The organism is Vibrio sp. 10N.222.49.C9, from assembly GCF_041474985.1.
In the GTDB taxonomy this organism is placed as follows: domain Bacteria; phylum Pseudomonadota; class Gammaproteobacteria; order Enterobacterales; family Vibrionaceae; genus Vibrio; species Vibrio crassostreae_C.
This window is the reverse complement of the sequence record NZ_JBFRVD010000008.1, coordinates 115344-172021: the sequence shown is the minus strand read 5'-3', so window position 1 is coordinate 172021 and position 56678 is coordinate 115344. Positions and strand designations below refer to the sequence as shown.

Genomic DNA, 56678 nt, shown 5'->3' with positions numbered 1-56678 from the left:
TGAAATCGCAGAAGGTAGCATCAGTCACCTAGCGGATACGCAATCTACATTAGAAGCGATTAATCCCGACATTCCAGTGACTTACTTAGCAATCTAAGTACATCTTATTAACAAAAATTTAAATAAGCAGCCCTATTTAACAGGGCTGCTTTTTTTATGCCTGTAATTAAAGCAACAACTTGCGCAAACGTTTGCTTTTGTCATTGAAATAAGTATGATCACCCCGTTTTCAATCAATCGTTCAAAAGATCGGAAGGAATTTCTATGTTTGGTACTGCTACTCGTGAAAATGCTACTCGTGTACTTCTATTAGGTTCAGGTGAACTCGGCAAAGAAGTTGCTATCGAGTGCCAACGTTTAGGTTTGGAAGTTATTGCTTGTGACCGTTATGCAGACGCACCAGCGATGCAAGTTGCGCATCGTAGCCATGTATTAGACATGTTAGACGGCGATGCACTTCAAGCGATCATTGAACTAGAAAAGCCAGATTATGTGGTTCCTGAAATTGAAGCTATTGCCACCAGCAAGTTGGTAGAGCTAGAAGCGCAAGGCTTAAATGTCGTTCCAACTGCGAATGCGACCAAGCTAACGATGAACCGCGAAGGTATCCGTCGTCTAGCGGCAGAAGAACTAAAACTGAGCACTTCTCCTTACCGCTTCGCAGACACCTTTGAAGATTTCTCAGCCGCTGTTGAATTCGTGGGCATGCCTTGCGTTGTTAAGCCAGTAATGAGCTCTTCAGGTAAAGGCCAAAGCGTTATCAAAACAGAGGAAGACATTCAGAAGTCTTGGGACTACGCACAAGGAGGCGGTCGTACTGGCGCGGGTCGTGTAATCGTTGAAGGCTTCATCGACTTTGATTACGAAATCACGCTTCTAACCGTTCGTGCTGTCGACGGTGTTCACTTCTGTGCACCTATCGGTCACCGTCAAGAAGACGGTGATTACCGTGAATCATGGCAGCCACAGGTCATGTCTGACAACGCACTTAAAGCGGCGCAATACACGGCAGAGCAAGTGGTTAACGCATTAGGCGGTCACGGCATCTTTGGTGTTGAACTGTTCGTTAAAGGCGACCACGTGATCTTCAATGAAGTCTCCCCTCGCCCACATGATACTGGCTTGGTTACTCTGATGTCTCAAGACTCATCGGAATTTGCACTACACGTACGCGCATTTACAGGTATGCCGATCAAATCAATTACTCAGTATGGCCCTTGTGCCTCTGCCGTAATCCTTGGTCAAGGCACATCAACGAATATCCGCTTTGAAGGCCTTGCAGAAGCGCTAGACGCACCACAAACGCAAGTTCGCTTGTTTGGTAAGCCTGATATCGATGGTCGCCGTCGTTTAGGTGTGGCGCTTACTCGTCGTAACAGCACAGAAACAGCGATTGAAGATGCCATTGAGAGCGCGTCAAAAGTAAAAGTGATTTACTAACCTGCTATTCAATTCTGAACAATCACGAGTTCAAATCTGAACCATAAAAAGACGGGCTATCGAGCCCGTCTTTTTGTTGGTGTTATCTGTTCGCTTAACTAAGCAGACTGAACTTAAGCGTCTGACTCAATCAAATACACTTCTTCACAGAAGCGAGACAAGCCTTTCTTAGCAATCTTCGGATGTTCATCGTTCGCTATATCTTGATTCAACAATGTAATTTTGTATCCTGCAAACAATTGAGCAATCTCTAACTTAGGTACGCTAAACGGAGGCCCCGCCATCTCGCTTTGATCATAATCCAGAGTCACCAGAAGGATCTTACCGCCCGGTTTCAGCAGTTGTTTTAAGCGCTCTACGTACTGCACTCGCATCTCTTCAGGCAATGCGACTAAAGACGCGCGATCATAAATGGTATCGACAGGTTGGATTGGCGCTGAAAAGTAATCGCCCGTGTAGATGTTCAGTTCATCGAATTGGTAGAGCTCGTGCTGACCGCTAATTTGAGTCACAGTCGGGGTATAAAGGTGCTCTGCAAAAAATGCGCGAACCGCAATCTGGCTTAACTCGACACCTTGAACATCTTCATGCTTTGAAGCTAGCCAAATCAGATCTTCACTTTTGCCACAAAGTGGAACAAACACACTCTTCTCGTAGCTAGGCTCAGTCTTTTCCCAAAATTTAATCAGAAGTGGGTTTACATCTTCGAGGTGGAAACCAATTTGGTTGGCTGCCCATTTATTGTGCCAAAATTCAGGATTATTCATCTTTCGTTCATGTTAAACAGTCATAATGCAAGGGTACAGTATAGAGAGGTAAGAGCAACCTTAGCTTGGTTTAAAGTACTAAATTGATTTCGATAAAATCAGAAACTGGCTAAGTTCAAAGTTCTGATAATTGCGGAACTAACGGTTGGGTTATTTGGCTATATCTTCACATTTTAAAGCAATATTAAACGTTAGAATTGGTTTCTGTCTTAGCTAGCCTCATTTAATATGTAGTGAAATTAGTTAAGCTGTTTTTACTCTTGTGCGTTACTACCCCTTTTGACTACCCGTTTTTTGTAACCTTGTATTTTGGAGTTTGAATGAGTGTATTTCTCCGTACGACGGCCCTAATGCTTTTGGTATTGAGCCGAGCGCCTGCATTCGCAGCAGCACCTGTTTCAACAAGTTCAACAGATCAAACGCGCACTCCTGCGCAAAACCAAGTATCTTCAAACGTATTCCGTCATAGTTTGAGCGGCCTTTACGGCATCAAAGCCTTCGACTCACGCCCGACTCAGCCTTACACCGACTTCGATATTTTGTACAGCAAAGCGCATCAAGGCCAAGCTGAACTAGAAACTATCTGTAAAAGTACTGCCCTACTCACCAATTCTGAAGCGCTATTTGCTGGCGTTAAATCTCAAGCTCGCGCAGAAGAAAAAATCGCCCTTGAGCTTGATGGTGATGTGACAAAAATTACCGACTTAGCCCGTGCAACTATCATCGCGAACGATGTAGAGAGCTTGGTTGAAGTTTACGAAGCGCTAAGCCGTGAAGCAGACGTTGTTAAGCTGAAAAATAAGTTTAAATCGCCGGCTGACTCTGGTTACCGTGACCTTAACTTGTTGGTTCGTTTGCCTAAAACCAACATCATTGCAGAGGTTCAACTTCACTTAAAAGCGATTGCTGATGTGAAAAGTGGTCCTGAGCACGAGCTGTACGAAATTATCCAAGGTATTGAGCGTCACGCAATTGCAGAACATCGCCCAATCAACGATATCGAAGCGGCACAAATCAATAGCCTACGACGCCAATCTTTAGAGCTTTACCAACAAGCATGGCAACCGTACATTACAACGCACATTAAAGCGGCTTAATACATAGATAGGCTATTCCAATAAACATCACAAGGGCTGCACTCGCAGCCCTTTTTAGTACTTGTTGAGTAGCCTCTCCACTTCCTATCCCAAATAATCAGATCGTTTAAATTTAGATCTCAGTCTCTTTTCTCCGTCGAACATTTCTGTTTCTATAGCGAATAAGCTTCTGACAAGAAAAGGAATTACGTCAATGCAGAATAACAAATCCATGCTTTCCATCGCGCTACTTGCTGCGTTTTCTGTACACGCTAGTGCTGACGAATGCGGAAAGATCACCATTGCAGACATGAACTGGAACTCGGCGAGCCTATTGCTCATGTCGACCAATTCATTTTGAATAACGGCTACGGCTGTGAAGCGGACTTAATCCCCGGTGATAGCGTCCCTACGGGCACGTCAATGATTGAAAAAGGTCAACCTGATGTTGCGCCAGAGCTTTGGACTAATGGCATCAAAGAAGCGTTGGATAAGGGTGTTGCGGATAAGCGTCTACGTTACGCGGGCAAGTCTTTGGTCAACGGCGGTGAAGAAGGTTTCTGGGTACCAAACTACCTTGTTGAACAGTACCCAGAGCTTACAACCATTGAAGGTGTGATTAAAAACGCAAAGCTGTTTGAACACCCAGAAGATGATGAGAAGTTTGCGTTTTATAGCTGCCCTGCGGGTTGGACTTGTCAGATTACCTCCGGTCACCTGTTCGATGCGCTTAAGTTAGAAGATCACAATTTTGAAATGGTTGATCCCGGCTCAGGCGCCGCTTTATCAGGTACGATAGCGAAAGCTTACGAACGCAAAAAAGCATGGTTTGGATATTACTGGTCGCCTACGCCTGTGCTAGGTAAGTATGAAATGGTGAAGGTTGATTTCGGAAGTGGTACTGACATTGAGGAATTCCGTAACTGTACGACACAACCTGATTGTGAATCTCCTAAAGTGACCATGTATCCACCAGCACCGGTTCACACAATCACCACAGAAGCCTTTGCTAATAACGAACCTCTTGCCTACCAATACTTTGAAAAGCGTGGTTTTACCAATAAACAAATGAGTGAGTTGCTGGCCTGGATGGAAGACAACCAAGCCGACGCCGAAGAAGCCATGTATTACTTTCTAGAAAGCTCACCACAGGTATGGAAGCCTTGGGTGTCTGAAGACATCGCAAGTAAGGTTCAACAAGCCCTTTAGAGTGAAGATTCAAAGTCAGAGGCCTAGCCTCTGTTTTCGCATCTAAAGCAAGTTCTTACCGGACAGTAAATAGATGGAGTTTGAGAAAGGTTACTAAAAATTAAAGAAATGCGTTTAGCTTAAACTCTATGCAGATACAAAAAGACCACGCTAGGCGTGGTCTATTGCTTGGCTACTTCTCGATTTTAATATTTTCGACACGGGCCTTTAGTTTTTGTCCCGGTCTAAAAGTAACAACACGTCGAGCAGAAATTGGAATGTCTTCACCAGTTTTCGGGTTACGACCAGGTCGCTCGTTTTTCTCGCGAAGATCAAAATTACCAAAACCAGACAGTTTTACCTGTTCGCCATTTTCGAGCGCTTTACGAACTTCTTCGAAAAACACTTCCACCGTTTCCTTGGCATCCCGCTTGCTGTATCCGAGTGTCTCAAACAGGTTCTCAGCCAAATCGGCCTTCGTGAGTGCCATAAAACTTTCCTCAAAGCTATGTTAAACATTGCTACCATCGCCAGTAGCGCCAAAGCATTTACCCTATTCAATCAATGAGATAAGGTCATTTACAAGGAAAGTGTATGCCAAGCTTCTGATTTTCGCCAACTTTTTTATCTTAACTATTTAATTATTCTTTCAAATCAGAAAGATAACTCGCTTCAAATTTCACATATATAGCTAAAAACCATCTACTCAACAGTAACGAAATGGAGTTATATTCCATACAAACAACCATTAATAGAATTTAAAACTTTAGCGAACTAAATAATAATTTTTGAGACTTTTCTCCGATACCCAATAAAATCAGCCACTTGATTTGATATGGGACTCAACAAAGGTTACTAAATAAGCGTTATTAAATATAAGATTTGTATCATTTCAGAATTTAATTCGAATTCACTTATAAAAGCCTATGTTCTTTTGAGGTTTTCGGTTACAACTTAACAGAGGATGGCTTGACGGAATCAGAACTCGATGAGTGTATCGAAATCAGAATATAAATGATCGGTCTAGAAATAGAATATGATCTTGAGAGCCAGTTACTTGCGTGTATGGTTAGTTGATTGCTTAGTAAGTTGGTTATTTAAATAACTTCACTTCTTCGACATAGAATAAGACCTCACAAGTGCGAGGTCTTATTTGTCATTCAAAGCTGCTCATGCAATATCAGCTTTCTTCAATCATTTTTGTTCAGCAAGTGTTTGTGTCGCTTTGGTATTCGTTACATTCGCAGGTTTCACAATCAAACCAATCCCGACAAGAAACAGTATTGATGCAACAACCTGAGCCACAGACAGCACCTCATCATACATAAAGTAACCGCTAATCAATGCGAAGATAGGCACTAACAAGGTTAACGGCGCGGTCGTACTTAACGGGTATTGGATTAACAGCTTATTCCATACCCAATAACCAAATAGCGTGGTTGGGTAAGCTTGAAACAGCACCGCAATCGTCGTGTTCCAATCCCATTGTTCGATGCCCTGCCAGATTATTTGGTCACCGTGTAACATCACGGCAAATAACACTAATGGCACTGGAGCAAACAGCATCCCCCAGACATTGAACGCAAAAGCTTGAGTGGTTTTCGATGCCTTAACAATCACGCCCATCAAGGTCCAACTGCACGCCGCAATCATAATCAAGATCACGCCATTAACGGTGACATTACCCGTAGCTGCAGATACCAATACCGCCAACGCACACATAGCTAGCATCGCACCCAATAATTTACGAATAGAAGCACTCTCCTTGAACAACCACACGCCAACCGCCATGCCGATTAATACGTTGGTTGAAAGCAAGACCGATGAAAGCCCAGACGATAAACCAGCAGTGATCGACCATGAAGCCATACCCCAGATACCCACACCGAACACAAAGCCATAACTGACTAAGTAGCGCCAAGCAACAGGCGATCAGCATGTCGACCGTGGTGAGCTGCTACCAAAAACTGGAATCACAAGGCTGGATACATTCTCGACCGCAAGCGGGGTATTTTGTCTCGCCTCACAAGCCGTCTCACTCAACGCCTGAGTGGGCACAGTTTGAGAGTAAGGTATCAAGTGTTAAACAAACCTCTTCGACCCACAACTCAATCAACGGACCTTTAGGGGTTTCGAGCACCACCAATGATGAGCAGTCGATCGTTGAATTGGAACGAAGTTTTCGTCGCGCTATTAAACGGATGGGAAGTAGGCTCAACCATTACCCAGATACACAAGGTGAGCCGATTTTACGACAGGCATTATCCACTCATTTTGCCAAGCTCGATGTGCACTTTTCACCTGAAGAGATGGTGATTACGGCTGGCTGTATGTCTGCGATTAAGGCCGCACTTGAATCTTGCACTAAAGAAGGCGACACCATTGCGATTAGCTCGCCATGTTTCAACGGTATTCTGGAATTGCTCGGACAAATGTCGCGAAAAATCATCGAGATCCCGTCTCTAGATGATGGTGTCGACTTGCAACAACTGGAAGCGCATTTGAAAAATAAACAAGTCGATGCCGCGATCTTTTGTACCTCTCATATGAACCCTCAAGGGATCAACATGTCAGCCACTCAAAAGCAGAAACTGGCTGAATTAGCGAATCACTATCGAGTGCCGATCATTGAAGATGATGTGTATCTGGAACTGTCCTACTCCTCACACACGCCGCTCCCCGCGAAATACTACGACAAAGGCGGTTTTGTCTTATGGTGTGGATCAGTATCGAAAAGTTTGTCACCGAGTTACCGTTTGGGATGGTGCTTGCCGGGCAGGTTTATCAACGAATACAAGGCTCAGTTCTCAGCTGCGAGCTACGGCGTTGCCCTGCCCACTCAGCTTGCGGTTGCTGACTTTATTGGATCTGGCCAATACGCTAAGCACGTGAAGAGAAGATGCACTCAGATCTTGTCTTTGCGCCAACAATACCTAAGTTATTTGGCTCAGCACCTTCCTCAAGATGTGAAGATAAGTAATCCACAAGGTGGCATGGTGCTTTGGCTGCAAATCCCAAGCTTGAACCAGTCAGCCTTTGCTCAGGGCATTACCGAGAAGAACATTGATATTAGGCTTGGACACCTGTTCAGCACTCTCGACCTTTACAGCAATTGCTTACGCCTCAATATTGGGTATCCGTTAGAGGATGAAGCCAAGCAGCAATTGGATGCCTTAATCGAGCTTATCCATATTCACAGCTAACAGCACGTAGCACGTAGCACGTAGCACGTAGCCTTTCAAAATCCGCTTTTTTAAATGCCTTCGAATGCCGAATTCTAATAGCCTTTTGTCATAAAAAAGAAGGCTATTATTCCTATCTTAATTCGGGTAAAGCCCCAAACCGTAAGGAAACCCACTCGCCTCAAAACCCTTAAATGCTGAGTTTGCAAGCACCCACAAAATTATGCAACTTGGCTAATGACACATCACTTTTTATCGTCAATATACAGCCGTCAGCGCTGGCGTTTTCCTGTATTTGAAGAGAACTATTATGAGTGATAAAACAAAAAACAAACCACTACCTTCCTTTATCGAAGAACGCTTGAACTTCTATATTCAAGACCTGATTACCCAGAACCAAAGCCAAAAGCATTTGGTATTGGGTAAACGCCCCCAGCGCAGTGCCGTTGTGATGCAGAGCAATGATTACCTAGCGCTGTCACACAACAAACAGATCCAACAAGCCCATCAAGCGGCGATCTGTGAGCACGATGACAACGTGGTGATGTCTGCGATTTTCTTACAAGATGAGCAGTCTAAACCTGCGTTCGAAACTGAGCTTGCGAACTATGTTGGAATGGAGAGCTGTTTGCTTTCTCAATCGGGCTGGGCGGCCAATATTGGGCTATTGCAAACCATCTGCCCACCGGGCACACCTGTGTATATTGATTTCCTTGCACACATGTCGCTATGGGAAGGGATTCGGGCTGCCGGCGCAGTTGCCCATCCGTTTATGCATAACAATATGAATCACCTACGCAAACAGTTAGAGCGCCACGGCTCAGGTGTCATTGTTGTCGACTCGGTTTACAGCACAATAGGCACCATTGCCCCACTGTGCGACATCTACGAAATGGCGCAAGAGTTTGATTGTGCGGTCGTCGTTGATGAATCCCATTCACTGGGTACACATGGAGAGAATGGTGCAGGCTTAGTGCAAGCATTGGGGCTCACCAACCAAGTCGACTTCATCACCGTTAGCTTGGCAAAAACCTTTGCTTATCGCGCTGGGGCAATCCTTGGCCCTAAACAACTGTCTAAAACCTTGCCGTTTGTGGCGTACCCTGCGATTTTTAGCTCAACAGTGTTACCACAAGAAGTGGTTCGTTTAGAGAAAACGTTGGAGGTGATCAAAGGTGCGGAAGACAAACGAGAAGCCTTATTCAATCGGGCTAAGTCGCTGACTACGGGGCTAAAGCGAATTGGCTTTAATATCCGCAGTGAGTCTCAAATTGTAGCGCTAGAGTGCGGCAATGAAAGAAACACGGAGCGTGTGCGAGACTTCTTAGAAGAACGTGATGTGTTCGGTGCGGTATTCTGCCGCCCTGCGACTGGCAAGAACAAAAACATCATCCGTTTTTCAGTGAATGCCGATATGACACCAAGAGACATTGACCATGTGCTCACGGTTTGTCACGAAGCGTACCATCACCCCGAGTTAGAGTTCGTGTAACCTTTTTCGAACCATATTTATAACCAACACCAACGGCAGGACTGAATGGACGCTATCATGTCGCGATACAAAAAGAGCCCAGCAATTCGCTGAGCTCTTTCTTGAATCTATGTCTACCCAATGGCCGTGAACTTCAGACTATTACACCCGCTAAATCCAGTGAGCAATTTTATCAAACAGTCGGTTTTTATCGGCAGGTTTAACAATAAAGTCCGACATGCCTGATGATTCCATCTTTTCCAAGGTAACGGGAGAACTGTCACCCGTGTGAGCAATAATCGGCACCGAAGAGTATTCTTTGTCGGCACTGCGAATTCGGCGAGAAGCTTCAACACCGTCCATGATTGGCATTTCAATATCCATTAGGATCAAGTCGATTTCGTCGGTATCAACCGCATCTAAGGCTTGTTGTCCGTCTTCTTTTTGCACAACATCAAAGCCCTGTTTTTCCAATAACATTGCCGTAAATCGGCGTAGAGATTCATTGTCATCGACCACCATAATCGTACGTCTAGTGGTGGCCTCTAGCGGTTTTACAGCAACCGATGGCATCACGTAGTTGGAGTCAAACAGTAAACGGTCAATGGTCGCTTCAGTATTTAGTAGCCAGACTTGTGTTTCCACCCAAATAGGCTCGAAAGAAATGTTACGTACACGCTTGATAGGATGACGCTCATACAAGTAAATGATTCGCGCCTCAGTGAACGAAAGTAACGATTCAATCTTATCGAGGCAACTAGCTCTTAAATCCAAGCTCTCCATATCAACGAAAATCAAGTCGAACTCAAATTGATATTCCTTATTCTGAAGCGCTGATGCCACATCCAAAATCTCTAGGTCAAAACCCATAAAGCGAGAGATTTCAGTCATTTTACTGGAAAGCACTGTCTGATCACTGATCATCAGCACCGTCTTGAGTTTAGTCAGTTCGCTCTTGATTTCCTCTACCGAATTGGAAGTCAAAGATGGGAAAATCATCGTGAACTGTGTCCATTGATCCACTTCAGACTGGCATTTAATCTCACCACCAAACGAGCGCATGACCTTCTGACAAAATGGCAAACCTAAACCGTAATTACCCGACTGGCCTGTGGTGTAAAAGTCTTGGAAAATACGACGAATGATATCGCTCGAAATACCAGAGCCGTTATCCGTCACCATTATCTGGTTCGTCACTTCATCACTGAACATGGTGACATGAATATGAAAATCTTCAGGGCTACGATGATGGAACGCATTCTTGAACAGATTATACATGGCGTATTTCAACAAGGTGTCGCTACCCAAGAACTCAAAGTTACTCTGCACATCCAAGGAGATTGCTGACTTATCAGCAGAGCGCTTGTAATTGAAACTGTCTATCGCATCCTCAACCACCGCTTGCGCTGAATGCTTCTTAAACGTAGATCGAGAGACTCGGTTTTCATCAATTGAAGTCAGTAACAGATCTATCGTTTCGTTACCGGAATGAATGATCTCCATCGCTTCATCGCCCACTTCACGCAACTGAATCACTTCTTCATTGCTTAACGCATATTGCCCTTTTTGATCGCCACTTTTAGGGTTCGGCAATATGGACTGCATGACATCAATAGAGGTAAGTAATCCGCTTAGAGGATTTCGCATCTCATGGGCAATACCCGCACCAAAAGACTTCGCCAATGACACCTTGTTTTCATGTTCCACCTGATTGCGGAAGTAGAACAAGTTGCCGAATAAGTAGATAAACAAAAAGATTGGCACATGCGTCCAATCCATTGTGAGTTCGAGGTAGAAGCCTTGTGCAATCCAAGCGCACAAGGTAGCAATCCCAATACCGGCAAAGGTTTGTGCAAACATCACTCTCGTCACGTGCACCAATAAAATATGGAGGAAAATAGCCGACATGAATGACATAACCCAAACGTTGGACCAATTATTCATTAGCAGCATGTAGAAGAAGAAACCTGGCAAACAGATAGTTACGGCAACTTGATAATAAGCCGGAAGGTATTTTCGCCATTCAAATGGGACGCGATTGCGAAATATAATGCCAAAGAACAATACCGAGCAAAACAGGCGAAGCGCTAAGTTTTCGTAGGGTTGCGGGAACAAAAACTCCCACACAATGTAGTAAATTGGAAAGCCGACAAAGCCCATCCAACCCACGAGGGTTAAATTCGGTTCTGCGTACTGGTAAACTTTACGAATCGCGTTCATACGAAATACTTTGCTCTCTAAGCCCTGACGTTTATTAATTCTATGATTTGGTTTTTATACTTATATTTTGGCGCCGATTATATTACACATCACGTCCGAGCAGTGAGGTTTCAATCAAATATGTACCAACGCATTTGTTTTTATTATTAAGCGTAGATGAATGATGCACCCTGCTGACGCTTAAATTTAAGTACGAGTGCTTGGTTCAGGGATGGGCATGCGCGGTGTTCTTTTGATAACTGTGTTCAGCTTACTGCTATGTCACTGTTACTCGATGCATTTTTCTTGGAGTATCCCCGTAATCTATCACTGCGTAATGTTGCGTTACCCTGTTATCCCAGATCGCCATTGAGCCGTTGTCCCATTTGAAACGAACTTGAAACTCAGGGCGTCTCGCAATTTCAAACAGTTGGCTGAGTAAAACATCACTCTCTTTGCGGTCGAGTTCGTTGATATAACGAGTAAACTGTTCATTGATACAGAGCGTTTCTTTATCCGTTTCAGGATGAACTTGAACAACAGAGTGAACCACTGGCGGATTCTCCTGTGCTGTTTTAATCAAGGATTTGTGCCAATCGAGATCAATGTCTTCTGATTCTATACCTTCAAAGGCCACAAGCGAATGAGTCGCCGACAACCCTCTCAACTTAGCTTTCATATCTTCATGTAGAGATTCAAAAACCGCAGTCATAGAACACCAGATAGTGTCACCACCAATGCTTGGAATGTGTTGAGCATGCAACAGGGAAGCTTTCGACGGCAAGCTGCGCCACGTTAAGTCGGTATGCCAATAACTTTCCTTTGGCGCATTGCCACGGGTTGTTTCAATCACACTCACCTGTGGCGCACTTTCCACGCGAGGGAAGAAAGGATGTGCAGGTTCTAACGTTCCAAAGCGCTGTGCAATCATCAAGTGTTGTTCTGGAGACAAAGTCTGCCCGTCGAGAAAGATCACTTGATGGGCAATAAGTGCCTGATACACCTTATCGAGTTCATCAGCACTGCATGTAGAAAGCTCTAGTTCGTGAATACGAGCGCCGATGTGAGGAGTAATGGGTTCTATTTTCAACATACTTTCGCTTATTGGTGATATTGAGTTGCAGGGCGGATCTGGCTACTAGGCTAATCTGACTACTAACTGTAAACCGGGTAAATGCTGATTTTCTTTCTCACTTGAAATAGAAAGTCGTCTCTCCGAAACAAAAAAAGAGCTCCTAAGCTGGAGCTCTTTTCGTTTTTTGATACTTCCTGTATCCATAGACAAGTCCAATCTGTAGTACTTTCACTGAAAGCCAGATCATCGATATCTCCAGTTGTGTATCACCAATAAATCTAGCATACAATCTTCAGACTGTTCTGGGACACAACCGAGATAATCAACTCTAGTGCCAAGCCATTTCGCCGCTTAGCACTTTCGCGCCAAGTTCTAAATCGCCTTCCGTAGCCTCAAATTTCGGGTAGGCTTTCTTCATGTAATCACTGATCTCGACCGATGTTGGATTACTTTTGCTCGCCAACGCTTTTTCAATATCAGCCACATAATCCTTCGTGAAGTGAACTGCATTTATTCCTGTTGGCATTTCACCTAAATAGTGACCCGGAATTACAACCTCTGGCTCTAGTGCTTTCATACGCTCCAACGATTGTGACCACTGGCTACGAATCTCTTTCGATGCAGTATCTGCCATCCATACATGCACACCGCTATACACCGACACGCCACCAAACACCGTTTTTTCAGACGGAACCCATAGGTAAGCTTGGTGTGTATTTATCTCTTTCACTTCGATGGTTTCACCTTCGATGCTTAATGTTGTGTCGTTCATCACCATTGGAACAATCACCTTAGAGGGCGCGTTGCCTTCTAATATAGGCCCCCAGTATTCAAGCTTTGCATCTTTGGTGCGTTTGATATGCGCGACAACGGCTTCACTGGCAACGACTTTAACGTTAGGAAATGCCGAAACTATCGGTTCCAAACCAAAGTAGTAATCTGGGTCGCCGCTGCTGATGTAAACCATCGATAATTTTTTGCCTGTGGCTTTGATTTGCTCCACCAAATTTTGTCCGTCTGCGACACTGAATTGTGCGTCAAATAGAATCACTTCTTTCTCACCCGAAACCAATACCGAGCTTGCAGGGAATATCGCGTTCTCACCGGGGTTATAGTGAGTGATGTTCAGATCCACAGCTAAAGCAACACTTGATGCCAGCACGGTTCCTAGGCTTATGGTTCCTAAAAGCATGCTTTTTAATAACAGGTTTTTCGATAACGTATTCATGGCTTTATTCCGATACTTGGAGTTGAACACCTGCCAACTCGTTGAATGTCCAAATATCTTATTTGATTGTTTTTAGATGAAATAGACATCAAATTGACTTTAACTATTGCAGTTTTCGGACATATACTGAGGTCGGTTTAATTCTCTAGGCAATAAAACAATGGATAAACTCGAGGCAATGAATGTCTTTGTCACCATAGTGGAACGTGGCAGTTTGAGCGCAGCGGCAGAGCACCTTGATCTCTCACGAACCAAGGTCACTCGTTATTTGGGTGAGTTAGAAACATGGATGGACACACGCTTGCTTCACAGAACAACACGAAGCTTGAGTTTAACCAGCGCAGGTAAAGAAACACTTGAGGTCGCCAGAGAACTTTTGGCACTGGAAACATCCCTAGCTGGGATCAGAAACCAAAACCGAGAGCATTTAAAAGGTCAGCTGCGTATTACTGCGAGCTACTCGATTGTCGATAGCTTCTTGATGGAATCAATTAGTCGCTTCATCGCCAAATGGCCAGAGGTTTCTATCGACATTATCTCGACTGATCAGACCGTCAACCTGGTTGAGTCACGCATCGATTTGGCCATTCGCATAACCAACGAACTGACGCCCAATATTGTCGCGAAGCAGATCGGTGAATGCCGCTCCGTGATTTGCGCATCGCCTCAATATCTAAAAGAGAAAGGCACACCCACAGAAGCCCAAGATCTAGCGCACCACAACTGTTTATCGTTCAGTTACTTTGGCAAAACCGCTTGGACGTTCAATGGCCCCAATGGGCTCGAATCGGTTCCGATTAAAGGGAATATCAGTGCAAACACCTCAGAGGTTCTGCTTTCTGCCACACTCAAAGGCAACGGTATCTGTTTACTGCCCTTCCCTTCAGTGGAAACCTTGATGCGTGATGGTCTATTAGTGCCACTGCTTTCTGAATGGCAACCTAAAACGCTCGGTGTGCATGCTATTTATGGAACACGTAAACAAGTCACACCGCTGTTAAGAGCCTTTATCGACCATTTATCTGACGAGATGGAACAATCGACAAGTTGGTAGAAGTACGATGCCATCACTAAGGAGGAAAACTTGCCATTAGTAAAACTGATGCAGAATTAAAATCATTAATTTTACTTAACTGTCAGTTGCTTCTATCGTGACTGCATACATCATCAATTAGCTTATTAACGCAGGGAAACTGACTATGACTGCCATTACCGATTTAGACATTTTGTTAAAGTCCATGTCACCAGAACTCATTGAAGGCAACTATGTTTTCTGTACTGTCGACGGAGCGTTAACAGACTATGTTCAGCTCAATCCAATCTCAACTTTTCGTGAGAAAGAAGGTTTAACGCTGGTTCTGGAAGAAGACGTTGCGACCAAAGCTCAGCTAAACTTCGACGGTGTATTTAGCCTTATCACTTTATCGGTACATTCGAGCCTTGAAGCGGTTGGATTAACGGCGGCGTTTGCGACAAAGCTTGGCTCTTACGGCATTAGCGCTAACGTGGTTGCGGGCTACTATCACGACCACATCTTCGTTCAAAAAGACAAAGCAGAAGCTGCAATGAGTGCGCTGAAAGAGTTTTCAGAAGTAGATTAGTAAAGAATTCGATTACTCACAAATACAAAAAAAGCGACGTAATCTACGTCGCTTTGGCTTATTGCTTAACGTGCACTCACTGATCAGGCATCAGTGAGCGAACCAGTTAAGCAAGCTTAAAAGTCGCCACTTTGTCACTTAAGCCAGCGGCTTGGCTCTTAAGTTCGTTCGACTCAGTTAAGCTGTCCTGTGCGCCCACAACTAAGTGGTCGGTAACATCTTTAATGGTCGTCACGTTCTGGGTAATTTCACCCGTCACATGTGTTTGCTCTTCAGCAGCCGTCGCGATTTGAGTCGCCATATCGCTGATCAAAGCAACTGCAGTATTGATCTCTTCAAGCGCATGCGAAGCTCGATCGGCATCTTCTACTGAATGTATTGCCAACTTAGAACTGCTCTCCATCAGCTCAACCGCTTGCGCCGTTGTACGCTGCAGGATATCAATTGTTGATTTGATCTCTTCCGTTGAAGAGTGGGTACGCTGTGAAAGCACACGTACTTCATCCGCTACCACAGCAAATCCACGACCTTGTTCACCAGCACGAGCCGCTTCAATCGCTGCATTCAAAGCAAGTAAGTTGGTTTGTTCTGCAATGCCTTGAATCGTTGCGAGTACAGTCGAGATCTCTTGAGCATGCTTGTTAAGTTCGCTAATCACACTACCCGCTTCATTAACTTCATTGGCTAGGTTATTGATTGAACCTTTGGTATCCACAACCAGAGCGTGACCACTGTTAGTGCTTGTCGCTGAATCTTGCGCCGCTTTTGCTGTTTGCTCGGCATGCGATGCTATCTCTTGCGTGGCGCTCGCCATTTCAGTTACGGCCGTCGCGACCATAGTGATTTCTTGCTGCTGATGATTAAGCTCATCCACCGAACGGTTCGCACGTTGAGTACTTTGCTCTGACTGGCTGTTTAGCTGTTCTGACTGCCCACGGATATGGCCAATCAACTGCTGTAAGCTTCCAACAAAGGTATTGAAGTTATGAGCCAACTCGCCCACTTCATCTTGGTTTTCAACATGAATGCGTTGAGTTAAATCACCACTACCATTCGCGATTTGCGCCAGTGCTTGAGAAACGTGGTTCAACGGGCGGAATAGAATAGTACACAAAAGGTTAAACAGTATGGTACATACGATCACCACAAGTAGCGTCACCAACACTTGACCAATCACTGCATCAAATAGTGGCGCAACCAGAGAGTCATGGTTAACAACGCTCACAGTAATCAGGCTCGTTCCATCAATCGCACGTGCGTACAGAACATAGTCGCTGCCATTCAACTCGATAGAAGTGTCTTTACCGCTAGTCAGCGCCTTTTGTACGTCCGCAAAATCTAACCCAAGTGAGCTGATGTTTTTGTTCAGTAACTTAGTGTCAGGGTGCGTATAAACCGTGCCCTTATTGGTCGCGATGAACATGTAACCTTCACCTGGAAGAATCACCTGCTCTAGACTGTTTAAGATGTCTGTAATTTCTACATCAGCACCCAACACAACCTGTTGCCCATGCAGTTGCATTGCTGTTCCTAATGAAACAACGTTCGCCCCAGTTGCTGCAGCAACCGTTGGGTTATCCATGAACACCTTGCTTGGGTTCGCAACCGCATTGGTGTACCAACCCCATACGCGTGGATCATCATTGCCCGGTGGCAACACAACACCGTTCGCGTTCTTTTGCGAACCATCAGGAAATGCCAAGAAGACATTATCAAAAGAGGCTGAGTCACGAACCTGTTTTAGATGAGTCACCAAGCTTTCTTGTTTGGACTCTTTCGAAAGAGAAGTAAGCGCACGCTCTTTGGATAAGATCCAATCCGATACATATTGATTGTACGAAGCCGATGCGCCCTCTAAGCGCTGTTCAACTTCAATATCCAACCTTTGCAGTGAAGCACGAAAAGACAATGCCTCGACCAAAATCCCCCCCAGGATAATGGCCATACTGGCTGAAATCGCCAGTTTATTTTTAAGCGAGAGTTTCTTGAACATAGGAAACCTATAATGTGGAAGTAAAAAACCGTGGCGAACAAATTGGTTGCCAAAGAGGTTTGCAAGCGGGATATATTTTACGCTTTAAAATAAATTAAGAAACCGATGAGGAACTGAAATATTGATATATGTGAGTAAGTGCACGCATCGTAACCCATTGATTTAGAGAATGGTAAACTCTAAATTTTGAATTAATGTGCTAATCAAGGTCAGCTGATGAGTGTCTCTGTTTGAGAGTAATAACGGTACAGATCGCGCTATACCGTTAGCTCATTAGGAAGGTATTTAAATGTGTTGAACGTCTAAATAGAAACAGGTTGCGGACTAAATAGTCAAAAGTTGATCAACCAAAGTCCAACGTTAACAGCAATCGTGTCTCGTCAGATGAAGTGACTGGTGAACGATGCACAAGACCCGCATTTTCGTTGCCACTCCAGCGCTCCCCTTTTAGTAATGCCACATCACCAGTCGACAGTTGTTAGATATCTGACTCATGATTGTATAAGCCGGACTCTGAATCTGGGTGTCCGTTAGCCCCTCGCCCTAGCTTAGAACGGTCGACTAAGTCGTTTGGCAACCATTGAGTCGCAACACCATGATAAGTTGTCACCAAGCGGCAAGGCACTTGATCAAAATGGAAACGTGGGCACATCGCTTTATTCAGAACGGCTAAACGTAACCCGACTTCTTCAAGCTCAAACAAACAACAGAACATATCCACCAGCTCTGCCATGTTTTCTAACAGCGCTTTAGAGGCGGTGCCATCGGTGGCAAATTCCAACTTATCGAAAGCATTTTCAGGTGACACGCTAACAGACTTACTAAAGTTTGGATTCAAGGCGATAAATTCACTAATTGCCGTCGTTAAGCCTTCATCAAACTGTCGCTGCCATACCGCTATATTAATATCACTTTGGTAGATATCCGCTAATACCGTTGGCTGCTCAGAAGCACTCGAGCTTGGCTTGTGATTTGCCTTATCCTGAATACTCACAGCTGAACTAATGTTGAGTGGCTGGTTGTTATTGGTTGCCAAAGGCTTGGTTAACACGACATTCATTACGTCGTCTCCTTGATACATGCTCATCGCTTCCCTTTTACCAACAGAATAATTATTCTTGGCAAGAGTAATTTTGGTTATGTTATAACATAGCCAAAATTAAACAAGTCACTTCGTCGATCATGATTCCAGTAATACAGCGACGCTCTTCTTTTCCTGCGGTAATTTTTCGAATGCTGAACTAAGCTTCTCTCAATCACTCTTTCCAAAAAGTCATTTTAAAAACGTACGACTCAAGAACGTAAACCTGTGAATTCATCAATCTGGTGACAACTTATGAAAAAACTAATCTCTACATTCGGCCTCCTATGCACCGCTATCTCCGCTCAATCTTTCGCGGAGTCGGGCTACACATTAGATCCGAAGTTATCGAACATCACATTCGCGACCATTAAAAAGCAGTTTATTGTCGAGCCCGCATCCATCAAACCTATGTCTGGAGGACTTACCGAAGAGGGTCAGTTTTCAATAGTATTGGACTTGAAAAGCGTGAGCACCGGAGTCGCTATTCGTGACCAGAGACTGAATGAACTCTACTTTGAATCGATGACTTTTCCTGAAGTGAAGATCTCTGGGAAGGTTGAACCGTCGATGCTATCTGGTGATCCAAAAAGAACAACAGTAGCAGCGGAAGTTACTTTACACGGCGTAACCAAAACGATCGATTTCCCAGTTGTGGTGGTTCCATCCTCAGGGTTTGTCATGGTTAGCTCAGCTTCGACAATCATCGTCAACGGCGCTGATTTTGGGATATCGACAGAGAATCTAAACAAACTTTCAGCGACCGTGGGTGGATTAGCGATTTCCGACCAAATCCCTTTAAGCTTTAACCTACTTTTCGACCAATAATGGACTTATAACTATTCCTTTCTATTCTCCCTCATTTCACATTCATCAATCGTTTGAGAGCGGTGAATGTGAGTAAGAGTACGCGACAACGCAATAAACTGAATTAGGTTTGAATAAACTAAACCAAAATTTCCACTCGATTTCCCCAAGTCGACCAGATAAACATCCCTCACAAAGTATTAAATTGAGCGTTATATAGGCTCAGAGATGTCGTTGATGTCACATGTCGTTACACAGCATGACGCCTTAAGGCTTTACATCTTGGGCGAGGTAAACAACAATCCCTGAGAATAAATCCATAACATAATGTATTTAGAAATTATGAGTAACACAGAAAACAAAAAATCGAGTCCTCTTTTCGAAGTCGTGTTTAACGTCTTTCTTCCTTCATTCATTTTAATGAAGTTCAGTGGAGATGAGCTTCTCGGAACAGGCTTAGCATTACTTGTCGCACTAGCCTTCCCTATTGCTTACGGTGGCATGGAGTTGATCCGCAACAAGAAGTTCAACTTCATAGCGGCGCTTGGCTTCGTCAGCGTGCTATTAACGGGCGGTATTGGTTTCTTTGAGCTAGACACTCGTTGGTTAGCACTAAAAGAAGCATTAATCCCTGGTCTAATTGGTTTGGCGGTTCTTGGCTCTACCTTCACCCGCTACCCGTTTATCCAGAAAGTTATCTTCACACCGGCCCTGTTAAATATCTCTCTTATTGAAGAGCGCCTAAAGCAGTTCGGTAACCAAGCAAAGTTTGATCGTTGTCTAATGACATCCAACTACCTATTCGCGAGTACTTTCGCATTTTCTTCAGCTATGAACTACTTCCTAGCGACTTGGATTGTGACTAGCCCTGCTGGCACCGCTGCCTTTAATGAAGAACTTGGCAAGCTGACACTTTACAGCTACCCAGCAATCGCCATCCCAAGCATGCTGATGATGTTAGGTATTTTCTACTACATTTGGCGTCAAGTTCGCACGATGACATCACTAGAAACAGAACAAATTTTTATTACTAAATAGTTCTGAATTAACAAATCGCTCTGACAGCACAACATGAAGCCCAGCAATTAAGCTGGGCTTCTTTGTTTTTACTCTTTCGTTATCAACGTGATAGATGACAGCTTCGATTTGGATTATGAATCGAACGGGCAACCCTAATGCTCTTTTCTCAAGTAAATTTGGGCAACATGTCTATAAACCAATAATAATCAATGAATTGCATTGATTGAACCGACAGATGCTTTTATAGTCAATTCTGTTGGTTACTTTACAAAGCTCTACCCGCTCACTGACATTATTTCAATTGCTGTTGATAAGATCGCATAAGCTAGGTGCTAAAGGTAGACGCTAGCCGTACTCAATAAGGAATATAGATTATGAACAAATCTCAATTAGTTGAACACATCGCGACTTCTGCAGACATCTCAAAAGACCAAGCAGGCACAGCACTAAATGCGCTAGTTGAAGGTATCTCTACTTCGCTTGCGAACGGTGATGACGTATCGATCCTTGGATTTGGTAGCTTTAAAGTTAACTCTCGAGCTGCTCGCACTGGTCGTAACCCGCGAACCGGAGAAGAGATTCAGATTGCCGCATCAAAGACGCCAGCATTTAAAGCGGGCAAGGCACTAAAAGAGACGTGCAACCTGTAACACAAAAAACACAAGGAAGATTACGATGACGACTAAGGAAAAAGCGAAAACGAGCCGAAGCAAAAAAGCAGGCAAGTCGACTAAAGCGCAAGCCGAAACGCCTAAGACTCGTCAACGCATTGAAGAGCTTCTCGAAGAGCGTGAACTGGCTAAACTGTTAGAACTTTAGTTTATATAAGAACTAAAGTTTAGGTTTAAGCAAGGTGATAGTTTGTTATCGTTCTAATGCCACTGCAGATTTGTAGTGGCATTTTTGATTTAGGAGCAAGCGCCTCTAATAAATAACATTGATACCCCTCCCCACTAAAGCGACAAACACATCTGTCCAAAATCTGAACGCTAAGTAACTGATTGAGTTACATAGCTATACATATCCATACTTACCCAAATCACCTTTTTCACTATCATCATTTTCTTGTTATTGGTGAGATTATTGGAAGGGTTCATGACACGACTATGTTCGGGCAATCCTTCTTCTTTGAGGTGATTATGAATGTCGTTCGCATGGGGATTGAAGCAAATACCCATAAAAATAAGGGTAAGTACAAAGCGATAGTTAAGTTTACTATTCGAGCCCTGTTTTATTATTCAGCTACTCGAAAAATGAGTAATAATTTCAACTCTGAAGAGAGAAAGTTATTATTTATCAAGCAACCCAACTTCCTTTCTAAATTTGTGACTCCCTACTTATGTACTGGCTTTAGCAATAAAGAAAAGATCGATATCTTATCCAAACACTACGACTGGTTTGAAAACACCTTCGCAACAGAAGCTAGACACCAAATCTATAACGAAAGGCTCAATCTTTTAAAACTTGAGATAGATGACAACGTTTATCTGGTTAATCTCAGCTTCGAAAGAAACGCGAGAAAAGAAGGTGAACTGACAATTTCATTGACCAACTCTCAACTCGAAAAAATGTATACCATTTCATTTACTGTTTTCGACAACAACATCTACATCGGCGGTATACAGGGTGGCGCCAATGACAATGGATTTAGCCGCACATTCACCAAAGCTTTTTACGGTTTAAGACCTAAATCCTTCATGGTAGAAACACTACGACTGCTCGCTATTAACTTGGGTATCGACAATATCTATGCGGTAAAAGAGTCTGGTCATGTCTCGAACTCATTACGCTACGGTAAGAAAAACAAAGACATCAGCCTTAAATACGACAGTCTGTGGGAAGAGCACGATGGACAGGTGCATGATAACTATTTCTATCGTCTCCCGACAAACCCGAACAGGAAAGATCTTGAAGCTCTAAAACGTCAAAAGCGTAAGTTGTATCGCGAGCGTTATGCCTGGCTAGATCTGTATGAACAAGATCTGAAGAACGTAATCAGTCAGCACATCCATGATCCTGTTCATTATGCTCATGACAGTTAATTTGGCTAACCTGTACTCGACTCGCTAACGCGTATTACCTTTACTAGCGTGCTTTAGTCTAATCACAGCCCTTGGACCAAACGCTCAATCCCGAGGTGATAGCTTTAAAATAAATATTAGACAATGCTAATTTACATCTTTATAGTATCTAGGTATTTCGAAAACTACTCAATCGCCGGCGACCAGCCAGTACTGATCATTAAGAAGATACAAGCTCTATGCTCGGCAATTTGTATAGTTAAACTTAGAGACAGTAATAGGTAAACGTATGACTAAAATTGTAATCATCGGTGGCGTAGCTGGAGGTGCTTCAGCTGCTGCACGCGCTCGTCGTCTTAGTGAAGAAGCCGAAATCATAATGTTTGAACGAGGACCATTCGTCTCTTTTGCCAACTGTGGATTGCCATACCACATAGGTGGCGATATCGAGGATAGAAGCAAGCTTCTGTTACAAACACCTGAAAGCTTCTTAGCTCGCTTCAACGTTGACGCACGAGTGATGAACGAAGTTACCTCTATTGATCGCACCAATAAAACCGTTACAGTCAAAAATCTTGTTGATGGTAATCACTACAGCGAGAGTTACGACTTCTTATTACTCAGCCCTGGAGCCGGTGCCGTCGTTCCTCCCATCTCAGGAATCGATAACCCCCTCACCCATTCACTACGCAATATTCCAGATATGGATCGCATCATCGAAACAATCCAAATGAATAAACCTGAGCACGCGACAGTTGTTGGCGGTGGCTTTATCGGCTTGGAAATGATGGAAGCGTTTCATCAGCTTGGGATCAAGACTTCGTTGATTGAGATGGCTGACCAAGTAATGACGCCAGTAGACCGGGAAATGGCCGGCTTTGCCCATGCGGAGATTCGTGACAAAGGCATCGACCTAAAACTCGGCGTCGCGCTTGAGTCTGTGAAATATATACCTAACGAACACATCGCAAGTTTTGATTCAGGCGAGAGCGAGAAGCACCAACACATAGAGGGTGAATTAGAATTAACACTTAATAATGGCGAGTCATTAACTACTGATATCTTAATCATGGCTATCGGTGTGCGTCCTGAGACTAAGTTAGCAAAAGAAGCAGGACTTCAAATTGGCGAACTAGGTGGTATCTACACCAATGAAATGATGCAGACTAGCGATCCTAGCATCTACGCTGTGGGTGATGTGGTCGAAGAAAAAGACTTTGTCACAGGTGCACAAACTCTAGTTCCGCTTGCTGGCCCTGCTAACCGTCAAGGTCGTATGGCTGCCGACAACATGCTCGGACGCAGTGAAACTTATCAAGGTACACAAGGCACGGCTATCTGTAAGATTTTTGACCTAGCCGTTGCCTCAACAGGGAAAAACGAAAAACAGTTGAAGCGTGAAGGCGTCGACTATGAAAAAGTCTATGTGCATACCGCAAGCCACGCTAGCTACTATCCTGGCGCTGAGATTGTCTCGTTCAAGATGTTATTCGCCCCTAAGACAGGGAAAATACTAGGTGCGCAAGCCGTCGGTAAAGATGGCGTTGATAAACGCATTGATGTTATGGCAGTAGCTCAACGTGCAGGTATGACCGTTGATCAGCTTCAACACCTTGAATTAACCTATGCACCACCTTACGGGAGTGCCAAGGACGTGATTAACCAAGCCGCATTTGTTGCCAACAATATTATTAAAGGTGACGCGACACCTATTCATTTCGATGAGATTGCAACATTAAGCGACAACCAACTCCTACTCGATGTTCGTAACCCTGGCGAACTAGAAAATGGTGGCTTTATTGAAGGCGCAATCAACATTCCTGTCGACCAACTGCGTCACCGCATGGACGAACTATCAAAAGACAAAGAGATTGTAATCTACTGCCAAGTCGGGTTACGTGGTAACGTGGCTTATCGCCAACTCGTCAACAACGGCTTTAAAGCACGCAACTTAATCGGTGGTTATAGAACACTCATGTATGCAAAAGCTTAAGGATTAATACTTAGTCGCCGGTAATGGTGCGCGGACACTTACGGGCTAGTTGCTGAGAGAAAGTCGCTCATAAATAGATGCGAGTAGTTAATAGTAAACATTGAAAAACCGAGCTTGGCATTTAAGTAAGTGCCAAGCTCTTTTATTATTCGTAGGAGTCAATAAAAGCTTGCAGTGCTCGCTGATCGACAATTTCTAACCCTTGCTCTCCTTTTCTGATGAAACCTTTGTCTAATAGGTCTTTAACCGCTCTTCGATACACTCTGCTCGATGTGCCAAAACGTTCCGCTTCTTGATTCACTTTATCGAAACCGCCTAACACAGTGTTAGTCTCGCTTTGAACCAATAAATCATACGCAATATTGTAGGTAATTGAGTGTAAAAGACGGTTAGTGTAAATACCCATAGAGTCTTGATAATCTTCCGCCAATGCAGAGGCAAAGAAGAACATCATCCCCGGATTTTCAAGTAGTGCTTCTGCTAATCTCTGAATGCAAATAACATCAACTTGCATGTGTTCATCAGCCACTACGTTCCACTGACAAGGGGTCTGCGTGAAAAACTCCATCTCACCGAAGATATGATAATCACAATTCACTTCGCCCAATTGAAAGCGTCGCCCATTAGCCGCCGAAATACTCATAGAGACTCTTCCAGCGGGCACTACATAAAGATACTGAAGCTGTTCACCTTGACGTAGGATTTCATCATTTTGATTGAAGTAACGAGAGTTAACTTGGTGTTGGTAGATGAGATCTCTAAATTCAGAGCTTTTTTGTTCTAAGTAGTTTTTAAAGCGTCCGCTTGAGTATGGTGCAATCTTCATACTTACTCTCTCATTGCATTACTGCTGTTTATATTCAAACGATTGTAACCACTTAAACCACAGGAGAGAACCCAATAAAAAAGCGACGGTCTCCCATCGCTTTCGTCTTGCATTTATTCAGGCTCTTATTGAGTAATTAATGCTTCCAGTGCCACTAATGACGCTAGCCGCTCTCCTTGCATCATTACCTCTGCCTCATCGACATATTGCCCAACGCCCTCCTTTACATCTTGTTCGTACAAGACAACATTGTTCAAGATAGAAGCGACATTAAGCCCTCTCAAGCGTCCCACGGTAAACAGCGCGGATGTTTCCATGTCTGCACCTAAAATGCCTTTGCCATTCCAGTACTGACAAAGCGCCTTCTCGTCATCGGTATAAAAACTGTCGTGTGAGCGTACCGTGCCCAAATAGTAAGGTGTTGTTTGCTGCTGCAAGAACTTGTCTAGCTCTTTAAGCAGAGAGAAGCTTGCATAGGCGGGATACGACGGCTTAACGTAAGCGGTAGAACCACCCTCATCGCGAACCGCGCCCTCTGCAATAATTAGCTCACCAAGCCCGATATGTGACTGCATCGCGCCTGCAGACCCTACTCGGACAATATGAGTCACACCACAAAACTTAAGCTCTTCTACCGCAATGATCATTGAAGGTGCACCAATGCCCGTGCTGCAAACCGATATCGCTTTACCTTGATATTGACCAGTGAAGATTCGATATTCACGGTTTTCAGAGACCAGTTCAGCATGTTCAAGCAAGTTAGCGATTCGATTCGCTCTATCTGGCTCACCACAAACAATAACTAACGGAGCAATTTGCGTTTCATCAACGCAGATATGAGGTTGCTTTGCCATCTTCACTCCTAAGAAGCCGTTGCTTGAGTTAACGATTTATCACTGTTTCGTTTAGCTGTGCGTGCCCACTCACGAGTACCGTTTGCCGCAATAAACATTAAGATTGCGTATTGAACAGACATTGCGTACACACCCTGCGTCGCATAAATACCAACGCTGATAATGTTAATCACAATCCACAGTATCCAGTTTTCAACATACTTACGTGTCATAAGAACTTGAGCAACAATAGATAGAATGGTCATCGTGGCATCCCAGAATGGGAACGCATCCGGTTCAAGCACTGGCTCCGCTAAATCCGCACCAAATAGATTCAGGCTATCTACCGCGATGTTTGCTAGCGCAAAAAAGAATGGGTCGATGTACATAGTTAACAAAGCAATAGAAATCGCACACGCTACGGCCGTTGCTACTAGTTTATTTTGGCTCAACCAACGAACTTCTAGCGTTTCACCTTGCTCATTAGGACGTGTCCATGCGTACCAACCGTAAATGTTAGCACAGAAGAAGAACAATTGAAGAAGTAGCAGTCCGTATAACTGAATTTGGAAAAAGATAACCGCAAATAAGGTGACATTCAGCAATCCGAACAGGTAGTTAATGGTTTTTTCTTGGCTTGCAAACCAAATACACAACAGACCAAACACGGTGCCGAATGCTTCAATCCAGCTCATTGCGTAGCCATCCCCTATTGGGATATTGACTAAAGTATTGTTGATATCAAGTAGAGCGAATAGGTCCATAGATGTGTCCTTTATTATTTGTTTTAGTGGCACCTATTTTATTGCGCCTCTCCAAATAAAAAGGAGGACATTTGTCCCCCCTAGAATGCATGCGGTCATAAATCAGAATAATAATTCCGGAAAATCAAATTCACAGAAAGGTGTCATCGCCCTCCCAACAGTCTTGAACTCGAAACTCCAGCACCAGAACAGCCCCCTTCCAAAAACGAAATTTTAGCTTACTGGCTTAACGCCGATATCGCATTGACGGTTACGTTTGAGAAGCGCATGATTTTATCTCGAGCAGAATCGTTGTCTGGCGTGTTAACCGTGTAATCGCCCCAAAACTCGTTCTGTGCAACGTACTCAATTGTATGGCAGGTCACATGAATAAAGTAATTATGTTAGTAATGGGGCTGCTTTTTACCAGTCGATTGTTTGCCAGTATTGTTCCTCATGTTGGTCAACTTGAGCATGATGCGCCTATTCTCCTTCGCTCGGCATTGATTGTAGGGGTTGCGGCTTACGCGGTTTGGAGTGCATTTAAATACTTCAAAAAGATCAAGGCCTCAGATTCAGATCAACTGTAACGGCGAAAGTCCAAAAGCTTTTGAATAAGCCTCTAATTTCGATTACTGATCTGCGAAATAATCGACCAAGATTTTACGCCACTTTCGTGACTCACGAATCTTCGACAGGGCGCGGTTAATCTCTTCTTCGTACACGTTATTTTCAGTGATTATGAAACCGTAGTTGGACTTTTATAACTGATAAAACAACACCGCTATACCAAGCTTAAGTTTGATAGCTAGAAACTGACATAAACTGACTTTGTGCCGACGAACATAACTTTCCGCACTGAGTAATTTGGCTTTCTAGGAAGTAGATATTACGTCTACTTTTCACCCACTGGGCACGAACTTCCAGTTCTTGACCAATCAAAATCGGATGATGAAAACGAGAGGTTAAACTCACCGTCATCGCCTTGATATCATTCTGAAATAGACAATGCAACATCGCGCTGTCATGCAGTGTAGTGACAATGCCACCTTGCATGATGCCATCGTAGCCCTCAGCTTTATCTGTTGGTACAATCTTGGCTCTGGTTTTATATTTAGCTACTGCCTCATGCTTAGTTAAAGTGTCATGCTCGCCAATAGCTTCAAAACAAATGGCGCTGTCGTTGAAAAAACCTTGGCTGCACACTTGGCAACGCCGATGATTGTGTGGAATGAAAACCTTCATACTTACCTTTACCCATAGATTGCTAGAGATTGATATGGCTCGACCAAAAAAACATCGCCAGTTGTGTACCCGTACGGCTTACTCTTGTTTTAAGCCCAATGGTGTTCCTATGGACGAGCTTCATAAAGAAGAATTGCTATTGGAAGAGCTCGAAGCCTTGCGCTTGGCTGATCAAGAAGGCCTGAGCCAGCTTGAAGCCGCTGAACAAATGCAGGTGTCTCGCCAAACGTTCGGCAACATTATCAAGCGTGCACGAGCTAAAGTCGCCAAGTGCATCGTCAATGGTCACGCGTTGGTGATTCAAAGTAGTTAATTAACGTGTTAGCCAGAAGTTATTTAACTCAGTGAGCGAGAACTCTGATGCTTACTTCGATACTTAGCTTGATGGCTCAGTAATCTGATACAGCTTTTTGCTTTGCCCTTCACACACATCCTTGCAATTGCATTCACGCTCAATATCTAACTGCGCCAATCCTCCACAGCTGCCTTTGATTGGCTTGCGCGAAAAAATCACGCCTATCGCCATCAATGTAACGACTCCGACAAACCCCAATAGCGTCAACAAAAAGGTCATTGTCGGAACCCTCGAATAGCACCCAGCTGATTAGGCTGTACCATTAGAATCGAAGCTTGTTTTTTGTGCCCGTTTTCGCCGCACGTTTTATTGCCACACCCACTATTTCTCGGCTCTCGACCATAATCGAGATCGTTCACTTCCCGTAGATTGTCGAAATCCAAAGTCCCGATTTCTGCCTTACCTGTCGATGCCAAGACTCGAATATCGTTATTGAACAAATGCGCCAACATCTTCTTCCCAATGTGACGAACCACCACAGATTTCACATCGTAAGAAAGGAGAACAGAGATCCATTGCTTCTTTTTATTGCAAGAGGTGTCGGACTCAATCAGAGGAACAATCTGTTTTATTTGTCGTTGTTCATCGACAATCGCGATCTGTGGGGAACGAGCAAAGTGGTTGCCAACATGAAGGCCGCGACAAGGTACTGCGTATAACATAGTAACTTCCTGTTATTTATGATCAGGAGTTCAGCATACGCCCCATTATTGGCATATGACAATAACTATCATGTGAAAAATAAGATTTACTGGATCGATAACTAAGATCACAAGCACCCAAACTTACCGTCATCTTCAGCCTATCTCAGTTACCTTTCAAATAACCATATATACTAGGGGGTAGTATTTTTACTGGGGGTATTTTTTGCGTTGTTAATGCCTGTTATCAAGAGCCAAGCTCAAACCCATTACAAAAAGGCCTCGCACAACCGAGAGCTTAATCGACAATTCAACGTCACACACTAGTCTGAATAATGTCGAATTAGGGACCAATCAAAAATGTTTATAGGAAAAATAGGTTGGATTGAAAATCAAGAATTGCAGTCGCCTTCAATGTAAACAAGCTTATAATTTGAAGTGAACAACGCATCGGGTTGTTATAATATAACATCACACTAAATTACCATCATTTCTCATGAAACAGCCACTTATTCTAATCGATGTCATCAATCGCCTCTCCACACGCTATGTAAGCCGTTTCTCGACATGCTTTCGCTCTCTCAAGGGCTTGACTGTTGGCCTAGCATTATTGTGTTTTGCGCCAAATCTATATGCTCACCCTCACTCTTGGATAGAGATGAAAACTCATATTGAGGGAGAGAATGGCATGATCACCGGTCTCTCTATGGAGTGGTCTTTTGATGCAATGACCTCGATGTACATGTTGGATGGAGAAGACGTCTCTGCCGATACAGAAACTGAAACATTCAAAATGCTCGCTGCGTCTGTAATCGAAAACATGATGTACGAGCACTACTTCACGTACTTTTATGATGGTGAAGAGCCCATCAGATATCAGGTGGTTGAGAACGCAAAGTTTGAGCGTGATAAAGCCAAGATGGTTCTAACATTTGACCTACCACTTTCTAAACCTAAGCCTGTGACACGAAACTCGCTTCGCGTATTGATTTTTGACCCTAGTTACTTTGTCGACATGTCGTGGCTATCCAACAGCGACGTGACATTGTCACCTAAACTAGCAAGACAATGCCATTTAGAATTAATCGAGCCTAACCCGACGCCAGAGCAAATGAGTTATGCAATGTCTTTACCTGTCGATGCAGATCCAGATAACACGCTAGGCCAACTGTTTACACAATCGGTTGAGCTTCATTGTGCGGCGGTTCCCGCTTCTTAGTCGCAGTGGTTCGTTTCAGCCTTTAAGTCAGCGTCTAGCTGATTAAGCATGGCAACTAATTAACAGAAAGATTTCAGATATAGGTTCTTGTTAAATGAAGAAAAATCAATCCAAAATCAATCACTACCTCATTGGTGCTGGCGCGTTCGTGCTTATTGCTATTGGTGCGTATCAACTGTGGTCCATGTGGCCATCGTTAGTTATCTCTAGCATTCAATGGCAAAGAGAAGTCAATTCAGAACTTGCAGACCTGCTCTATGAAGCTAAATCCAACCCTTGGGGCGCAGGCAGTTACCTTATCGGGTTCAGCTTTATCTATGGCATGCTTCATTCTTTGGGGCCTGGGCACGGCAAAGTTATCGTGTCGACTTACTTAGCGACTCACCCAACCAAAGCCAAGGCGAGTTTAGTGCTTACGGTCGTCTCCGCTTTTTTACAAGCATTGGTCGCAATCTTACTAGTAAGCGTGTTGCTGTGGGGCTTTAGTGCTTCCATGCGAGTAGTGAATGACAAAGCGAATATGTTTGTTTCATTAAGCTTTGCCTTAGTCGCGGTCGTCGGCGCACTTATATGTTGGAAGGCTTTGAAAAACATCTACACCGCTATGCGTAAGCCTAAGCTGAAAGTGAAAGCCATCACTACACTCGCAACAGACACAGCTGCGACAATTTCAGCGCGTGCGCCAATGGCACTTCGTTCATCAATATCAGCCCCTTCTCCGATAATCGACGCTACTAGCACAATGCAAGCCGCAGCTAACACTCATGCAGATCATTCTCATGCCGACTGTGGGTGCGGCCACCAGCATGTAGCCGATGCAGACGCAATCAACAAAGCCTCAACGCTCCGAGAATATGCTGGAATTATAGTGACGATTGGCGTAAGACCGTGCACCGGAGCCATCATGGTACTGCTTTTCGCAAACATGGTTGGCCTATATTGGATGGGCGTATTGAGTGCCTTTGCGATGGCCATAGGCACAGCACTAACAACCTCTTTAATTGCAATGATGACGCTAACAGGCAAACACTTAGTGAAACGCTACTTGGCAGCGGGCAACAAGAACAGCAACGCCTCATTAAAAGCCGCAGGTCACTACTTGCAACTCTTTGGCGGTATTTTGCTTGTGTTGATTGGCTTGTTATTGATGAACGGTCAAGACAGCGGCATGTCCCCTGTATTCACTATGTAGCGCACAACCGAGTAGCAATTAAACTCAGGTTCTTTTCACTCGTACCGCATACATCAAGGCCTCGCAAACGCGAGGCCTTAGTTTTATCTTATGAATGTAAATGGTCTTCTAGAATCACTTATCCACGTCACCAGTAACGCCTTCATGGGATAATTCTCCGGACAGTTCAGCTTGCACTTCAGCAAGGCTTTCTTCTTCAACCGCCACAATTTGTGCAGTTAGCGCATCAACTTCGATCTCATAAGCTTTACCATCACGCGTAACAAACACATCCCATTGATTGTCAGGCTCGTCATGACGAATCCCAAGTACCTCGACATCCAAAGATAACAGTGCCGCTTTAATCGCTTGTTCTTTACTGACTATCTCTGTGCCTTGAGCCGCATAGGTTGAAACACTAAATGTACTAACAGCGGCCAAAGCACCACATAAAATTAACTGTTTCATTGTTTTCTCCTCAGCTTTTATGGCTATTTTCACCACCTTGATAATGTGGTGTAGCGCGTGAAAAGAATGTTAGTCATTGTGTAGGTGCCTTCCATTTCCCCTCTTCTCCACTTTCTCGCCTTAGCCTCTTTTCCTGTTCTCAACACGTCTGTGCAGATTCCGCATAAGTCCTATTCCATTCCGCTGGTTTTTCAAATTTCATCGATCTCTATAATCCCCTTCATCCGCTGCGGCGAACCAAATTGATATAAGTGAGAAAGTTGAATATGACTAAGAAATATCAGAATGCAGTGCTGGATGATCAAGCACTGATTGAGGGCCTCAAATCAATCAACCCAGTATGGGGCGACATGACAGTACGTGTTGCTGGTGAAGCATGGGGCATGCCGTTAATTGACCAGAAAACCAAAGCGCTCATTAGCCTTGCGATTGACCAAATGGCGCTCAACGTAACGGGCGAAGGTAATCCATTTGGCGCTCACGTTGACATGGCACTTAAACAAGGTGCGACCTATGCAGAGCTTGAAGAGTTAATCGTATTTGCATCGGCATACACTGGCTTTAACAAAGGGGCGACGACGATGGGCGCACTCAACAAAATTCGTCATGAACGAGGAGATTTCTAATGGCTATTCCAGGGCTACAAAAACCAGACCATATCGGTTTCACGGTACCGAATTTAGATGAAGCTATCGCTTTCTTCCGGGAGCATTTTGACTTTGAACTGGCGTATGAGTTTGGACCATTCGCGTCCGATGATGACTGGATGAAAGATCATTTAAACGTTAATCCACGTGCAGAAATCACCAAGATCGCAGTGATGAACGCGAAAGGGATTAACTTAGAGCTCTTTGAATACTCAGACGCAGTAGAAAGAAACAAAACAGCACCAAATAACGCCGACATTGGAGGTCACCACCTTGCTCTCTACGTTGAGGATATGGATGCCGCGGTAGCGTATCTAAAAGACCAAGGCATCACAGTCCTCGGAGAACCAACCACCATGACTGAAGGCCCTACGGCAGGAGAATCTTGGGTTTACTTCATGGCACCTTGGGGGATGCAATTAGAACTTGTGTCTTATCCAAACGGCAAAGCTTATGCAAATAAAGCTAATGCAAACCGTGCTTCTGTTGCGTTGTTTGACCCACGATGAACATTATTTTTATCGTGATGATTGTGAGCGCGGGTATGGGCTTGTCTTTCGAAGCAGGCTTACTTGGCCCTTTAGGTAAACAAGTTGGCCATTTATGGGCCACCTTGAGCATCTTTGGCGTTGGTACTGCGTTGCTTTGGATGATTCGTCACTTCACACCGAATGGACAATTCAAAGCTTGGAACACCATTCCAAAATGGCAGCTTATCGGTGGTTTACTGGGGCCTATCTACGTGGTCGTTCTTACATTAGCGACGCCAATTTTAGGGGTCGCAATGACGATGGTTTGCGTCCTGTTTGGTCAAATCACTAAGAGTTTTGCGATTGATTACTTCGGCTGGTTTGCAATGCCAAAGCAAGCGACTAACCCACTGCGTTTGCTTGGTTTGGGGTTCATATTCCTCGCTCTCTGTTTTGTCTATTTAGGAGGACAATCATGACGCTGATTATTTTACTCGCCATTGCATCAGGCATGGCATTGAGTGCTCAAGCGGCGATTAATGGTCAACTGGGGGCAAAAGTTGGTGTGATTGAAAGCTCCCTGCTGACCTTTAGTATGGGAACCGTTATCACGGGGTTACTGATTTTCTTCTTTGAACCAAGTTACGACGCAACTCTGTTATCGGTACCTAAATGGCAACTCGCAGGCGCACTATTTGGCATCTTTTACATGATCGTCATGGTAGCGGCAGTGCCAAAGGTGGGTGTCGCGATTGCCACAGTGGCTACCATTTTAGGCCAGATGATCATGAGCCTGATAATCGATACTCAAGGCTGGCTTGGGAATACGCCCATTGAACTGAATTATTGGCGTATTGCTGCCATGGTCTGCATTGCGTGCGCCTTGGTCTGTATTTATATCGCCAATCGCCAAATACAAACCGAATTAGAAGCACCGTTAGCAAAAGACAATATTACGACTCACCTTACCAAGGAAACATTGCATGTCAGCTAAAACCATCATCGTGTTCTTTAACCTAAAATCAACCACGGATGAAACTCAATATCTTAAATGGGCCAAAGAGTCAGATCTACCGACGGTAAACAAACTCAGTAGTGTTTCATCGTTCGAGGTCTTCAAAGGCATCAGCATGTTTGGTCAAGATAAGCCGTTACCATGGGATTACTTTGAGATTATTCAGATTGATTCTGAAGAGGCATTTCTTAACGATATTCAAACTCAAGAGATGCAGAAGATTGTCGAGCAGTTCCAATCTTTCAGCGAGGATGCACACTTTATTGTTACTGAGAATATTCTCACCGCATAATAAATGAACCTTCAGGCAAGCTAACTATTAGCTTGCCTTTTTTTATGTTTAGAACGTAATCTTTGACTAATAAAAGTAGGAGAAAGCTTGTGAATTACGATGTCTCTTTATTGGAAATAAAACTGTTCTTGATGACCACCCAATTTGGCAACTTTTCTGAAGTGGCACGTCGCCAAGACATGACACCATCGTCGGTGTCTCGCAAAATGGCGCAGCTCGAGGAGAAAGTCGGAACCAAACTTTTACATCGTCATACACGCTCAATTTCTCTTACTGATGAAGGTGTGGCATTTAACAAGCATTGCACCGAAATCATCAATCAGTATGAATCGGTTGTCGAACGCATTGAACAGCGTGCAGACACGCCTCGTGGCACCGTCAGAATAAGCGCGCCGGTTGCCTTTGGTCGACTCCACATCGCGCCATATCTCGCGGAACTGTTAGAAAGGTATCCACTTCTCAAGGTGGAAGTCCAGCAGACGGATGCATTTGTAAACCCCGCTGCTGAATCTATCGACTTACTGATCCGCATTGGTGTACCGCAAGATTCTTCTTTAAGGATGAAGCGTTTTGCTAAGCAGCGCTATGTCATGGCTGCAAGTCCAAACTACCTCAAATCTTATGGCACCTTAACTACGCCAGAAGAACTCAAACAACATAACTGTTTAGTGTTTAAGGGACCAAATGGTCTTCAACGCTGGTTTATTGGTGAAGATAAATTAGAGCCGTATGAAGTTTCAGGATCACTCTACAGCAACAATGCAGAAACGTTGGTCGCGAGTGCGGTCGGTGGAAGTGGAATTGTCGTCTTTCCTACTTGGTTAATTGGGAAAGAATTGAAGAGTGGTTTACTTGTCCCTTTACTGGACGGTTACCAAGTTTCGACCAGTTTAGAGCAACAATCGATCAGCGCCCTTTATCTTGATACTGATAATCTGGCGGCAAAAGTCAGGGTCGTAATTGATTTTCTAGCAGACAAATTCAGCAGCACAAGCGACAAGAACTCATGCTACTGGGATGCTATTTAATCGAGTTTTATCCAATCAATAGCCACCAGCTGCTTGGGTTTTCTCTGCCAATCCGAGAGCATCAAGATATTGTACTAACAAGAGCAAACCTTGACGGTATTATTGATTTACAAAAGAGACATAAAACCGCTAAAGAAAAGTGCTGAGAAGCGATACAATGCTGGAGTTGCTAGATCGCAGCATGAAATACCAATTCAAAGAAAGCCCATTAACAAGAACCATAAAGTAGCCTCACATGTCTAAAGAACCCGGTTTCACTACAGAATACAAACTCGACAAGACGTTTTTCGCGGAGTGTTATGATCAAACTAGCCTTACGACTCAATTTCCAAAAGCCTACTTAAAAGGAATACTGTTTCTTATTTTTGGTGTGGTTCTACTGGAATTTGAACTATTACCTAACGGCTATGTTGGCTGGTTCTTTATTGTTTTGAGTGTGATTGAAGCATTCAGTGTGTACTGCAAAAGAACCTGGTGGTTATGGCGACAAAAAATCAGCTCAGGCGCAGGCAGCAAAATCGTCTTTCAAGGTGACGCTAACGGAGTAAGTTACAAAAACCACAAAGCGACCAACACCATCGCGTGGAGTGACATCGACCAACTTGAGCAGACCGATCTTGGTTTTATCCTGCATATCGGTAAACAGCGCCAATATGTGAGTAAATCTTGTTTAAACGATGAAGCTATTGCCTTCATGATTGAACACCACGCCGCATCAAAAGCGAAATAACACCAATAAATGCCTGCTGATTTAGCAGGCATTTTTCTATCACTTTTAATTCTACGTATCGAATTACCGGGCAATAACAATGAATACCGTGTACCAAATCAGTGATTGCCACCTTTCCGATGAATCCAGCTATGAGAACCTGCGCAGAGCACTGGAATACGTCAACAAAGACACGGCATGCAAGACCATCTTTCTGACTGGTGATATTTGTTGTAACCCAAAGTCTGGCGACTACGTTCGATTAGAGGCATTCATTAGGCAACACATTAGCGACCAATCCATTTACGTGATTGCGGGTAATCATGATGACTCTCGCTTAATGCGCACAGAGCTAAAAGGCTCGACGATTTATGTCACCGACAAAGCCACCATCGGTGAACGAGAGTTTGTGTTCCTAGACTCAAGCTTCAAGCCGCTAGACAGCCGCCACCCACTTGGTTCAGGGCGTATTGATAACCGCGGCATGGCTCAGCTAAAACAACAATTGAGAAAGGCCAATGATCCTACCGTGGTTGTTCACCACCCTGTCATTCCAGTCGGTGCAGATTGGATGAAAGCGATCCGCCTAGAGGACGATACTGATGTGATGAAAGTGCTTCAAAAATATCGCGTTCGTGACGTGTTCTGCGGTCATGGCCATGATGAAATAACAGCGACACAGCAAGGCATAACTCAATATATGGCCCCGTCGACAGCCTATGGCTTTGACCACTCGATCAATGAATACAATCGCAGCGAGAAGATAGGATTAAGTCGAATCTCGTTCTGTACTGATTCCATCAACTACCAAGCTGTCTATTTTTGAACCCTATCTTACTGTCTTAAACCTCATAGATTAGCTTTCAAATAAACCAAACTATATAGAGCTATGCCAATAGAAGAGGCTTGCGGCGATTCAATTTATCAATCTGTGATTGAAGCCCACAACCCAACTTCCACAACGGGTCAACGTTCAGTAGAAGAAATTACCTGGTTAGCACTGATGACTGTAAAACAAATGCACGATTTAGTTCGGCGCAATCTCGAAAACGAAGAGCTCGAAAACTAAAAGTTTGAAAAAGAATTATCTAGAAAACAGAAAGCTTGAAAGCTGAATACGTAGGATTATTGCCCCACTCTCACAAGTGACCAGAGCCTTGCAAACGTTATTACCCTAAGGTTTGCTAGCAAGGTCTTTGTGATTGATAATAAAAGCAATATAGGCGCAAGTTAGCGCTTTTTTATCACCTAGGTTTATATTGAGGCTATATGGAAATCAAAGTACTAAAAAGCTTTGTGGCTGTCGCGACACATTGAAGTTTTTCAAAAGCTGCAAAAGAGTTAAATACCGTTCAACCTGCCATTAGCCGCCATATCACAAGCCTTGAACACGAACTTGGAGTGAGCCTATTTTTTCCGTACATCTCGCGAAGTCGTCATTAGCGCCGCAGGGCAGCACTTACTTAAAGATGCGATTAGACTCATCGAACAAACGGAACAAGCAAAACAGTCCGCGATTCGAGCTTCTTCTGGTTGTATTGGTACTTTAACTATTGGTTATCTTGGAGGCGCAACTCTGAGCTTTTTGCCTCGTTTAGTTCGACAGTATATTGCTGAAAACCCCAATATTGATGTTGATCTTGTTGAGATGACGGCTTCTGAACAGATCGAAGCTCTGGACAAACGAGAAATCGATATTAGCTTCTCTCGCCCACTGCCGAACCTGCTTGTTGATGATTACACCTCGGTGACGATTTATACAGATAAGCTTGTTGCTGTTTTGCCCGTCACCCACGAGTTGGCTAAATACACCACCATTCAAATGAAACAACTGCAGCAAGACCCTTTCATCTTATTTGAACGTGAACAAGCGGTAGGATTATTTGACTCCATCATTACTCAATGTGACCTATCTGGATTCTCTCCAAATATAAAAAAACAACCCAACAACATGCAAACCGTGTTAACCCAAGTCTCTTCTGGCTTAGGTGTATCTATCGCACCGCATGCAATTCGTGATTTACGCAGTGAGGGATGTGTATTTGTTAATCTTGAATCTGTGGACGTACAAATGCCATTAGTGATGACACACCATTCGCATACTCTATTCCCTACAGCCAGTGTCTTTGTTGCTGTCGTACAGAGTGAAATTGAGGCGATTCAACAAAACATGGCTTAGAAAGTTATCTATACCAGATTCGTATAGAATTTAAATCAAATGGTTATTTTTGTTATTCAATCGCTAACCTTAGACTTAGCTCATCGAAATCATTCATTAAAACGATGAACCAAAGTTAAGGTGTCACCATGTCAAAATTGACTACAGAAGTGTTGAGCACAGGACGTTTATTACTGATGTCGAGCGCAGTCTCGGCAACTGCTGCAAACCTTTATTATAACCAACCCATCTTACCTAAGATCGGCGCAGAGCTAGGGTTAACAAGCGAACAGCTAGGCGCAGTGCCAGCTGCCGGTCAGATTGGTTATGCCGTGGCATTGCTATTCTTATCGCCCTTAGGAGACACGTTACCCCGCAGACGCCTAATAGCGATCTTGTCTGTCATGTTGGTGTTGTCATCTTTTGTCGCGTTTACTGCATCTAGCTTAGTGGCTCTGGTTGTTGCGTGTTTTGCGATTGGTTTGAGTGCCAACATCACTCAGCAGCTGATTCCATTTGCAGCGTCACTAAGTACTCCAGAAACGAAAGGAAAAGTCATTGGCACATTAATGACAGGCCTAACTGTGGGCATCTTGCTTTCGCGTACACTCAGTGGGTTCATCGGTGAGCAGTTTGGGTGGCGCGCGGTATTTATGATGTCAGCAATTATTGCGATGGTCTTTGGTGTGTTGCTGTATGCCTTTTTACCGACGAACACGCCGACAACGAAAATACCTTACCTTAAACTGGTTGCGAGCATGGCCACGTTAATCAAGCAGCATGCGACACTGCGTACTTCCGCTTTAACTGGCGCGCTTTGGTTTGCTTCGTTCAATGCGCTGTGGGCGACGTTAGCTCTGCATGTCAGTGAATCTCCGTTTAACTACAATGCACAACAGGCAGGAATGTTTGGTGTTATTGCTCTTGCTGGAGTCATTGGAGCAAAAGTTTCAGGGTCACTGGTGAGCAAGTTTGGCTCTCGAAACATGATCAGTATGGCGTTAGTTATTATTACTGCTGGTTTTATTATATCGGGGCTTTTCGCTGACACATTGGCTGGATTGATCGTCGGTATCATTCTCATCGACCTTGGGGTATTTAGCGCTCAAGTATCGAACCAAGTACGCGTATTCTCAATTGACCCACAAGCTCAAAGTCGTATCAACGGAATCTATATGCTTGGCTACTATCTCGGTGGTGCGTTTGGTTCATTTGTGGGAATTCAGGTATTTGAACGTGCGGGTTGGATTGGTGTTGTGGGCTTTAGTATTGCAGTCGTGATATTGAGTTTTATCGTTAACCGTTCAAATAAGCAATAAGTCACCTCATCTTAATTCTTGAACTTACCAATATGCACAACGGATATTCACTCTGTAATTGATAGCAAATTACCACCCAGTGATTTGCTATCGTTCTAGATCTAATAAGGCAGTAGTAACTCTACTCTCTCAAGTTTTGAATATCATGATTCTCAAACAAGCTTTCCCGCCTAGAGCGCTGTTATGCCTTTGCGAGATGATCTTGGTCTATTCTTATCATTTAGACGACTGAGTTCCGAGGCTTTGAGTATGAATAAACTGTTTTTAATCTTATTGGTTTTTCTTTTGTCCGGATGCGGAACAAGTGATAGTGCTTTGATTGAGAGTGGTCACAACACCTCTTACATACAAGGTTTTCATGACGGTAGGCATAGCGGCATGCAAGAAAGCGGCAATAGCTTCGAAAACTACATAAAAGATGGGAAGCGTTTTGAGTCAGACAGTGACTACAAACAAGGCTGGATCGCGGGTGAATCTGAGGGGAAAAAACTACAAGCAGAAGCAACAGCGATCGGTAAAGGTGCCGCTGCTGGTTATCCTCAAAAATCGACAACGACAGATTTAGATGAAGTAGCAAAAGACACCTTAAAAGGCGTCGATACATCGGGTTTAGAGAATCTAAAATAAAAGTATAACAAAGCCAAGGTCGGGCTCTGGAACAACTCGCACCTTGGCATTAGCTTCTTCCTTTATAGCGCCCTAATTGCGCCTTCTGTTACTTCTAGGATCGAGGCTCGAAGTATTCTCGTTGTGACGATATGTATCTTAGCCCTCTGTGCAAACTATTCAGGGGAAAAGCACGATAACAGAGAAGCAAAGTGTCTGTTGAATCTGACCCTGTTTATCAACATTCTCTATATGGCAATTAGGGGCGTACTTGCTCATACCAAAGGAACGAATTCGAACTATTACCTGATATCAGATATTCATAAATTGTCTTTCGTTATCATGACAATCACAATTGTTAGCCTCGCATTTTCAGTGTTTTGGATCTTAACTGATCGTTTGTTGAAGCAGACCTATCGTTCATCGATCACTGATGAACAAACCGGCCTTTATAACCGTAGAGGCCTAGCAGAACTGATACCCAAGCTTGTTCAACCAGGCCGAGAGAGTGACATTTCTGTACTGATTGCCGACCTAGATCACTTCAAAAAAATTAATGATACCTATGGTCATGACAAGGGAGATGATGTGATTAAGCACTTTGGTCAAATTCTTGAAGATACATGCCGCACAAGCGATTTCTGTTTTCGCTATGGTGGAGAAGAGTTTGTTGTCATGTTACCTAGAGCGAATAAAGTTCAAGCAATGCAGATAGCTGAAAGAATAAGAAACCACGCAAAACACAACTCCAATCAAGAGCTCTCTTCTGGCACGTATACTGTCAGCATTGGAGTGACTCAAGCCCTCATAAACGATGACTGGAATTCATTAATTAAAAGAGCGGATAACGCCCTCTACGACGCAAAATCTCAAGGGCGCGATTGCATTGTTGAGCGTTAAGGCGAGTTGTAAAACAGTGTAAATACTCTTCCATCACAAAACATGTTGGCTAAGATTCAAGAAGTTAAACACAAACAACAAGTAAGGTTAGCAAGGATGCGCTTTTTCGGTTTGTTTTAGCGATAGCATTATTGGCGTAACTCCCTTAAAGCGACTCTAGAACTTCCCGCCATTTACCCATTCTGCTTTTGGTGGCACGGGCTCTTGGTTTACCCATATCTCTTTAATTTGACCTCCCTCAACTCGGAATAGATCAAAACGCGCAACCTCGAGACCATTATCAATAACTCGGCTGTAAGCTGCTACGAAGTTACCTTGACCGACAATCTTGAACACTTGGTCATAGCCACCAATATAGCTATCTAAAGGGCTCACATCTGAGGCTTGATAAACGGCTAGCTCTTCGTGCTGGAGATACTTTGATAGCTTGTCTTTCTGCCCTAGTACCATGACATCACATAAAAAATCACGGATAAGGTTCTTATTCTCCTCTGTTTTATCTAAGTCAGTATGATTGATTGGCCCTTGCAGTCGACCTTCCCCTTCCGTCGGTTGAGCTTCGAAGGCAGAAATCACATCCCAATGTTCAATAATTTTATCGTCATTATCGGTATCGAATAGATCCGTAGTCACCCACTTATATTCGCCATTATTAATATCTTGGAATGCTTGAACAAACACGAATTGGCCATCGACGATTGAACGTATGATCTTTATGTCTCTAACAGGGCAGCGTTTTAAGAACGGTTCGAAGAACTCAACAAAACCATCAATACCGTTGCGAACCCCAGTGCTATGTTGAGTATAACGTTGACCGGTGTACTTCGTTACCGCCTCTAATGCATGACCATCTCGGATACCTTCCATATACAGATTAGTCGCATTCGCTAGCTTATTGCTCATAGATAGTTTCTCCAAACTTAATAGTGCCAAAGTACGTTATTTGGCTCGTACACTGAAACTCAGAACTAGATTGTCTCAGGTGTCCTTTTAACTGTCGGATTGTTGAATAGGCTCTTCGCGTCGCTATTCAAAACCAAGTTAAGCTCGATATACGTCTACAGCATATCGAGCCTTTACAACCTAATTGGTCACTGTGGTTACTGTTTGGCGTGATAAGCTTTAGATACTGCGTAGCTATCCTCAAACCAGTTCCAACTCTTCACTTTGCCATCTTCAACCTGAACTCGAACCGCCCAGCTGAATTTACCCGTGTCTACACCAGATTCATTCGCAATGGCACTCATGCTGCCCATGAATACTGCTTGGTCGCCGTTTACAAAACTATAGTCTGTTGACCAGCTTGTGACTTTCAAACCTGCGCCAAATAGAGGAAAGAAAGTGTTGAGCACTTTTTCTTTTGACTCCCAGTTACCGATCCAAGGGATGTCGGCGTCACCTTCGTTGTGCCAGACAAAATCATCGGCCATTAATGACTCGAGTTTTGCCATATCACCTGAGCCTGCCGCCCATAAGAATGCTTGAGCCGTTTCTAGTGTCTTTGCTGAATCGACTGCTTTTGTTTCATCTGCAAAGGCTGGAGTGAATTGAAAGAAAGCCAGAAGACTCGCTAGACCGATAAGTAGATTTTTCTTTAACATTTTCTTTCTCCTGATTGTCAATTTTGAAGCTCAATGCGTGGGAGATTAAAAGTGCCATCAGTGCATGCTTTGAACTTCAGTTCTGTTTGTTGCCTTGTTGAGATAACTATAGCTGTGCTAAATTTTTGGTAAACTCACTAATTGAACACGTTGGATATGCGCAAATGCACAACATAAGATGGGATGACCTACAATATGTTCTAACAGTGGCGAATGAAGGATCCCTGTCGGCCGCGGCAAGAGCACTTGGTGTAAACCACAGCACCGTTTTACGTCGTATTGACACCTTTGAGTATCGTCACAAATTACGAATTTTCCACAAACTTCCTACCGGATACAAACTAACGGTTGAAGGACAAAAGCTTCTGGAGTCAGCTCTCGCTATCGAATCCACAGTAAGAGAATTGGAACACAAGGTTTTTGGACAGGAATTGAAGCTAGAAGGAACGCTAAGAATAACGACGACCGACGCCTTATCTCGTCTCATTCTGGGTACTCATTTGGCTGCTTTTCATCGGCTTTATCCAAAAATTCAGTTAGAACTCAGCCTCACATCTCGTCAATTGGATATTTCGCACCTAGATGCAGATATCGCGATTCGCCCGGCAAATGAGTTGCCAGCCCATTTGGTTGGGACCAAGTTAAGTAAAATTGCGTTTGGTGTTTACGGATCGCCAGAATATATAAATGGCCTTAAGAGTAAGCACCCCTTAAAGTCTGCTTCTTGGTTAATGATGCATAGAGGCAGTGCTTCGCTACAGGTTTCTGAACTGATTTCAGAAGACAAAATTGTCATGAAAGCCGACTCTTTTGAGCCCCTGATCATCGCCGCTGAAAATCAGATGGGGTTAGCCTACTTACCCTGCTTTTTAGGTAACAGTGAGGGAACTCTGCAAAGAGTAGATATGGAAGTGATGCACCAAAATACAGACCTATGGATGATGACTCATAAAGATTTAGAAGATTCAGCCAGAGTAAAAGCATTTTTTAATTTTATGAAAGGCGCAATCAAATCAGACCATAATCGGTTGGCCGGATTTGATTATTAGAGAACGAGTACCGGCTCTTCATCATTAGACTTACGAACAAAATGACACAAAGCCCACAGCACAAACAAAGTCACAGTCAGCTCCCAAGCGCGTAGGAAGGTACTTTCCAACCCTAAATTGCTACTGGTCATGTACAACTGAATCGGCAGCATAGTCGCCAATAACGCATCGGCATGAATGTCTCTGGCTGAACCTTTCGCTTTGGCCATTGATGCGGTGATCATAAAGGCAAATAAACCCAACACTATGGTGTAGTAACCGAATGTAGACTGATGCCCTGCCATCAACAAGGTGAACACCGCGGCTACTGCACAGCCGCCTACTTGAGTTTGAAAACGGCGGTCAACCACGTCGATAAAGCTTTTGTGTGTGGTTTGGGTTGCAGCAGCAATCACTGGCACCATGCAGAACGTTGCAGAGATGATGTCGACAATCATCAAGAATGCCAAACCAAGACCAATCAACGCGAGTGAAATTGCTCTGTTCTCAAATGTGACAGGCTGTTCTTTAAATACAGGAGGCTTGCTTCCTTGCTCAACAGGGAACAGAGCCACCATGGTTTTTGCTACTACCATGGTAATCAACATGGATAACAAAATTTCATGAATACGCATCGGCATATCCATGGTGGTGTGCTGAGCAAACACGACAATCAAAATCCAGTTGAAAGTTGGCATCAACATTTGACCTTTCTTTGCCGGTGTAGTAGCTCGACGACGCATAAAATCGAAGAAGAACAGGCTAATGGTCCACACCACAAACGGATGCTGTGAAAATACCTCAGTCACCACCAACGCTGTACTTGCTGCCATTTTGCTGAATCAGAGTCACGCGCTTGATGCAGTTCGGCTTTCGCTTGTGCCACTTTCAATTGGTAGCTACTGGCATCGATAGCAAATAATGGTTGACCTTTTTCAACCAACTCGCCATTACTAACCATGACGTCGGTAATTACGCCGGACACTTCTGGCGCAATGGTCGCCACGTTACGATACAAAGTCGCTTGAGTGGTGAAAGGGGAAACATTATCTGAGGTGACTAAAAAAGCGGAGAACAATGCTGCCGCTGAAAAAACAGTGTAAATTGCGTATCTATAAAAATTTTCGTTCATGTTTGTGCCTAGTTTTCATTCGTTATAAAGCGCCGCGCTCACGGCTTATTCAATCCTCTTTTCTACGAAAACTAGGTTATAACCATTCACAATTGGAAAATAGAGCCAATAAAAGAAGTGTGGATTCCACATTTGGAAAGGTTTATGATTTGTACCGATTTCGCTCGATGGTTGAGCGAAAAGGTCAGATAAGGGTGTATTGAAACGTTAGAATTCCGTTCATCCCCTTTCCTTCCCTACGCTCAATAAAAGATTGAAGAAGTAAGCCGTACCCAGTTACATTCCATTAGATTACTGAATTTGAACTAGCTTCTTATGGTTAAAATGCCTATTGTACAAACCATAAAATTATAAAGACTCACGGCCTTTGCCACAGAGACTCTCCATTTAAAGCGAAAAGACTTACTATGAATTTTGATATCAATGCACTGAAACACCACCAACTGGTCGAAGATGGTCAATTAGAAGGGTATTACATTCATCAGCCTGTGCAAGGCAGTCAACCAGATGACAAAGCCGTTTTAGAAGAGCGCCAAGCGCTGGAAAGCCAAGGATATAAGGTGGTTCAGGTTAAAGCGAAAGGCGGAACAACTACGTTTGCCGAGGCTATGCAAGAACTTGCGAAGAAGACAGGCCACCAGCCTAAATAGTAAGTGACTTGGTAAACCAATATGATCATCGAGAAAGCACCCTACCGACTATTGAGTCAGCTGGGTGCTTTTTTATTGACGGCCTTTAACTGACTAATCTTGTTAACTGACCTAAGTTACTGACTCAGCTCACTGAACTTCGGCAAGCTTTTCACAAACCTCTGGTGTACGTCCATATAAGTTTGCATATAGATTTCATCGATATTGTCACTACTCGGGAAGCTGGATGAGAAATCTACGTGGTTGCGGTCGATAGACAATTTAGCGGCCTCGACAATATGAGCGATGAACATTCTCGGATCTTCCAAGCCAATAGAGATACGCATTGTGGTCGGTTTGATGCCTGTTTCATTAAGCGCTTCATCACTGAGTTCTGAATGCGTAGTCAGGGCTGGGCACAGCGCCACGGTGTTGGTTTGCCCTAAGCTCACTTGCATGCCGATTGCTGGCTCAAGCATGTCGAAGAACTGTTTGAATCCATCTCGATTGATTGGCGCACGATCGCCGTTACCTTCCATATCGATTGTGAAAAGCGCCGCTGGCAAACCCAAGTACATGTTGTTCTGGCAGTGTTCATAGTTGTCACTGTCTGGCAAAGCAGGACACGATACGTTGATGTCAGGGTGAGCATCAAAGATCTTCGCGAGAGTCAGTGTATTAATCGTTTTTTGCACCACTCGCATCTCATACGTTTTCATACCATTGAGCACTTCAAACGCTTTGTCTGCGTCTAGGAATGCGCCCTTAATGTAGTACACATTCCAAAACAGCGTTTCGTTCCATGGAATGGTGACCTCATCGCCGTTGGACTTGGTGAAAGTGACCTCCTCTCCTTTTGGAATAAACATGGTCTCGTTGCGGCCAATCACAACTCCAGCGGTTGTGGTGCCAGAACCCGCCAGTTCTTTGGTGTAGGAGTGAATCACATAATCGGGTCTTTCAGCCACATCGTCGCGTTTTAGTACTGGATGCAGCAATGGAGTCCCCACTGTCGAGTCAACAATTACGTCCCAACCACGAGAGTGACCAGCTTTACTGATGCTAGCAACATCCAACACGTATCCATGCGGGTTACACGGTGACTCTAGGTAAACGTAGATTTTCTTACCTGCAGCGATGCGATCTGCGTATTTATCAGCAACCTCATCAAGGCGCGTCGCAAACTCATCACCGGAGTAACCATCCACCCACTCTACCGCGACATTCAGATTAGAAGGTTTTCCAAACCAATCTTCCAACAGCTGGTAAGAACCACCGTAGATATTGCGTGAAGCCAAAACAATGTCTTCATGCCCGAGCAAGTGGCTCAACAACCCATCAATAGCCGCCATACCCGAGTTAAAGTTCCATGCGAGGTATTCGTTGGCTCTAGAGCCTGCCTCGATATCAACCATATGGTTAGCCAGTGAAATCGATGTAGGGTTAAGCAGTCGAGAATATATATCGTGCAACGGCTCTTTACCGTTAAACGCATCTTCAATCCATTCTGTACACGCAAACAAATAGGTCGCGGTACGTGTAATCACAGGGCTTGCAGAAAATATAGCAGCGACATTATCGAAAATTGGATACGCACCTTTAGACGCAAAATTACCATTATTGGTGGCAATAGACTGGTAAGTGGCGCGCATTGGGTTTTGCAGATTATCGAGGATCTTAGCGATCTGGAATGACAAAAAACGTTTGGCGTTAAACCAAGCGATTCGGTCACTTTTATCGAGCTCTGAAAGTCCATCAACCGTCAATGCCCAAAGATCGTGTGTCTTGGTATTGGCTTGGTACAGTGTCGTCGCCAGTTCAATCAGCGTGATGCCGTAATCGCTATTTGGGTCGATACCAAAATGCTTTGCTTGCTCAACGGCAAGAGCTTCTGCTTGTTCGTGTTTGGTGGTTTTACGCAGCGGGCTAAGTTGAGTTGAAGTATTCATAATTCCTAAGTCATTCCATGCTTGTTGTTCCTTCTTTAATTTTAGTTTTGGGCAGATGTTAAAAATTGCTATTTGCGAAGTAAGACATACACTTTGAGCAATAATATTGCCAAACTAAATTCAATATTGATGGATTATGCCAATGGACGAGATCGACAAGAAAATACTGGCTGAACTGCAAAACAACGCTCGGCTGTCTAATCAAGAGTTGGCCGATCGAGTAGCACTGTCGCCCTCTCCTTGCTTACGCCGAGTTCGAGCATTAGAGAAACAAGGGATAATTCGTGGTTACCACGCCAGTGTCGACCAAGAAGCGTGTGGCCTGCCAGTCAATGTGTTTGTGTTGGTGAAACTTGAAAAGCCGACAGAAGAGAACATGCGAGACTTTGAGCAGCACATTGAAGTTATTGACGAGGTGTTAGAGTGTTTTCTGATGACGGGCAATCACGACTACCTATTGCATGTAGTCAGTGAATCGCTAAAAAGCTACGAGCAGTTCATCCGTAAACAACTAACTCGCCTGCCTAATATTGCTTCTATTGAATCCAGCTTCGCCTTCGGTCAGGTAAAAACTAAGACCAAGTTGCCAGTGAGGTAATTAGAAACGACTTAATTTGTCTGTGCTGAAGGCATTGGATAATCATCTCCAATCATACAGATAAGAGCGCCACCAAAAGCTTTTTCGTAACGTATTTTTCCTGTCGCATCTGAGCTTTCTATACTCGAACTGCCGTTCACAATCTTATTAATTTCTTGTGCGACTTTTGTTGGTACCAACCAGATACAAGCTGCAACAGAGCAAGTGGATGATGACGATTCGCAACCTGTCTCGGAGCTTCCTCTTATCCAAAGACTATCCTTTTCCTTAAGCAGTAATTGCGTTGCTATGTAATCTGGGTGGTCGATGTACTGATCGCCACCTATCCATGTATCTTCATAAGGTAGGTACGGCCCTTTCCATGTGGATAAGCCCGGATTTGCAATTAAGTGATTGATGTTTAAGTAGCCGAAGTTCGTATCGGTATCGGAAGCAATAGGAGGCAGAGAGCCATTATAACGAGAATATTGCTCAGCGGCATCCAAAACAGTATTCAGTTGGCCGATTAGAAATTTTGCCTCGTCGACACGGGACATACGGTTCCCGAACTGGTTGTAGATAAAAAAAGCGGCAATGAGCATCAGTAAGCCAAACGTTACAAGTTTCCATTTTTTTATCTGACGCAGAAGTTTCAACATCTATTTTATCTCTCATCAAGAAGGTTCTGATAACGCTAAGGTCGTCCCTATGAGAAAGATTATACCAGAGTAAAATCAAGCGTTTTGCATTGAAACTTACTTGTCCATGTCTGCGGAAAATAAGCCTAGCTCTAATGTGCCCAACTTCGATTTAGAGCCTCCCTAAAAACAAACAATCATCACACCCGACTTCACTGACTTAACCCTCAAATCAACCTTGTATTGAATTGCTCCGTAAAACAAACCAAAGCGATGGAAATCGATTCGAAGTGATCGTTTTATCGGACTGTCATCTAATTTTTGTACTTTGATATAACAAATAGCTCAAAAGTTATTGAGCGATCGTTCAATTATATCAAATTTTCCACTATAGTTGATTGGTCAAACAACTCACAACAAGGAAAAGTTATGAATCCAAATACCGAATCTCAATCAACGCCGACTCGATCTATCCCTCAAGAAGCATTTGATTGGTACGACGAATATGCACACGGCCTGATTGATCGCAGAGAGTTTATGGCTCGTCTATCTGGGCTAGCTGTACTTGGCTTAACCATGACGACGCTAACTTCTGCACTGATTCCTAATTATGCGCAGGCAGAGCAAGTCTCTTTCAATGACCCTTCCATCAAAGCAACCTACGAGAAGTTTCCTTCACCTAAAGGACACGGCGAAGGCTATGGTTACTTGGTTGTACCCAAAGAGTTAGAGGGCAATGCGCCTGTTGTATTGGTCATTCATGAAAATAGAGGCCTCAATCCATACATAAAGGATGTGGCAAGACGACTCGCAGCGGCGGGGTTTATTGCGTTTGCACCTGATGCACTCTATTCGCTTGGCGGGTATCCAGGTAATGATGATGAAGGTCGAACGATGCAGAAGTCGCTATCAAAAGAGAAAATCGAAGAAGACTTTATCGCAGCGGCAAACTTCTTGAAGTCCCATGAAAAAAGTAACGGTAAGCTAGGCGCAGTCGGTTTCTGCTTCGGTGGCTATATCGTGAATATGTTGGCCGCTGTCATGCCAGAGCAACTCGATGCAGGCGTTCCATTTTATGGTACTCCTGCCGCACCAGATTTAAGAAAAAATGTAAAAGGCCCCTTGCTCATCCAATTTGCGGGAATCGATAAACGCGTGAATGCGACTTGGCCAGATTATGAAGCCGAACTCAAAGAGAACGAAGCAGACTACACAGCTTACATCTATGACGGCGTGAACCATGGCTTCCATAACGATTCAACTGGCCGCTATGCTGAAGAAGAAGCAGAGTTAGCTTGGAAACGTACACTTGAGTTCTTTAACCAAAAGCTTTCTTAATAGTTAGCTTTACTGAACCCGTTTTCTTTAGATTCCGAGTGACTGCCCTATTCCCTACAAAACCCAAAAGGCCTCGCACTCGCGAGGCCTTTGTTGGTCGGTAATCAGTTCCTCCCTTTTCCCATTACCAACAATAGGTTTGAGATGTAAACCAAGGGGGTTAGAAGGGGATTGTCGGTCGAGTCTCACGTACAGAAGCCTCGTTGATTCACTGACTTAACCGCTCATCAATGTAACTTCGCTTCAAACAAACCTATTGACCCGATCGCGCAAATAGATAATATAGATAGCTAGACGTCTACATGTCTTTTATTTATTAAATGGAGTTATCATGAACAGCTACAAAAAAATCACAGCATCCCTGTTGGCATTAGCTTTCGTATTCGGTGTAACAGGATGTGGAAAAAAAGACGAGGCTGTCATCAAGATTGGGGCGACAGTTGGCCCACATGCACAAGTTGTACAAGCTGTTGCCAAAGAAGCAGCAAAGCAAGGGATAAACATTGAACTCGTCGAGTTCTCAGACTATATCACCCCTAACGCAGCATTAGATGATGGAAGTATCCAACTGAACAGTTACCAGCATCAGCCATTCCTCGATAACTTTAATGCCAATCACGATAGCCAGTTAGTTTCTATCGGACGTTCAATTTTGATGCGTATGGGCGTTTACTCGAACAAGTACACTTCGCTTGATTCTATTCCCGAAAACGCTCGAATCGCGATTCCAAACGATCCAACGAATGGCGGGCGTGGACTATTACTGCTTGAAGATGCAGGGCTGATCTCATTAAAAGACAACGCTGGTTTCAACGCGTCTTTAAACGATATTGTTAGCAACCCGAAGAACATTCGATTTGTTGAAGTGGATGCCGCGCAGCTACCCCGCTCTCTTGACGATGTAGATGCTGCTGCAATCACCATGAACTATGTAATGTCGGCTGGACTCGACCCTAAGAAACAAGGCATTTACTTAGAGAAAAAAGACGCACCTTTAGCAGTGATGGTTGTTGCGGCGCGAGAAGAAGACAAAAATAATGAAACGTATAAAAAGATTATCTCAATTTACCACTCACAAGAGATCAATGACTTTTTAGACAGCACTTTCAAAGGCACCATCGAAGCCGCAAATTAAGCTAAATCGTTTCAGATTTGGCGTTGCATGATACTCATAAAGCAACGCCAGATTTGAGTTGGCGGGTTGTCGTTGACGCATTCCAGCTTCTTTTCAAATTAGAGAGCAAAGCTTTAGTTACTTGAATGGAGGTTGAAAACCATATCGTCAGAGCAGATTATGTAAGCATAAAATTCAATTAAATCTGGGGGCTTTGCATGAAAAAAGAAGTGATACTTTTTGATATAAACGAAACGGTTTTAAATTTGGAGTCATTACAGCCTAAATTTAAAGCGGTGTTTGGAAAGGAGGATGCATTATCACTTTGGTTTTCAAAGCTTTTACACTCTTCAACGGTTTGCATCGCAACAAACGTAAAATCTACTTTTTCTGAATTAGCGAATGCAGCGCTCAACGCTATTGCACAACGGTACAAGTGTGATTTAACGGCGGAAAGCAAAGGTGCCTTGTTAACTTCTTTTGCCAATCTACCACCGCACACAGATATCAAAGCGTCTTTGCTCAAATTGCGCGAGAACGGGTTTAAAACCGTCGCTTTTTCCAACTCATCCCTCGATCTCATCACTTCTCAAATCAAGAACTCAGGCTTAGAAGATTATTTCGACACCGTCATTTCCGTTGAAGAAACAGGCAGTTTCAAACCCAATTCAGATGTGTATAACTTTGCAGCCGAAACTTTAAAAGAGCCTGTCGAAAACCTTCGTCTTGTCGCTACTCATGATTGGGACACTCATGGTGCGCTATCCGCTGGCTTACAAGCAGCCTATATAGACCGAACAGGAGTTGAGTATCATTCCTTGTATTTGAAACCGGAGATTAGCTCAAGGACGATGAATGGTGTGGTGGAACAAATAATTAAGCACAATTTAGACAAGTAAAATCTCAAGAGACTTTTCTACTCCTGATTCGATACAACCACCCTGTAGTGGTCAACAAATTCCGGACACTGACTTAACCGCTTTGATCAACCTTGTGTTGAACTGCTCTGGTTATAGAGACGCTGTCGGTTACCTAAAAACTGCAGTTACCTAGCAACACATATAAGCTAGAAACTACTGTAAGAATGAGGAACGCGTTTGTCTTCATCCCAGCCTAATAACTCAATATTGGTCAATGACTTGCGCTTCTCGTTACACAGTGAAGCGATATTGATGATAGGCAGTTGGCTACGAAACTGCGCGGTAAGTATTACCTTTTTACTTTCACTCAGGCTGCTTCGACATTGCGCCAAAACCGCTTCAGTATCTAGTTGGTGTGCGTTCTCGATAATTTGGATATCAGCATTCTCTTGATAGCAATCTATCAACCAAGATACAGCAGGCTCTTCTATGCTGGTGAGCACGATGACATCTTTTGTTGTGACCAATTCTTTGAGTTCAGATAGTTTGAGTTCAGTTTCCATAAATACCCTCATTCAGCTGAAAATACATTAAAGTCGGTTGCCCAGTTTAGCCTGTGCCAAATGGTAACCTCTGTCTATCATCTCTTGTGAGCGATCGAACTCTAAGGTGCCACAAGCATTACGTGGGATCTCAAGCGTAATATCGGCGGGATAAGCGGCCAGCTTCTGGCGAGCAATGGTCGATTGCATCGCATCAAACGCTTGGTTGGCAATGTCGTAAGCAGCAAAATTGAAGCTCATTTTACTTTTTACACTGTTACCGAGATTATCGATAAAGTGAACAACCTTCTCATGCAGGTTACTCTCTTTTGTTGGTAGGGAAACCGATATCACTTCCTGTTGAAGCATTTCGGGTTCACCACCTAAGTTCACAGCCAGAGTAAAGTCTGTCTTATCACTAAAGGTAGGCGCAATCGGTACGGGATTGAGCACTCCGCCATCAATCAGCACTTCACCATTAATGACATGTGGAGTGAAGAACAGTGGCAAAGAGATGGAGGCGCGAATGGCATCAAACAGAGAACCGGATTGCAGCCAAACCTCTTTTTCTTCGGCGACGTTGGCAGCAACTGCGGTATAAGGGATAGGCAGATCTTCAATTGAAATCTCGCCGATCAGCCCACGCAGTGTGTCGATGATCTTGTCCCCTTTGAACATACCACTCGACTGCCATGAAAAGTCCAACAACATCGCCATATCACCTTGATCGATACTGGTGACCCACTCTTCAAATTCATCCAACTTGCCCGCAGCGTAGACACCACCGATAAGTGCGCCAATTGAACAGCCAGAAATGGATTTTATCTGATAGCCATGCTCAATTAACCAGCGGATGACTCCAACGTGAACCAAGCCTCTTGCGCCACCACTGCCAAGTACCAATGAGATCGTTTTTGCCATCATATTAATCCTTTAGTTTTAAATTCTAGGTGGGCTAACTCGCCGATTTACCAATTCGCCGATCTCAACTCACTGAATCACTCTCAGTCCATACGGGTAATGAAGGTTTGCTCGTCATCGACAAAAGCCACGTAGTCGCCGTGATAGATAAAAACCCGACCACGCCCTTCAACGATACACGCAAGCTGTGGGTTCAAATCTTCTTCAATATCTCTACTTTGAAAAGTGCCGGTATCGGTGATCACACCGCGGAGTTTAGGCAAAAATCCATAACTGCGTTTGGCTTGATCAATCAGGCTCAACTCGCTGGCGGTAGAAAAGCAAGCTGGGATTGGGCCTGCATCTTCGATAAACATAGTTTTCAGTTCTTCAAAGGCTGTAATTACCAGCCAGTCGATGCCATTTACGTGATGGATAAACATTGTTTATAAATACCTAGTTTCTCGATAACTCTAATGCGGAGATTCTATCACTATCAAGTGCAGAACGTGGGAGAAATTAAGGGACTACAAATAACCAGACACATACTATCTACAGGGTCTAATACTAGTCGTCCGACTCTACGACTAATGTCTAACCGACTGAGTCTATTTGTTTTTTTTGGTTTGGTATAAGGTACTAACAACTAAATGTTAATGGGTTTTTAATTATAAGTTGACGCATTGTTTGCACTTCATACCGTGAGTCAACAACGTTTGTTGGAATAACACACCTAAGAGTGTGAACGAAAGGAATCAAAATGAGCACTACTTTAGAGTCCGCACATATACAAACAGAGAAGCCTCAAGCCAATGAGGATGAACTCACCTATGAACAACAACATAAACCAAGCTCAGAGTTTGAATCCCGAGAACAGTATCTAGAACACGAATTGCAAATCATGTCGCCTAAGCGCTGGCGTCCAAATTTGCCGTTTAAAGATTATCGATTTGAGATAGAAGACACCATCCCAGCGATGGCGGCGACCATTGGTAAAGTGGTTATGGTGGGCGCGATTGCAGCCACCTTTGCTGGGGCTCTCGGATTAAATGAAGACTTCATTCTAGAAAACGTTCGTTATGAACTGCTCATCGCCTCTGTTTTCATTATTATTTTCTCTGGCTTTTTATTGCCGACTGCAAACCTCGCAGGGACCCACGGCCCACTTATCCCTTTGATTCCGATTGTGGTTGCAGCAGGTGGACACCCGATGGCGTTTGGCCTGTTGATTGGCGCTTTTGGCCTCATCTTAGCCATCAGTAAAGGTGGCAGCATGTTGGCCAACCTCACCAGTAAAGGCGTGTGTGGCGGCTTATTGCTCTACCTCGGCTTTGTTGGAACCGCCTCTCAAGTGAAAAAGCTTTTCGCTTGGGCTGAAGGAATCGGTATGAGCCACATCGCGTTTGTGGTGATCTTTTGCACCATTATCTTGTACGCGCTACTGGAACACTTCCGCAAACGTTGGTTAGCAGTACCTCTTAGCTGCTTGTTGGGTGGTACGATCGCATTTGCCATGGGCGCCCCATTTGCTTTCCACACTGAGCCAGGCTTGCCCAACATGAACCCTATGTATTGGTGGGGAGAAAATACAGGTTGGATGTTAGGCCTACCAACGATTGAACACTTCATGGTGGTATTGCCGTTTGCGATTCTAGCCGTAGCGATGTGGTCACCGGATTTCTTAGGGCATCAAGTATTCCAAAAGATCAGCTACCCAGAACGTACCGAAAAAGTACACATGAACATCGACGACACCATGACCACGGCATCAATTCGTCAAACGTTCGGTTCTCTGCTTGGCGGTACTAACTTTACGTCTTCATGGGGGACTTATATCGTACCGGCTGCGATTGCTAAACGCCCTATTCCTGCCGGCGCGCTGCTCACAGCTCTGTTCTGTATTATCGCTGCTGTTTGGGGCTACCCGATGGATTTAGCTATCTGGCAACCTGTACTGTGTGTGGCGCTGATTGTTGGGGTATTTGTTCCATTGCTAGAAGCTGGAATGGAAATGACGCGTGAAGGAAAAACCACACAGTCGGCAGCGATTGTTGTATTTTCTTCAGCGCTCGTTAACCCTGCATTTGGCTGGGCTCTCACCATGCTGTTAGATAACTTAGGCTTAGTCGGTTGTAAAGAACGTAGTAGTGAACTGAGTAAAATGAGCCGCTGGGTATTGCCTGGCATTATGTTTATTGTGCTAAGTGGTGTAATGGCGCTGGTTGGCCTTCTACCGGGCATACCAGCGATTATCCCGAGTTTTCGTTAATATCGATTTTTGGTCTAAACTCCTCAATGAACAACAGGATGATTTAATAAGGAAATAATCATGGGCAGTAAGATTCAAATAAAGCTAGAGAGACCACGGGTAGAGTTACTACTTGAGCGTTATAAAGAGCTGATTGGGGAAGATTATCTTGGCTATCGTAATCATGTTTATAGAACAATCACTTATGCAATGCACTTTCTAGATTATGATGAACAATTTGAAAAGTTAGTCGAAACCGCATTTGTCTATCATGATATTGGCCTGTGGACTGACCATGAACTCGCTTACCTTGAGCCATCAGAAGCAGTGGCATTAAATGACAATGAAAAGGAAAATTGGGGATTAGACCCTGATGCTCTAAAAGGCGCTATTCACTGGCATCACAAAATCACACCGTATAAAGGTCCACATGAAAAAGTTATAGAAGCTTGTCGAAAAGCGGACTGGATTGATGCATCAAAAGGAATGGTTAAAAAAGGGCTCCCTAAGTCCATGATTGCAGAAGTAGAACAAGCTTTCCCAAATCATGGATTTCATGACACTTTATTAAGATTAGCGAAAGACTACGGTGGTTCTACTTTAATTGGTGGCATTAAAGTGACTCGTGGCATCGTAAAGCTGTAATTTCGTAGTAATGGATAGGTTAGACTTCGTTATTTTTTTCTGAATCATGAGTACATTTAACCTCGCCATTTTTGTCCAATTCTGTGTTCACACCCCTACTTTTAATTCCCCCACAAACAACTAAGGCCTCGCACACGCGAGGCCTTGTTTTATCTAAGTTTCAATGAACGAGCACCGAAGCAATCTACGATGGTAAACCAAATCAACTCGAGAGCCATTCGTCCAGTACTGTGATGAATTTAGGGTTAATGAGATAACCGATGGAAGCATGTGGATTGCTTTTCCCGTTGCGAATATTGAGGTTATAAATCGGGTGGATATCTTTCATTCCACCGGGTATTAGATCCAGTTTGAGCATATCCTTGAAGTCATTTTTAATTTTGCTGTCATGAGAGATAAAATCATCTTCTGCCGATATGTTTATCCATTGCTGAATGTTTAACGGGTACTTCTTCTCATCTTTCAAGCGGCTCCCTTTTAGCCTATCTTTTACGTTTTCATCGCCTAACGGGGACCCGAGCGTAAGCAATAAGTTGACCTTCTTGTTTGCACCATAGTCATGCCTATACTCTCCGTAATGAGACAACTTCCATAACACGTCATAACTGATCATCGACCCAAGACTGTGCGATACAATCATCACGTCATCCTGGTTATCAAGCGCTTCCTTCAGCTCAACCATTAGCCTAT

At 43.9% G+C, this 56678-nt stretch carries 57 protein-coding genes and 9 pseudogenes (2 of these 66 cut by a window edge); 40 read left to right on the top strand and 26 right to left on the bottom strand.

Annotation, left to right across the window (positions count from 1 at the left end; genetic code table 11):
- Both cdd and purT read left to right on the top strand, forming a co-directional pair.
- On the top strand, positions 1-97 hold the end of the coding sequence (gene cdd / locus AB4585_RS02905) for a cytidine deaminase (RefSeq protein WP_017070927.1). Its footprint begins 791 nt before the window's first position; 97 of the gene's 888 nt are visible here — the last part of the coding sequence; its start codon lies beyond the left edge, outside the window; it ends in the stop codon at positions 95-97.
- Positions 98-264: 167 nt separating this feature from the next.
- Positions 265-1440, top strand: coding sequence for a formate-dependent phosphoribosylglycinamide formyltransferase (gene purT, locus AB4585_RS02900; protein WP_372169315.1), 1176 nt, complete (start codon positions 265-267; stop codon positions 1438-1440).
- A 113-nt stretch (positions 1441-1553) separates the two neighbouring features.
- On the opposite strand, the gene AB4585_RS02895 is transcribed toward purT, so the two are convergent.
- The gene (locus tag AB4585_RS02895) at positions 1554-2207 is read right to left on the bottom strand and encodes a thiopurine S-methyltransferase (protein ID WP_017065505.1); all 654 of its coding nucleotides are present in this window, start codon (positions 2205-2207) and stop codon (positions 1554-1556) included.
- 320 nt (positions 2208-2527) lie between these two features.
- Here AB4585_RS02895 and AB4585_RS02890 point away from each other — a divergent pair, with 320 nt between their 5' ends.
- Positions 2528-3304 carry a RelA/SpoT domain-containing protein gene (locus AB4585_RS02890; RefSeq protein ID WP_017059130.1) on the top strand — a complete coding sequence of 259 codons (777 nt, stop codon included), beginning with the start codon at positions 2528-2530 and terminating at the stop codon, positions 3302-3304.
- A gap of 193 nt (positions 3305-3497) precedes the next feature.
- A pseudogene (locus AB4585_RS02885) lies at positions 3498-4492 on the top strand (ABC transporter substrate-binding protein).
- 172 nt (positions 4493-4664) lie between these two features.
- Here AB4585_RS02885 and ihfA read toward each other — a convergent pair.
- Positions 4665-4961 (bottom strand): integration host factor subunit alpha, encoded by a 297-nt coding sequence (ihfA, locus tag AB4585_RS02880; protein ID WP_004734853.1) that lies wholly within the window; start codon positions 4959-4961, stop codon positions 4665-4667.
- Between the two features lie 449 nt (positions 4962-5410).
- Here ihfA and AB4585_RS02875 point away from each other — a divergent pair.
- Positions 5411-5548: pseudogene (locus AB4585_RS02875) on the top strand (GTP-binding protein); the annotation flags it as partial.
- 117 nt (positions 5549-5665) lie between these two features.
- On the opposite strand, the pseudogene AB4585_RS02870 reads toward AB4585_RS02875, so the two are convergent.
- A pseudogene (locus tag AB4585_RS02870) lies at positions 5666-6397 on the bottom strand (DMT family transporter); the annotation flags it as partial.
- On the opposite strand from AB4585_RS02870, the pseudogene AB4585_RS02865 reads away from it, so the two are divergent.
- Both AB4585_RS02865 and cqsA read left to right on the top strand, forming a co-directional pair.
- Positions 6388-7674 (top strand): annotated as a pseudogene (locus AB4585_RS02865) (PLP-dependent aminotransferase family protein); the annotation flags it as partial. The pseudogenes AB4585_RS02870 and AB4585_RS02865 overlap by 10 nt on opposite strands.
- Before the next feature lie 289 nt (positions 7675-7963).
- Positions 7964-9145: an alpha-hydroxyketone-type quorum-sensing autoinducer synthase gene (cqsA, locus tag AB4585_RS02860; protein ID WP_017059125.1), complete on the top strand. Its 1182-nt coding sequence runs from the start codon at positions 7964-7966 to the stop codon at positions 9143-9145.
- A gap of 150 nt (positions 9146-9295) precedes the next feature.
- Here the strand turns inward: cqsA and AB4585_RS02855 are convergent, their stop codons facing one another.
- The 3 genes from AB4585_RS02855 to AB4585_RS02845 form a co-directional block, all read right to left on the bottom strand.
- Positions 9296-11344, bottom strand: coding sequence for a response regulator (locus tag AB4585_RS02855; RefSeq protein ID WP_372154839.1), 2049 nt, complete (start codon positions 11342-11344; stop codon positions 9296-9298).
- A gap of 256 nt (positions 11345-11600) precedes the next feature.
- A complete protein-coding gene (locus AB4585_RS02850; RefSeq protein ID WP_017059123.1) occupies positions 11601-12416 on the bottom strand; it encodes a TauD/TfdA family dioxygenase in 816 nt (271 codons plus the stop codon).
- 310 nt (positions 12417-12726) lie between these two features.
- Positions 12727-13626: a Vmh family MBL fold metallo-hydrolase gene (locus tag AB4585_RS02845; RefSeq protein ID WP_102393121.1), complete on the bottom strand. Its 900-nt coding sequence runs from the start codon at positions 13624-13626 to the stop codon at positions 12727-12729.
- A 160-nt stretch (positions 13627-13786) separates the two neighbouring features.
- Here AB4585_RS02845 and AB4585_RS02840 point away from each other — a divergent pair, with 160 nt between their 5' ends.
- Both AB4585_RS02840 and AB4585_RS02835 read left to right on the top strand, forming a co-directional pair.
- Positions 13787-14680, top strand: a complete 894-nt coding sequence (locus AB4585_RS02840) for a LysR family transcriptional regulator (RefSeq protein WP_017059121.1) — start codon at positions 13787-13789, stop codon at positions 14678-14680.
- Positions 14681-14825: 145 nt separating this feature from the next.
- Positions 14826-15227 carry an ACT domain-containing protein gene (locus tag AB4585_RS02835; protein ID WP_017069835.1) on the top strand — a complete coding sequence of 134 codons (402 nt, stop codon included), beginning with the start codon at positions 14826-14828 and terminating at the stop codon, positions 15225-15227.
- A 106-nt stretch (positions 15228-15333) separates the two neighbouring features.
- Here AB4585_RS02835 and AB4585_RS02830 read toward each other — a convergent pair whose 3' ends face one another.
- Both AB4585_RS02830 and AB4585_RS02825 read right to left on the bottom strand, forming a co-directional pair.
- Entirely contained in the window at positions 15334-17220 is a 1887-nt protein-coding gene (locus AB4585_RS02830; RefSeq protein WP_136974851.1) for a methyl-accepting chemotaxis protein, read from the bottom strand.
- Between the two features lie 343 nt (positions 17221-17563).
- Positions 17564-18280, bottom strand: a pseudogene (locus tag AB4585_RS02825) (DUF1826 domain-containing protein).
- Between the two features lie 276 nt (positions 18281-18556).
- Here AB4585_RS02825 and AB4585_RS02820 point away from each other — a divergent pair.
- The 6 genes from AB4585_RS02820 to AB4585_RS02795 all read left to right on the top strand — a co-directional run bounded on the left by AB4585_RS02820 (position 18557) and on the right by AB4585_RS02795 (position 24142).
- The gene (locus tag AB4585_RS02820) at positions 18557-19129 is read left to right on the top strand and encodes a YceI family protein (protein WP_372083620.1); all 573 of its coding nucleotides are present in this window, start codon (positions 18557-18559) and stop codon (positions 19127-19129) included.
- 321 nt (positions 19130-19450) lie between these two features.
- The gene (locus AB4585_RS02815; protein WP_017065484.1) at positions 19451-20146 is read left to right on the top strand and encodes a VC0807 family protein; all 696 of its coding nucleotides are present in this window, start codon (positions 19451-19453) and stop codon (positions 20144-20146) included.
- A 356-nt stretch (positions 20147-20502) separates the two neighbouring features.
- Positions 20503-20778, top strand: a complete 276-nt coding sequence (locus tag AB4585_RS02810; RefSeq protein ID WP_017059113.1) for an HU family DNA-binding protein — start codon at positions 20503-20505, stop codon at positions 20776-20778.
- Positions 20779-20803: 25 nt separating this feature from the next.
- Positions 20804-20947: a hypothetical protein gene (locus tag AB4585_RS02805; RefSeq protein WP_017059112.1), complete on the top strand. Its 144-nt coding sequence runs from the start codon at positions 20804-20806 to the stop codon at positions 20945-20947.
- 320 nt (positions 20948-21267) lie between these two features.
- Positions 21268-22170, top strand: coding sequence for a VirK/YbjX family protein (locus tag AB4585_RS02800; protein WP_133151375.1), 903 nt, complete (start codon positions 21268-21270; stop codon positions 22168-22170).
- 268 nt (positions 22171-22438) lie between these two features.
- A complete protein-coding gene (locus AB4585_RS02795; protein WP_372105029.1) occupies positions 22439-24142 on the top strand; it encodes an FAD-dependent oxidoreductase in 1704 nt (567 codons plus the stop codon).
- A gap of 145 nt (positions 24143-24287) precedes the next feature.
- On the opposite strand, the gene AB4585_RS02790 is transcribed toward AB4585_RS02795, so the two are convergent.
- From AB4585_RS02790 to pnuC, 3 genes are all read right to left on the bottom strand, one after another.
- Entirely contained in the window at positions 24288-24968 is a 681-nt protein-coding gene (locus AB4585_RS02790) for a Crp/Fnr family transcriptional regulator (protein WP_136978221.1), read from the bottom strand.
- A 125-nt stretch (positions 24969-25093) separates the two neighbouring features.
- Positions 25094-25822, bottom strand: coding sequence for a nucleoside phosphorylase (locus AB4585_RS02785; protein WP_372105030.1), 729 nt, complete (start codon positions 25820-25822; stop codon positions 25094-25096).
- A gap of 8 nt (positions 25823-25830) precedes the next feature.
- Entirely contained in the window at positions 25831-26565 is a 735-nt protein-coding gene (gene pnuC / locus AB4585_RS02780) for a nicotinamide riboside transporter PnuC (protein ID WP_017069647.1), read from the bottom strand.
- A 365-nt stretch (positions 26566-26930) separates the two neighbouring features.
- Between pnuC and AB4585_RS02775 the strand changes: the two genes are divergently transcribed.
- Positions 26931-27134 carry a hypothetical protein gene (locus AB4585_RS02775; RefSeq protein WP_017059106.1) on the top strand — a complete coding sequence of 68 codons (204 nt, stop codon included), beginning with the start codon at positions 26931-26933 and terminating at the stop codon, positions 27132-27134.
- A 42-nt stretch (positions 27135-27176) separates the two neighbouring features.
- Here AB4585_RS02775 and AB4585_RS02770 read toward each other — a convergent pair.
- Both AB4585_RS02770 and AB4585_RS02765 read right to left on the bottom strand, forming a co-directional pair.
- Positions 27177-27305 (bottom strand): annotated as a pseudogene (locus AB4585_RS02770) (ABC transporter substrate-binding protein); the annotation flags it as partial.
- Between the two features lie 34 nt (positions 27306-27339).
- Entirely contained in the window at positions 27340-27789 is a 450-nt protein-coding gene (locus tag AB4585_RS02765; RefSeq protein WP_017065470.1) for a PaaI family thioesterase, read from the bottom strand.
- A gap of 34 nt (positions 27790-27823) precedes the next feature.
- Between AB4585_RS02765 and AB4585_RS02760 the strand changes: the two genes are divergently transcribed.
- The gene (locus tag AB4585_RS02760) at positions 27824-28102 is read left to right on the top strand and encodes a DUF134 domain-containing protein (RefSeq protein ID WP_029235478.1); all 279 of its coding nucleotides are present in this window, start codon (positions 27824-27826) and stop codon (positions 28100-28102) included.
- A 63-nt stretch (positions 28103-28165) separates the two neighbouring features.
- On the opposite strand, the gene nqrM is transcribed toward AB4585_RS02760, so the two are convergent.
- Both nqrM and AB4585_RS02750 read right to left on the bottom strand, forming a co-directional pair.
- Positions 28166-28363, bottom strand: coding sequence for a (Na+)-NQR maturation NqrM (nqrM, locus tag AB4585_RS02755; protein ID WP_017059103.1), 198 nt, complete (start codon positions 28361-28363; stop codon positions 28166-28168).
- A complete protein-coding gene (locus AB4585_RS02750) occupies positions 28360-28806 on the bottom strand; it encodes a NifB/NifX family molybdenum-iron cluster-binding protein (RefSeq protein ID WP_372169314.1) in 447 nt (148 codons plus the stop codon). Before AB4585_RS02750 ends, nqrM begins: the two co-directional genes overlap by 4 nt.
- Before the next feature lie 475 nt (positions 28807-29281).
- Here AB4585_RS02750 and AB4585_RS02745 point away from each other — a divergent pair, with 475 nt between their 5' ends.
- Both AB4585_RS02745 and AB4585_RS02740 read left to right on the top strand, forming a co-directional pair.
- Positions 29282-30004, top strand: coding sequence for a DUF1007 family protein (locus AB4585_RS02745; protein ID WP_372169313.1), 723 nt, complete (start codon positions 29282-29284; stop codon positions 30002-30004).
- A gap of 94 nt (positions 30005-30098) precedes the next feature.
- Positions 30099-31196, top strand: a complete 1098-nt coding sequence (locus tag AB4585_RS02740; RefSeq protein WP_372169312.1) for a nickel/cobalt transporter — start codon at positions 30099-30101, stop codon at positions 31194-31196.
- 114 nt (positions 31197-31310) lie between these two features.
- On the opposite strand, the gene AB4585_RS02735 is transcribed toward AB4585_RS02740, so the two are convergent.
- Positions 31311-31643 (bottom strand): PepSY domain-containing protein, encoded by a 333-nt coding sequence (locus AB4585_RS02735; protein WP_017072036.1) that lies wholly within the window; start codon positions 31641-31643, stop codon positions 31311-31313.
- A gap of 266 nt (positions 31644-31909) precedes the next feature.
- Between AB4585_RS02735 and AB4585_RS02730 the strand changes: the two genes are divergently transcribed.
- The 13 genes and pseudogenes from AB4585_RS02730 (at position 31910) to AB4585_RS02670 (ending at position 40787) form a co-directional block, all read left to right on the top strand.
- Positions 31910-32269, top strand: coding sequence for a carboxymuconolactone decarboxylase family protein (locus tag AB4585_RS02730; protein WP_017072037.1), 360 nt, complete (start codon positions 31910-31912; stop codon positions 32267-32269).
- Positions 32269-32799 (top strand): VOC family protein, encoded by a 531-nt coding sequence (locus tag AB4585_RS02725; protein WP_372055754.1) that lies wholly within the window; start codon positions 32269-32271, stop codon positions 32797-32799. Before AB4585_RS02730 ends, AB4585_RS02725 begins: the two co-directional genes overlap by 1 nt.
- Entirely contained in the window at positions 32796-33239 is a 444-nt protein-coding gene (locus AB4585_RS02720; protein WP_372169311.1) for a DMT family transporter, read from the top strand. Before AB4585_RS02725 ends, AB4585_RS02720 begins: the two co-directional genes overlap by 4 nt.
- Positions 33236-33754, top strand: coding sequence for a DMT family transporter (locus tag AB4585_RS02715; RefSeq protein WP_017072040.1), 519 nt, complete (start codon positions 33236-33238; stop codon positions 33752-33754). The genes AB4585_RS02720 and AB4585_RS02715 overlap by 4 nt, the downstream gene beginning before the upstream one ends.
- A complete protein-coding gene (locus tag AB4585_RS02710) occupies positions 33744-34067 on the top strand; it encodes a hypothetical protein (RefSeq protein ID WP_017072041.1) in 324 nt (107 codons plus the stop codon). Before AB4585_RS02715 ends, AB4585_RS02710 begins: the two co-directional genes overlap by 11 nt.
- Before the next feature lie 89 nt (positions 34068-34156).
- Positions 34157-35095, top strand: a complete 939-nt coding sequence (locus AB4585_RS02705; protein WP_017072042.1) for a LysR family transcriptional regulator — start codon at positions 34157-34159, stop codon at positions 35093-35095.
- A 235-nt stretch (positions 35096-35330) separates the two neighbouring features.
- Complete coding sequence (locus tag AB4585_RS02700) at positions 35331-35825, top strand: YcxB family protein (RefSeq protein ID WP_372115178.1); 495 nt, start codon at positions 35331-35333, stop codon at positions 35823-35825.
- Between the two features lie 79 nt (positions 35826-35904).
- Positions 35905-36630: a metallophosphoesterase gene (locus AB4585_RS02695; RefSeq protein WP_372169310.1), complete on the top strand. Its 726-nt coding sequence runs from the start codon at positions 35905-35907 to the stop codon at positions 36628-36630.
- Between the two features lie 63 nt (positions 36631-36693).
- Positions 36694-36873, top strand: a complete 180-nt coding sequence (locus tag AB4585_RS02690) for a hypothetical protein (protein ID WP_017059095.1) — start codon at positions 36694-36696, stop codon at positions 36871-36873.
- A gap of 200 nt (positions 36874-37073) precedes the next feature.
- Positions 37074-37983, top strand: a pseudogene (locus tag AB4585_RS02685) (LysR substrate-binding domain-containing protein).
- A gap of 128 nt (positions 37984-38111) precedes the next feature.
- Positions 38112-39281 (top strand): MFS transporter, encoded by a 1170-nt coding sequence (locus AB4585_RS02680; RefSeq protein WP_102333225.1) that lies wholly within the window; start codon positions 38112-38114, stop codon positions 39279-39281.
- 249 nt (positions 39282-39530) lie between these two features.
- On the top strand, positions 39531-39908 hold the full coding sequence (locus AB4585_RS02675) for a hypothetical protein (protein ID WP_244916968.1): 378 nt from the start codon (positions 39531-39533) through the stop codon (positions 39906-39908).
- A gap of 198 nt (positions 39909-40106) precedes the next feature.
- Positions 40107-40787: a GGDEF domain-containing protein gene (locus AB4585_RS02670; protein WP_133151389.1), complete on the top strand. Its 681-nt coding sequence runs from the start codon at positions 40107-40109 to the stop codon at positions 40785-40787.
- 156 nt (positions 40788-40943) lie between these two features.
- On the opposite strand, the gene AB4585_RS02665 is transcribed toward AB4585_RS02670, so the two are convergent.
- Both AB4585_RS02665 and AB4585_RS02660 read right to left on the bottom strand, forming a co-directional pair.
- A complete protein-coding gene (locus AB4585_RS02665; protein WP_017059089.1) occupies positions 40944-41690 on the bottom strand; it encodes a nuclear transport factor 2 family protein in 747 nt (248 codons plus the stop codon).
- A gap of 197 nt (positions 41691-41887) precedes the next feature.
- Positions 41888-42388 (bottom strand): nuclear transport factor 2 family protein, encoded by a 501-nt coding sequence (locus tag AB4585_RS02660; protein ID WP_017068568.1) that lies wholly within the window; start codon positions 42386-42388, stop codon positions 41888-41890.
- A gap of 164 nt (positions 42389-42552) precedes the next feature.
- Between AB4585_RS02660 and AB4585_RS02655 the strand changes: the two genes are divergently transcribed.
- The gene (locus AB4585_RS02655) at positions 42553-43437 is read left to right on the top strand and encodes a LysR family transcriptional regulator (protein ID WP_017068567.1); all 885 of its coding nucleotides are present in this window, start codon (positions 42553-42555) and stop codon (positions 43435-43437) included.
- Here the strand turns inward: AB4585_RS02655 and AB4585_RS02650 are convergent.
- Together AB4585_RS02650 and AB4585_RS02645 are read right to left on the bottom strand one after the other, a co-directional pair.
- Positions 43434-44249, bottom strand: a pseudogene (locus AB4585_RS02650) (DUF2955 domain-containing protein); the annotation flags it as partial. The gene AB4585_RS02655 and the pseudogene AB4585_RS02650 sit on opposite strands and share 4 nt — an antisense overlap.
- Positions 44237-44548: pseudogene (locus AB4585_RS02645) on the bottom strand (biotin/lipoyl-binding protein); the annotation flags it as partial. The pseudogenes AB4585_RS02650 and AB4585_RS02645, both read right to left, overlap by 13 nt.
- A gap of 407 nt (positions 44549-44955) precedes the next feature.
- Here AB4585_RS02645 and AB4585_RS02640 point away from each other — a divergent pair.
- A complete protein-coding gene (locus tag AB4585_RS02640) occupies positions 44956-45198 on the top strand; it encodes a hypothetical protein (RefSeq protein ID WP_017059085.1) in 243 nt (80 codons plus the stop codon).
- Between the two features lie 116 nt (positions 45199-45314).
- On the opposite strand, the gene AB4585_RS02635 is transcribed toward AB4585_RS02640, so the two are convergent.
- Positions 45315-47126: a PLP-dependent transferase gene (locus AB4585_RS02635; protein ID WP_372169309.1), complete on the bottom strand. Its 1812-nt coding sequence runs from the start codon at positions 47124-47126 to the stop codon at positions 45315-45317.
- A gap of 142 nt (positions 47127-47268) precedes the next feature.
- Between AB4585_RS02635 and AB4585_RS02630 the strand changes: the two genes are divergently transcribed.
- The gene (locus tag AB4585_RS02630; RefSeq protein ID WP_017059083.1) at positions 47269-47724 is read left to right on the top strand and encodes an Lrp/AsnC family transcriptional regulator; all 456 of its coding nucleotides are present in this window, start codon (positions 47269-47271) and stop codon (positions 47722-47724) included.
- Between the two features lie 11 nt (positions 47725-47735).
- Here the strand turns inward: AB4585_RS02630 and AB4585_RS02625 are convergent, their stop codons facing one another.
- Entirely contained in the window at positions 47736-48362 is a 627-nt protein-coding gene (locus AB4585_RS02625; RefSeq protein ID WP_372169308.1) for a type II secretion system protein, read from the bottom strand.
- Positions 48363-48770: 408 nt separating this feature from the next.
- On the opposite strand from AB4585_RS02625, the gene AB4585_RS02620 reads away from it, so the two are divergent.
- The 3 genes from AB4585_RS02620 to AB4585_RS02610 all read left to right on the top strand — a co-directional run bounded on the left by AB4585_RS02620 (position 48771) and on the right by AB4585_RS02610 (position 51692).
- Positions 48771-49679, top strand: coding sequence for a dienelactone hydrolase family protein (locus AB4585_RS02620; RefSeq protein ID WP_017059076.1), 909 nt, complete (start codon positions 48771-48773; stop codon positions 49677-49679).
- A 331-nt stretch (positions 49680-50010) separates the two neighbouring features.
- Positions 50011-50814 carry a MetQ/NlpA family ABC transporter substrate-binding protein gene (locus AB4585_RS02615; protein ID WP_017059075.1) on the top strand — a complete coding sequence of 268 codons (804 nt, stop codon included), beginning with the start codon at positions 50011-50013 and terminating at the stop codon, positions 50812-50814.
- Positions 50815-51011: 197 nt separating this feature from the next.
- Complete coding sequence (locus tag AB4585_RS02610) at positions 51012-51692, top strand: haloacid dehalogenase type II (protein WP_017065459.1); 681 nt, start codon at positions 51012-51014, stop codon at positions 51690-51692.
- 167 nt (positions 51693-51859) lie between these two features.
- On the opposite strand, the gene AB4585_RS02605 is transcribed toward AB4585_RS02610, so the two are convergent.
- From AB4585_RS02605 to AB4585_RS02595, 3 genes are all read right to left on the bottom strand, one after another.
- A complete protein-coding gene (locus AB4585_RS02605; RefSeq protein ID WP_372104618.1) occupies positions 51860-52228 on the bottom strand; it encodes a hypothetical protein in 369 nt (122 codons plus the stop codon).
- Positions 52229-52243: 15 nt separating this feature from the next.
- On the bottom strand, positions 52244-53116 hold the full coding sequence (locus AB4585_RS02600) for a patatin-like phospholipase family protein (protein ID WP_372169350.1): 873 nt from the start codon (positions 53114-53116) through the stop codon (positions 52244-52246).
- Positions 53117-53199: 83 nt separating this feature from the next.
- Positions 53200-53538, bottom strand: a complete 339-nt coding sequence (locus tag AB4585_RS02595; RefSeq protein WP_017059071.1) for a hypothetical protein — start codon at positions 53536-53538, stop codon at positions 53200-53202.
- Positions 53539-53855: 317 nt separating this feature from the next.
- On the opposite strand from AB4585_RS02595, the gene AB4585_RS02590 reads away from it, so the two are divergent.
- Both AB4585_RS02590 and AB4585_RS02585 read left to right on the top strand, forming a co-directional pair.
- Positions 53856-55364 (top strand): DUF3360 domain-containing protein, encoded by a 1509-nt coding sequence (locus AB4585_RS02590; protein WP_102321477.1) that lies wholly within the window; start codon positions 53856-53858, stop codon positions 55362-55364.
- A gap of 60 nt (positions 55365-55424) precedes the next feature.
- Entirely contained in the window at positions 55425-55988 is a 564-nt protein-coding gene (locus AB4585_RS02585) for a hypothetical protein (RefSeq protein ID WP_050645430.1), read from the top strand.
- A 202-nt stretch (positions 55989-56190) separates the two neighbouring features.
- Here the strand turns inward: AB4585_RS02585 and AB4585_RS02580 are convergent, their stop codons facing one another.
- Positions 56191-56678, bottom strand: the 3' portion of a protein-coding gene (locus AB4585_RS02580) for a hypothetical protein (protein ID WP_372169307.1). 439 nt of this gene lie beyond the right edge of the window; 488 of the gene's 927 nt are visible here — the last part of the coding sequence; its start codon lies off the right edge, out of view; it ends in the stop codon at positions 56191-56193.

Bases quoted from the DNA above. Each gene is read 5' to 3' on its own strand.
- purT (WP_372169315.1), top strand. From the start codon at position 265: ATGTTTGGTACTGCTACTCGTGAAAATGCTACTCGTGTACTTCTATTA.
- AB4585_RS02895 (WP_017065505.1), bottom strand. From the start codon at position 2,207: ATGAATAATCCTGAATTTTGGCACAATAAATGGGCAGCCAACCAAATT.
- AB4585_RS02890 (WP_017059130.1), top strand. From the start codon at position 2,528: ATGAGTGTATTTCTCCGTACGACGGCCCTAATGCTTTTGGTATTGAGC.
- ihfA (WP_004734853.1), bottom strand. From the start codon at position 4,961: ATGGCACTCACGAAGGCCGATTTGGCTGAGAACCTGTTTGAGACACTC.
- cqsA (WP_017059125.1), top strand. From the start codon at position 7,964: ATGAGTGATAAAACAAAAAACAAACCACTACCTTCCTTTATCGAAGAA.
- AB4585_RS02855 (WP_372154839.1), bottom strand. From the start codon at position 11,344: ATGAACGCGATTCGTAAAGTTTACCAGTACGCAGAACCGAATTTAACC.
- AB4585_RS02850 (WP_017059123.1), bottom strand. From the start codon at position 12,416: ATGTTGAAAATAGAACCCATTACTCCTCACATCGGCGCTCGTATTCAC.
- AB4585_RS02845 (WP_102393121.1), bottom strand. From the start codon at position 13,626: ATGAATACGTTATCGAAAAACCTGTTATTAAAAAGCATGCTTTTAGGA.
- AB4585_RS02840 (WP_017059121.1), top strand. From the start codon at position 13,787: ATGGATAAACTCGAGGCAATGAATGTCTTTGTCACCATAGTGGAACGT.
- AB4585_RS02835 (WP_017069835.1), top strand. From the start codon at position 14,826: ATGACTGCCATTACCGATTTAGACATTTTGTTAAAGTCCATGTCACCA.
- AB4585_RS02830 (WP_136974851.1), bottom strand. From the start codon at position 17,220: ATGTTCAAGAAACTCTCGCTTAAAAATAAACTGGCGATTTCAGCCAGT.
- AB4585_RS02820 (WP_372083620.1), top strand. From the start codon at position 18,557: ATGAAAAAACTAATCTCTACATTCGGCCTCCTATGCACCGCTATCTCC.
- AB4585_RS02815 (WP_017065484.1), top strand. From the start codon at position 19,451: ATGAGTAACACAGAAAACAAAAAATCGAGTCCTCTTTTCGAAGTCGTG.
- AB4585_RS02810 (WP_017059113.1), top strand. From the start codon at position 20,503: ATGAACAAATCTCAATTAGTTGAACACATCGCGACTTCTGCAGACATC.
- AB4585_RS02805 (WP_017059112.1), top strand. From the start codon at position 20,804: ATGACGACTAAGGAAAAAGCGAAAACGAGCCGAAGCAAAAAAGCAGGC.
- AB4585_RS02800 (WP_133151375.1), top strand. From the start codon at position 21,268: ATGAATGTCGTTCGCATGGGGATTGAAGCAAATACCCATAAAAATAAG.
- AB4585_RS02795 (WP_372105029.1), top strand. From the start codon at position 22,439: ATGACTAAAATTGTAATCATCGGTGGCGTAGCTGGAGGTGCTTCAGCT.
- AB4585_RS02790 (WP_136978221.1), bottom strand. From the start codon at position 24,968: ATGAAGATTGCACCATACTCAAGCGGACGCTTTAAAAACTACTTAGAA.
- AB4585_RS02785 (WP_372105030.1), bottom strand. From the start codon at position 25,822: ATGGCAAAGCAACCTCATATCTGCGTTGATGAAACGCAAATTGCTCCG.
- pnuC (WP_017069647.1), bottom strand. From the start codon at position 26,565: ATGGACCTATTCGCTCTACTTGATATCAACAATACTTTAGTCAATATC.
- AB4585_RS02775 (WP_017059106.1), top strand. From the start codon at position 26,931: ATGAATAAAGTAATTATGTTAGTAATGGGGCTGCTTTTTACCAGTCGA.
- AB4585_RS02765 (WP_017065470.1), bottom strand. From the start codon at position 27,789: ATGAAGGTTTTCATTCCACACAATCATCGGCGTTGCCAAGTGTGCAGC.
- AB4585_RS02760 (WP_029235478.1), top strand. From the start codon at position 27,824: ATGGCTCGACCAAAAAAACATCGCCAGTTGTGTACCCGTACGGCTTAC.
- nqrM (WP_017059103.1), bottom strand. From the start codon at position 28,363: ATGACCTTTTTGTTGACGCTATTGGGGTTTGTCGGAGTCGTTACATTG.
- AB4585_RS02750 (WP_372169314.1), bottom strand. From the start codon at position 28,806: ATGTTATACGCAGTACCTTGTCGCGGCCTTCATGTTGGCAACCACTTT.
- AB4585_RS02745 (WP_372169313.1), top strand. From the start codon at position 29,282: ATGAAACAGCCACTTATTCTAATCGATGTCATCAATCGCCTCTCCACA.
- AB4585_RS02740 (WP_372169312.1), top strand. From the start codon at position 30,099: ATGAAGAAAAATCAATCCAAAATCAATCACTACCTCATTGGTGCTGGC.
- AB4585_RS02735 (WP_017072036.1), bottom strand. From the start codon at position 31,643: ATGAAACAGTTAATTTTATGTGGTGCTTTGGCCGCTGTTAGTACATTT.
- AB4585_RS02730 (WP_017072037.1), top strand. From the start codon at position 31,910: ATGACTAAGAAATATCAGAATGCAGTGCTGGATGATCAAGCACTGATT.
- AB4585_RS02725 (WP_372055754.1), top strand. From the start codon at position 32,269: ATGGCTATTCCAGGGCTACAAAAACCAGACCATATCGGTTTCACGGTA.
- AB4585_RS02720 (WP_372169311.1), top strand. From the start codon at position 32,796: ATGAACATTATTTTTATCGTGATGATTGTGAGCGCGGGTATGGGCTTG.
- AB4585_RS02715 (WP_017072040.1), top strand. From the start codon at position 33,236: ATGACGCTGATTATTTTACTCGCCATTGCATCAGGCATGGCATTGAGT.
- AB4585_RS02710 (WP_017072041.1), top strand. From the start codon at position 33,744: ATGTCAGCTAAAACCATCATCGTGTTCTTTAACCTAAAATCAACCACG.
- AB4585_RS02700 (WP_372115178.1), top strand. From the start codon at position 35,331: ATGTCTAAAGAACCCGGTTTCACTACAGAATACAAACTCGACAAGACG.
- AB4585_RS02695 (WP_372169310.1), top strand. From the start codon at position 35,905: ATGAATACCGTGTACCAAATCAGTGATTGCCACCTTTCCGATGAATCC.
- AB4585_RS02690 (WP_017059095.1), top strand. From the start codon at position 36,694: ATGCCAATAGAAGAGGCTTGCGGCGATTCAATTTATCAATCTGTGATT.
- AB4585_RS02680 (WP_102333225.1), top strand. From the start codon at position 38,112: ATGTCAAAATTGACTACAGAAGTGTTGAGCACAGGACGTTTATTACTG.
- AB4585_RS02675 (WP_244916968.1), top strand. From the start codon at position 39,531: ATGAATAAACTGTTTTTAATCTTATTGGTTTTTCTTTTGTCCGGATGC.
- AB4585_RS02665 (WP_017059089.1), bottom strand. From the start codon at position 41,690: ATGAGCAATAAGCTAGCGAATGCGACTAATCTGTATATGGAAGGTATC.
- AB4585_RS02660 (WP_017068568.1), bottom strand. From the start codon at position 42,388: ATGTTAAAGAAAAATCTACTTATCGGTCTAGCGAGTCTTCTGGCTTTC.
- AB4585_RS02655 (WP_017068567.1), top strand. From the start codon at position 42,553: ATGCACAACATAAGATGGGATGACCTACAATATGTTCTAACAGTGGCG.
- AB4585_RS02640 (WP_017059085.1), top strand. From the start codon at position 44,956: ATGAATTTTGATATCAATGCACTGAAACACCACCAACTGGTCGAAGAT.
- AB4585_RS02635 (WP_372169309.1), bottom strand. From the start codon at position 47,126: ATGAATACTTCAACTCAACTTAGCCCGCTGCGTAAAACCACCAAACAC.
- AB4585_RS02630 (WP_017059083.1), top strand. From the start codon at position 47,269: ATGGACGAGATCGACAAGAAAATACTGGCTGAACTGCAAAACAACGCT.
- AB4585_RS02625 (WP_372169308.1), bottom strand. From the start codon at position 48,362: ATGTTGAAACTTCTGCGTCAGATAAAAAAATGGAAACTTGTAACGTTT.
- AB4585_RS02620 (WP_017059076.1), top strand. From the start codon at position 48,771: ATGAATCCAAATACCGAATCTCAATCAACGCCGACTCGATCTATCCCT.
- AB4585_RS02615 (WP_017059075.1), top strand. From the start codon at position 50,011: ATGAACAGCTACAAAAAAATCACAGCATCCCTGTTGGCATTAGCTTTC.
- AB4585_RS02610 (WP_017065459.1), top strand. From the start codon at position 51,012: ATGAAAAAAGAAGTGATACTTTTTGATATAAACGAAACGGTTTTAAAT.
- AB4585_RS02605 (WP_372104618.1), bottom strand. From the start codon at position 52,228: ATGAGGGTATTTATGGAAACTGAACTCAAACTATCTGAACTCAAAGAA.
- AB4585_RS02600 (WP_372169350.1), bottom strand. From the start codon at position 53,116: ATGGCAAAAACGATCTCATTGGTACTTGGCAGTGGTGGCGCAAGAGGC.
- AB4585_RS02595 (WP_017059071.1), bottom strand. From the start codon at position 53,538: ATGTTTATCCATCACGTAAATGGCATCGACTGGCTGGTAATTACAGCC.
- AB4585_RS02590 (WP_102321477.1), top strand. From the start codon at position 53,856: ATGAGCACTACTTTAGAGTCCGCACATATACAAACAGAGAAGCCTCAA.
- AB4585_RS02585 (WP_050645430.1), top strand. From the start codon at position 55,425: ATGGGCAGTAAGATTCAAATAAAGCTAGAGAGACCACGGGTAGAGTTA.